Consider the following 57,671-nt stretch of genomic DNA (forward strand, 5'->3'; position numbering starts at 1 on the left):
CATGTGCTGAGTTTATGCCTACCGGCCCGCAGCACTAAGCACTGAGATCGATGCGGTGCGCGCCCGTGACACCGCTGTACCTCGTGGGACTGCACGTCAACACGATGACCTGCCCATGGGTTCCCAGCGCGTCGAACACCTGGCTCATCTTGGCCAGCCGATCCGGGTCGGTGAATCCCAGCGCGTCGTCGACGACGACAGGCACGGAATCCTCTTTGGCGACCAGGCCGGCGCCGGCCAGGCGCGCCAGAATGCCGAGTTGCTCCTTGGCCCCACCCGACAGCGACTCGTAAGGCACAGTGATGCCGTCCAGAGTGCGGTTCACGATGCATAGGTCGCTGTCGACGTCGACCTCGAAGGTCGGCCCAAAGACCGGGCGGCCAAGCCGTTGCAGTTCCTCGCGATACGGCTCGACATAACGCAGGCGGGTGTTGTCGCGATGGCGCGCCATTACCGAACGCAGCAATTGCGCAGCTCGGGCACGGTCACCGACCCGGGCATGCTGGCTGGTGGCATGCACGAGTTCGGTCTCCGCGGCGTCGAGCCGACCCTTCCGCCCCTCGCTGCGCAACACCGCAAGTTCGACGCTGATCTCTCTCAGCGCGGCAGCGGCGTCGGCGTGGCACTCCCCTAATAGTCGCGATGCCTCCGCTGCCTCGGCCAGTTCGGCGGCGATGGTCTCGGGCTCGTCGGCGGCCAGCGCCTGAGCGAGTTCACTCACGCGTAGCTCGGCGGCCCGCGCCGTGTGCCGGGCATCTTCGTATTCGGATGCGACGGCCTCGTCAATGGCAGACGCCCGCTCGCCCGCCAGCCGGGCGACAACTGCTTCGAGTTCGCCGCGTTGCGTCGCCGCGTCCTTCTGCAGAACCGTTGCCCGGGTGACTGTCTCGGCATATCGGCGGGTGGCAGCTACGGCGGCGCTGCGGCGGGCTTCACAGTCGACCTGTGCGGCCGCGCGGGCGGTCTCAGCCGCGTCGCGTTCGGCTCGGGCGGTGGCGGCATCTGTTTCGAACAGATCGGGTTCTGCCGGTTGACCGGCTTGCAGCTGCGCCAGCCTGGCTCGAAGACCTTCGGGTGACTCGTCGTCACACAATCCGGTCAGTGTCGCTGTCAACCGGTCGCGGTTGTTGTGCAATTCACGACGCCTCAGGTCGAGCGAGCGTGCCGCTGCCACGTCCGCGACTCCGACGACACGCAATGCGTCGGCTAATTCTTGTTGTGCTGCAACATGTTCAGCGTGAATGTCGAGTGCGGTCGCGCCCGGAGTGATACGCGCCGCCAACACGCCCGGGACGGTGAGATCGGTGGGACCGGTAGCCGTGATCGACCAACTCTGACCCGACGACAGCGTGACCCGTTGGCCGGCAACATCAAACTCGATGTCAGACAGAGCAGTGAACTGCACCGCCGACGAGAGCAACTCCAACCGCCCGCCGATGCGATCGACGGCCGCCGCCGCGGTTTCAATGCGGCGCAGCAACTCCTCGGTCAGCAGGATTGCCGACAACTCGTCGCTGATGCCCTCGATGGCGCGCTGGGCGTCGTCGATCTTGGCAAGCCGCGCGCGTAACCGGTCGGCTTCTTCACGGTCGGCGATGCGGTCAAGATCGCGCTGCGCGGATTCAGCACGGTGCTGCGCCGCCGCCAGTGCCTGAACTGCATTTTCGGCGGCGGCCTCATGCGCCGCAGCCGTGGTGGCCGCCACCGCCTGCTCAGCAGCGGCTTCCTGCGACTCGGCATCGATGCCGGCGATAGCCTTTGTGCGACTGTCTATCTCGGCGACCAGCGCCAGCCGCCCGTTGTGAGCGTCACGGGCACGTGCGCTGGTGGCCACCGCGGCAGCGGCGACCAGCTTGGCTTCCTTGACCTGTTCGGTGAGCGCGGCGACGCGGCGGGCAGCAGCCTCCGCTGCAGCCAAACGGGGCGCAGCGGCAGCGCATTCCTGCGACAAACTGGAAACCTGCCGGGTCAGGTCGGCGTGACGCCGCACCCGATCATCGACCTCAGTCATGGCCTTCACGCACTCGTCCATGCTGTCGCGCGCGGCTGCCAGCCGAGACATCGCGGCGGCCCACTCACCGGTCGGCCGACCGGTGGGGGTGAAGTATCGCGCGTACTCGGCATCGATGCGCTCGACAAGCAGCGGTTCGGTGCCGGACACCATCGCGTTGTCACCGGCAGCAACATCCAGCGCCCGCGCCAGCGCATCGCATCCCGACAGCTTCACCGCTGCCGTGGATGCCGCTTGCAGAACTCTTTGGGCACGCCACAACTCGGTATCGACCGTCTCGGCAAGTATCTTCCGGACGCGGTCGTGCGCTTCATCGCCGGTCAGTTGTTCGCGGCGCGGCGCCAACACCGTCAGCTCCGTCTCGGGCCGTTTGTGGAATCGTTTCCGATAGACGAAACGATTAGGGCCACTGGTGATTTCCGCGGTTATCTCCGATCCGACGTCCGCGTTCGTCGGCTTGACCTGTTTGACGTCCTTCTTGGTCGAACGGTCCTTGGAATCCAACAACAGGTCCAACGCCTCGATCATCGACGACTTGCCGATTTCGTTGGCGCCGTGGACGATCACCACGCCCTGGTCAGGAAATTCGATCTCCCGATGCGAGACACCGCGATAGTTCGTCATGACAAGTCGATGCAACTTCATGCCGCACCCCGATCAGCCAGGCGCAATAGGAGCGCCAGCGCGGCCTGAGCGTCGCCGGCGGTCGCCGAGTCTCCCGAACGGGCGGTCGCGACCAGTTCGTCGACCGCGGCGGCAGCAAACCCTCCGATACCCAGATCGGCAAATTCGCCGTCAGCGGGGACGACCGCTAGGTCAGTGTGACGCTCCCAGGGTTGCAGCCACGCGAACAAACGTGAGTATCGGTCCAGGCAGAGGTCGAGATTCGCGCGGTCAGTGACGGTCAACGAACCGGTGAGCGCCACGCGCACCACGGTGCGCTCCTTATCGGTCATCAGGTCCAGATTCATGTCCAGATCAGCGATGTCACGGCTGTTGTCGACCTGGTTGTGCAACGTGATGAATCGCCACCGGCCGACGCGGCGGGCCTCGACGTTGACAGGGCGTCGCGTGTCGTCTTCATCAATGTCAACGACCAGCACATGACCCGGGTCGGACTCGACGTCGTCGTAATTGGTGACTTCCGGTGACCCCGAGTACCAGACTCGACCGCTGTCTCCGACCTTAGTGAGCGAATGCTTATCGCCAAGGGCGACATAGTGAATCATGCCGTCGGACACTGCTTGCTCGACGTTGGCGAGTCGAATGAGAGCCGCCTTTTCGCGGTCGGGATCGAGCACGTCCACACCGCCGTGCGCGACCAGCACGCGGGTGACATCGCCCGGGGACAGTCCGCCGAGTACCTCAGCGACCAGATCGGTAGTCGGTACTTTCGACCGCCACGGCGCCGCCACGATTTCAAGACCCGGCCGTACTTGGTGAATGCCGGCCCGGTCGAGCACCACTACGTTGTCTGGGCACTCGGCGGTGAACAATGCGCCGGTGTAGACAGACGAAGCATCCAATGGGTCGTGGTTTCCCGGCAGCAGAAAAACCGGAATTCCGATGGCGCGCATCGCTTCCAAGGACTGGCCGATGACTTGCGGAGCGAGCTGATTGTGCTCGAAGACGTCACCCGCTACGACGACGAACTCCGCGCCCACTTCGGCAGCAAGGGCGCCGAGGCCCGCCACCGCGTCGCGGCGCGCCGCCGAGTAGCGCGGTTGGGCGTCGCCGGCAAGGAAGTGCCGGGTCATGCCCAACTGCCAGTCGGCGGTGTGCAGGAAACGCATGTCGGGAACCCCCTTCCGTAAGTGTGATTTTCAAGGCACCGCGAGTGTATGGCCGGGGACCGACAAGTCCGGGGACGCAGATCGGCAGTTCTATTCAAAACCCCACAACGACTCGCAGCGCCGAGCCCGTTGACCGCAGTTATCCACAGTCGAGCGCCTATCCACAGATCCGTCCGCGGCACCGGATCATGTCAGCCCGAAGGCATAGAATTCGAACATGCTTTCGAGTACGCGGGATGAGATCGTGGCGGTCTTCGACGCGCTCGATGCTGGGTTGGATCGGTTGTGCGGGTTGTCGTTTGAGGTGTTGACCACCCCGGAGCGGCTGCGGGCCTTGCAGCGACTGGAACAGATGGCGCGCCGGTTACGGGTCCCGCAGCACCCGTTGATCAATCAGCTCGCCGCCCAGGCCGACAAAACCGAGTTGGGGGGCACGTTGTGTGAGGCGCTGGCCACCCGGCTGGGCATCACCAAACCCTGCGCCGCCCGCCGCATCGCCGAGGCCGCCGATCTGGGTCCGCGCCGGGCGTTGACCGGGCAACCCCTGGAGCCGGTGCTGTGCGCGACCGCAGCCGGCCAGCGCGCCGGGCGCATCGGCGACGGGCAGATCGCGGTGATCCGTGACTTCTTCAAACATCTGCCCGCCACAGTCGATGTGTTGACCCGCGAGGCCGCCGAAGCCGACCTGGCCGACAAAGCCGCCTGGCAGCGCCCCGATGAGCTCGCCGGCTACGCCCAGCACATGATGAACTGCCTGCACCCTGACGGGGAATTCACCGACGAAGAACGCACCCGATCGCGCGGGATCACCCTAGGTGCCCAGCAGCGTGACGGCATGTCCACGATCAGCGGGCTGATCACCCCCGAACTACGCGCAGCGATCGAGGCACTGTGGGCCAAACTGGCCGCCCCCGGCATGGCCAACCCCGCCGACGACGCCCCAGTCATCGACGGCGAACCCGACCCCGAAATCGCCGGTGGAGATCGGCGCAGCACCGCCCAGCGTCAGCACGACGCGACGCTGGCCGCCATCCGGGCGCTGTTCGCCTCCGGGGACCTGGGCACCCACCGCGGGCTGCCGGTCACCATCATCGTCACCACCACCCTGCACGACCTCGAAGCCGGTACCGGCACAGGGCGCACCAGCGGCGCCACCCTGCTCCCGATCTCCGATGTGATCCGCATGGCCAGCCACGCACACCACTACCTGGCCCTATTCGACAGAGCCAAACCCCTAGCGCTGTACCACACCCAACGCCTGGCCAACCCCGCCCAACGCATCATGCTGCACGCCAAAGACCGCGGCTGCACCAAACCCGGCTGTAGTGCCCCGGCCTACCACAGCGAAGTCCACCACGTCACCGCCTGGACCAAAATCCGACGCACCGACATCACCGACCTCACCCTGGCCTGCGGCACCCACAACCGCCTGGCCGAACACGGCTGGACCACCCGCACCAACACCCACGGCCACACCGAATGGCTCCCCCCACCCCACCAAGACCACGGCCAACCCAGAACCAACACCTACCACCACCCCGAAAAACTCCTCAACCCCGAACACGACGACGAACCGTAGCGCCGCCGGTGCCGCACTGGCTAACGTGTGTCCGATGGACGGACGGCGCCTCACCCTTGTGCTGATGCGGCACGCGAAATCCGATTACCCCAGCGGCGTGGCGGACCATGACCGACCGCTGGCGGCCCGGGGCGTCCGGGAGGCAGCGCTGGGTGGCGACTGGTTGCGCGCCAACGTTCCGCCGATCGAGACCGTGCTCTGTTCGACGGCCACGCGGGCGCGAGAAACGTTGCAACGCACCGGGATCGATGCTCCGGTCAGCTATGTCGCACAGCTTTACGGTGCCGTGCCCGGCACGGTGATAGCAGAACTCAACAAAGTCCAGGACGACGTCACCACTGCGTTGGTCGTCGGACACGAACCGACGATCTCCTCGGTGGCGCTCATCCTCGCCGATCAGGAAACATCCAATGTCGATGCCGCGGAGAGCATTTCGGCAAAGTACCCGACGTCGGGCATTGCTGTCCTGCACGTGCCCGGGTGCTGGGCAGGCCTCGAACCGGGCGGCGCTGCGTTAGTCGATTTCCACGTCCCGCGTTAGGCGTTGGTGGCCAGCGTCAGTTCCATCAACTTGAGCGCCTGTCCGCAGGCATCGATCCCCGGCGCCTGTGGATTCACCCACCAGCCGACAACGCCCGCGGCGTCACTGGCGACACCGCATGCGCCGTTCGGATCGTTCGGCCGCATCACGATAGATTCGATGCCCTGGATCGAACGGTTCTCGATCTGGTATTTCAGCCCCTCGGCAACCTTGCGCTCGTTGCTCAGACTGCCCTGTTCGAACCAGAACCGGGTGATGTCGATCAAGCCGGCCGGATTGGCGGCCTGCCACCGGCAGATCGCGCCGACGAACGTGCTCTGGATGTCGAGCGGATCGGCACCGACCGTCTTGGCCAGGATGTCGGTGGTCAGAACCTCACATTCCTTGAGCAGGTTCGGGTACTGCTTTTCGGAATTGTCGTTGCGCGGCACACCGCCGCCGCCTGCCTTCACCGCCGTACCACCCACCGACCGGGAACAACCGGTCAGCACCATCAGCACGGCAACCAATGCCGCAACGCACCGCATCGACCTACTCATTTCGAATTCGCAATCGATTGCCGGGCCAGTTCCTTGGCGATATCGCACGGCGGCGGAAAAGGCTTCTGGCTGAAGCTCACCGACCATTCGATGAAGTCGTCCTGGAACTGGATGCCCACCTCACACAGCGAGTCGCCCAGGGTGGGCTCGTTGCCGACAGCGATGAACCCGCCATGACCGTTGATGTTGATGTCCTCGACACTCGCGCGGGAGAGTTCCTCGGTCTTGCGCTCACGTCCGATCGGGCTGCCGCGATACCAGGAGAAGGAAAAGTGCGGACCTGAGATGCCGCCGCCGGCCAGCCACTGGCATCCCACGGAATTCTTCGCGGTGTTGACCAGGCCGCCGATCTTGGTCAGTTGCGTCACCGTTTCGTCGGTCACGCCGCCGCACTGCGGAAAGAAAGGCCCGTGCTTGCCGTCGGCAGACCCCGATGTCGACGAAACCGTCCCGCCCGGTTTGTTGTCGTTGGAACCACCACAGGCGGCCACACCCAGGATCAACGCCAGCACCATCACGACCCGCGTCGCCAAATTACGCCGCACGACTACCTATCCGTTTCTCAAGCTCCTGCCGTTCCACACGATGCACTGTAGCGGCACCCCCGCAGGTCGAGCACCGACACGCCACCTGATCAGGCACTTTGGTCATACTCCCGACGGCGGGACTCGCATGCTGCCGGTGTGCGACAGTTACCCCATGCTCCTGGCCTTGCTGCGCCAGTACATCCGGCCGTACCACCGGCCGGTCGCGGCGTTGATGTTGCTGCAGTCGATCAGCACCATGGCCTCGCTGTACCTGCCCACCGTCAACGCCGCGATCATCGACGACGGTGTCGCCAGAGGCGATACGGCCACCATCGTCCGGCTGGGCATGCTGATGCTGATGGTGACCGGCCTGCAGGCACTCTGCGCGGTGGGGGCGACGTACTTCGGCTCCCGCACCGGCACGGGTTTCGGTCGTGACCTGCGGGCGGCGATGTTCGACCACATCATCACCTTCTCCGAGCACGAGACGGCCCGATTCGGCGCAGCGACGTTGCTGACCCGCAGCACCAACGATGTCAGGCAGATCGTGTTCCTGGTGCAGACGACCGCCACCGTGCTGGTCACCGCACCGATCATGTGCGTCGGCGGCGTCGTCATGGCCATCCATCAGGAGGCCGCGCTGACCTGGCTGCTGCTGATCAGTGTCCCCGTCATGGCGGTGGCCAATTACTGGATCATCGGTCACATGCTGCCGCTGTTCCGCAGCATGCAGCGGTTGATCGACGGCATCAACAGGGTGTTGCGCGACCAGCTCTCCGGCGTGCGGGTGGTGCGGGCGTTCACCCGCGAAGACTTCGAGCGGGACCGGTTCGAGCGGGCCAACACGGCGCTGTCGGGCGCCGCGCTCGAAGCCGGCAACTGGCAGGCGCTGATGCTGCCGGTCACCACGTTGACGATCAACCTGTCCAGTGTGGCGCTGATCTGGTTCGGCGGCTTGCGCATCGACCAGGGACAGATGCAGGTGGGGTCGCTCATTGCCTTCCTGTCCTACTTCGCTCAGATCCTGATGGCCGTCCTGATGGCGACCATGACGCTGGTCGTGTTGCCGCGTGCTTCGGTGTGCGCCGAGCGCATCACCGAGGTGCTGTCCACCACCGCGGCCGTCGCCAGCCCGGAGCATCCCGTCTTCCCACCACGGGGAATCACCGGCGTGGTGCGGCTGGACAACGTGACCTTCACCTACCCGGGTGCGGATTGCCCTGTGTTGCAGAACATCTCGTTGTCCGCCGAGCCGGGCACCAGCACCGCGATCGTGGGCAGTACCGGTTCGGGGAAGTCGACGCTGGTGTCGCTGATCTGCCGGCTCTACGACGTCACCACCGGCGCGGTCACTGTCGACGGCCTCGACGTCCGCGACTACCAGACCGAGCGGCTCTGGTCGGCGATCGGGCTGGTTCCCCAGCGCGGATATCTGTTCAGCGGCACGGTGGCCGACAACCTGCGCTACGGCGCGGCCGACGCGACCGACGAACAGATGTGGGAAGCGCTGCGTATCGCCGCCGCCGACGACTTCGTCCGTCCGCACGGGTTGCAGATGCGGGTGGCGCAGGGCGGGATCAACTTCTCCGGTGGCCAGCGCCAGCGCCTGGCGATCGCGCGTGCCGTCATCCGTCGCCCGGCCGTCTACCTGTTCGACGACGCGTTCTCCGCACTCGATGTGCACACCGAGGCAAAGGTGCGCAGCGCGCTGCTCGAAGAAGCGGGCAACGCCACCATTGTCATTGTCACGCAGCGGATTTCGACGGCATCTCGGGCCGGGCAGGTGATCGTCGTCGACAACGGCAGGATCGTCGGCGTCGGCAGCCACGATTCGCTGCTCACCGACTGTCCCACGTACGCCGAATTCGCCTCCTCCCAAGCGGTCAGCGCCGACGTGGGAGACCACCGGTGACGGCACCGATGAACGCCCGGCCCCGCGGCGCCGCGCCGGCACCACCCAACCTGCGCTCACGCGACTTCTGGGGATCGGCGGGGCGACTGGTCAGGCGACTAACTCCGCATCGCCGACTGAGCATCGCCGTCATCCTGCTGGGTGTGACCGGCACCGCCGTGGGCGTCGCGGTGCCGCGCATCCTCGGCCACGCCACCGACCTGCTGTTCAACGGTGTGATCGGACGGCACCTGCCGGCCGGCACCAGCAAGGCGCAGGCGATCGCCGCCGCGCGGGCCCGCGGCGACAACGCCTTCGCCGACCTGCTGTCCGGCATGAACGTGGTGCCCGGCCGCGGTGTGGACTTCGGTGCGGTAGCCCGCACGCTCGCGCTGGCGCTGATCTTATATCTCATTGCCGCGGTGCTGATTTGGGGCCAGGCCCGGCTGCTCAACCGCACCGTGCAGCGGACCATCACCAGCCTGCGGGCCGACGTCGAGGACAAGCTGCACCGGCTGCCGCTGTCCTACTTCGACCGCCATCAGCGTGGCGAACTGCTCAGCCGCGTCACCAACGACATTGACAACATGCAGTCGTCGCTGTCGATGACGATCAGCCAGCTGGTCACGTCGCTGCTGACCGTGGTGGGCGTGCTGGCCATGATGGTGTGGATCTCGCCGCTGCTGGCCCTGGTGACCGTGCTCACCGTTCCCCTCTCGCTGTTGGCGACGCGGGCGATCACCCGTCGTTCGCGGCGCTTGTTCCTGGCGCACTGGACCAGCACCGGGCGGCTCAATGCTCATATCGAGGAGACCTACAGCGGATTCACCGTGGTCAAGACGTTCGGCCACCAGGCGGCAGCGCGCGAACAATTCCGCCAGCTCAACGACGACGTCTATCAGGCCAGTTTCGGCGCTCAGTTCTGCTCCGGCCTGGTCGGGCCGGCGACCGGATTCATCGGCAACCTCGGCTACGTCGCGGTCGCGGTGCTCGGCGGCCTGCAGGTGGCCACCGGGCAGATCACCCTGGGCAGCATCCAGGCGTTCATCCAATACGTCCGCCAGTTCAACAATCCGATCGGCCAGGTCGCCGGCATGTACAACACCCTGCAGTCCGGGGTGGCCAGCGCCGAGCGGGTGTTCGATCTGCTCGACGAGCCCGAAGAGACCCGGGACCCCACCGCCCTGCCGGCGCCCGTCGCGACCGGGCGGGTCGAGTTCGAGCACGTGAGTTTCGCTTACCAGCCCGGTCACCCGGTGATCCACGATCTGTCGCTGGTCGCCGAACCGGGCAGCACGGTGGCCATCGTCGGGCCGACCGGTGCCGGCAAGACCACTCTGGTGAACTTGCTGATGAGGTTCTACGACGTCGAATCCGGCCGGATTCTGCTCGATGGCGCGGACATCGCCGCGTTGGACAGGCACGCGCTGCGTTCGCGCATCGGCATGGTGTTGCAGGACACCTGGCTGTTCGACGGGACGATCGAGGAGAACATCGCCTACGGTCGTCCGGACGCGGGACCTGAGGAAGTTGTCGCGGCCGCCAAGGCGGCCTACGTCGACCGATTCGTGCACACCTTGCCCGCCGGCTACCAGACCCGGGTCAGCGGCGACGGCGGCAGCCTCAGCGTCGGGGAGAAGCAGCTCATCACGATCGCGCGCGCGTTCCTGGCCCGACCGCAATTGTTGATCTTGGACGAGGCCACCAGCTCGGTGGACACCCGCACCGAGCTGCTGATCGCCCGCGCAACCCGTGAACTACGCCGGGCTCGTACGAGTTTCATTATCGCGCATCGTCTTTCGACGATCCGCGATGCCGACCGCATCATCGTCGTCGAAGCCGGCAGAGTCGTGGAACACGGCAACCACGCCGAACTGCTCGCCCGTCGCGGCGCGTACTACGAGATGACGCGCGCCTGACGACCACCCGTCAGCCGGGGATGCGCGAACTTCGCACCGCGATACCCCACAATGACAGGACCACAATGAAACAATGCCCAAAGGCCACGGAGGACCCGGGATGGCTGGTAACGCGATGGTGGACACCCGTCTCGAGTTCGGTGTGCTCGGACCGTTGGAGATGAAGATCGACGGCGTGCTGGTGCCGTTGGGCACCCCGAAGCAGCGCGCGGTGCTCGCGACATTGGTCATCAACCGCAACAGGCCCGTCGGGGTCGACGCTCTGATCACGGCGCTGTGGGAGGAGTGGCCACCGTCAGGGGCGCGGGCAAGCATCCACTCCTATGTGTCCAATCTGCGCAAGCTGGTCGGCGGCGCGGGGGTCGACCCCCGGGTGGTGCTGGCCGCCGCCCCGCCGGGCTATCGGCTGACGATCCCCGAGAACACCTGCGATCTGGGCCGATTCATTGCCGAGAAGACCGCGGGCGTACATGCGGCAGCCGGCAGTAGGTTCGAAGAGGCAAGCCGTCACCTTTCGGCGGCACTGGGCGAATGGCGCGGGGCGGTGCTCGACGACCTGCGCGACTTCCAGTTCGTCGACTCCTTCGCCACGGCTCTGGTCGAGGACAAGATTCTGGCGCACACCGCCAAGGCTGAAGCCGAGATCGCCTGCGGACGGGCGTCCGGGGTGATCGCCGAACTGGAAGCGCTGACCACCGAGCACCCCTACCGGGAGCCGTTGTGGGCGCAGCTGATCACCGCCTACTACCTGACCGACCGTCAGTCCGACGCGTTGAATGCCTACCGGAGGGTCAAGACGACGCTCGCCGACGACCTGGGCATCGACCCGGGCCCCACGTTGCGCGCGCTCAACGACCGGATCCTGCGCCAGGAGTCCCTGGACACGAAGCAGAACGCCAAGGTCACTGCCGCGGCAACCGTGACCGCGCTCGGTCAGCGCACCGTGGCGGCTGGTCAGCGGGTCACCGCGTACCTGCACGACGTCGCCACCGGTCACGACTATCAATTGCGCTCCGCGGCAACCAGGATCGGCCGGTTGAGCGACAACGACATCGTGCTGGACAGCGCCAACGTCAGCCGCCACCACGCCGTCATCGTCGACACCGGCACCAACTTCATCATCAACGACCTGCGGTCGTCGAACGGTGTACATGTGCGGCACCAACGGATTCGAATCGCCGCGACGATCAACGACGGCGACCACATCCGGATCTGCGACCACGAGTTCACTTTCCGGATCGCCGCGAATACTCAGGCCTGAGTCGCGGCATCGATGAATGTCATTGTCGCACAATATCTTTTGCGGTCAGAACAGGCCGAACACCGACACCGGCGAAGCTGTCGGAGCCACCCGGTAGGGTCTGCAACGATCGCGCCGGCCGCCGGTTCGACAGATCCTGTGGTCGCCGTCGGGCAGGCACGTTAGCTGAGGGCTGTTGATAGGGTCGGCGGAATTCGGGTCGGTTGAGGAGGATTGACAATGAGCGAGCCAGCATCGCGGGTGGGGTCGACGTTCGGGCCCTACCACCTCAAACGGTTGCTGGGCCGCGGCGGAATGGGCGAGGTCTACGAGGCCGAGCACACCGTCAAAGAGTGGACCGTCGCCGTCAAACTGATGACCGCCGAGTTCAGCAAGGATCCCGTCTTCCGCGAGCGGATGAAGCGCGAAGCCCGCATCGCCGGCCGCCTGCAGGAACCGCACGTCGTACCCATTCACGACTACGGCGAAATCGACGGCCAGATGTACCTCGAGATGCGCATGATCGAGGGCACCGACCTGGACAACATCCTCAAGCGGTACGGCCCGCTGGCTCCGCCACGCGCGGTGGCCATCATCACCCAGATCGCCTCGGCCCTGGACGCCGCGCACGCCGCCGGCGTCATGCACCGCGACGTCAAGCCGCCTAACGTACTGGTCACCCGCGACGACTTCGCCTACCTGGTCGACTTCGGCATCGCCAGCGCCACCACCGACGAGAAACTCACCCAACTGGGCACCGCCGTCGGCACCTGGAAATACATGGCGCCCGAACGATTTTCCAACGACGAGGTCACCTACCGCGCCGACATCTACGCCCTGGCCTGCGTGCTCTTCGAATGCATGACCGGCGCCCCGCCCTATCGCGCGGACAGCGCGACCACCCTGGTCACCGCGCACCTGATGGATCCGATCCCACAGGTCAGCGCCGCGCGCGCCGGCATCCCCAAGGCCTTCGACGCCGTGATCGCGCGCGGCATGGCCAAAAAGCCCGAAGACCGCTACTCCAGCGCCGGCGACTTCGCCCGCGCCGCCCACGATGCGCTCAGCAACCCCGACCAGGACCACGCCGAGAACATCCTGCGCAAGAGTCGTGAATCGACGCTGCCGGGTGGCGCGGTCGCCGGTCCGCCGCCCGGTACCGGCACACCGCCCCCGCCGGTGGCCACACCGCAATATCAACCGCCGCCCGGCTACCCCGATCAAGGTTCACACCAGGCGCAATACCCGCACAGCGCCCCGTCGTGGACGCCGGGCGGCGGGTCAGCGCAGGCACCCAGCGGTCCGATTCCGGCGCCGAGCGGTCCGACCCCTACCCCGGCGCACTTCCAGAGTGGCAGCTGGGGCGGCACCCCGCCCGGTGCGCCCCCGCCGTCGCAGGCCGGCGGTCCGACGCCGTGGAACCCGGGCGGTCAGCCGGCCAGCAGCAAACGCAGCCCCTGGCCGCTGGTGGCCGGTGCCGCGGCACTGGTCGTCGTGTTGGTGATCGCCGGCATCGGTGTCTGGCTGGCCGTCGGGTCCGATGACACCCATAAGGCCGACGACACCACGACGTCGGTCACCACGAGCTCCACCACGCAGAACACCACAACGAGTCAGCCCTCCACATCGACCAACTCCGCAGTCAGCAAGCTGCTCTCGATGGTGCCAGCCGGCTACGCCACCGGGGTGTGCAAAGCGACCACGCCGAAGCCGAACAGCGTGTGGACCGGCACGGTGGCCATGGTCGACTGCGGCCAGAACAGCAATCAGGGGGGTCCGAGCCGGGCGATATACGGCCTCTTCCCCACCGTGGACGCCCTCAAGCAGGCCTTCAACGACGACATCTCCGCGGTACAGCTGGTCAACTGCCCCGGCGAGGGGCCCTCGCCGGACGGCTGGCATTACGACCGGGACCCGACGGTGACCGCCGGAATGATTGCCTGCGGCACCTACAAGAACCACCCCAACGTGATCTGGAGCAACGAGAGCAAACTGCTGCTCAGTGACGTGTTCGGCGACCCGGCCACCCTGGAGGAACTGCACAACTGGTGGGCCAAGTACGGCTGACGTTCGGCCGGAGCCGTAGGGATGTGCCAGGTCATCAGCTGCCCAAGCGAAACTGCGGGCAGGTGTCCGCGCTCGTCGACCTCGCACTGGTAATCCCGTCAGCAGCAACCGTCAGGGACCGGGCACCCGCCACCGCACGCGGCAATATTGGCGGCCTTTAACAGGGGGGTTGTTGATAGTGTCGGCGACACTGGCTTGTTTCGGGAGGATCAGCGATGAACGACGCGCCGGGTTCGCGTGTTGGGTCAATGTTCGGGCCGTACCACCTCAAACGGTTGCTGGGCCGCGGCGGAATGGGCGAGGTCTACGAGGCCGAGCACACCGTCAAAGAGTGGACCGTCGCCGTCAAACTGATGACCGCCGAGTTCAGCAAGGATCCCGTCTTCCGCGAGCGGATGAAGCGCGAAGCCCGCATCGCCGGCCGCCTGCAGGAACCGCATGTTGTACCCATTCACGACTACGGCGAAATCGACGGCCAGATGTTTCTGGAAATGCGTCTGGTCGAGGGCACCGACCTGGACAACATCCTCAAGCGGTACGGCCCGCTGACCCCACCGCGCGCGGTGGCCATCATCACCCAGATCGCCTCGGCCCTGGACGCCGCGCACGCCGCCGGCGTCATGCACCGCGACGTCAAGCCGCCTAACGTACTGGTCACCCGCGACGACTTCGCCTATCTGGTCGACTTCGGCATCGCCAGCGCCACCACCGACGAGAAACTCACCCAACTGGGCACCGCCGTCGGCACCTGGAAATACATGGCGCCCGAACGGTTTTCCAACGACGAGGTCACCTACCGCGCCGACATCTACTCCCTGGCCTGCGTGCTCTTCGAATGCATGACCGGGGGGGCGCCCTACCGCGCGGACAGCGCCGGCATGTTGGTGACGGCTCATCTGATGGATCCGATCCCGCAGGTCAGTGCCGCGCGCGCCGGCATCCCCAAGGCCTTCGACGCCGTGATCGCGCGTGGCATGGCTAAAAAGCCCGAAGACCGCTACTCCAGCGCCGGCGACTTCGCCCTGGCCGCGCACGAAGCGCTCAGCAGCCCCGACCAGGACCACGCCGACAAGATCGTGCGCCGCAGCCAGGAAGCCGTCCTGCCCGGTGCCCCCACCGTGCTGCCGCCGACCATGGCCGCCGGGTCCGTGCCGCCGCCGCCGCGGACTCCGCCACCCCCGTCGCCGCCGCGACCGCAGCAGTCGGGTCCCCAGTATCCGGGCGGGTCCGGACCGTCGGGTCCGATCCCGCAGCAACGGCCGGCCTGGGCGGGCTCGAGCGGCCCGATCGCCGCACCGAATCAGCCGCCGCATCCGCAGTACTTCCAGGGCGGTGGCCCGCTACCGCCACACCCGTCGGGACCGGTCCCCGCCTGGAACCCGGGACAGCAACCGCCGCCACGCAAACGGAACCTGTGGCCCATCCTGGCCGCCGTCGCGGTCGTCGTGGTTGTCCTGATCGGCGGCATCGGTATCTGGCTGGTCAACCAGTCGGAGCCGACCAAGCCGAAGCCGCCGATCTCCGAGGACCGGCTGAATTCACTGTTGCTCACCTCGTCGGAGATCAACTCGGTGATGAGTGCGTCGACCATGCAACCCGGCAAGCCGATCACGACGATGGACAACTCGCCGGTGACGCTGTCGCAGCCGGACTGCCAGGGAGCGATGTATACCAGTCAGGGACCGGTGTACTCCGGATCCGGTTACACCGGGCTGAACGGCCTGATTCTGTCGGAGCCGGGCGACAACAACGACCACTGGGTCAACGAGGCCGCGATCGCCTTTCCGACCGCCGACAAAGCGGAATCGATTGTGCGAGCCCAGTTCACCAAGTGGAAGACGTGCGCCGGGAAGACGATTACGGCCACCAACAAGGGCAAGACCTACCGGTGGACCTTCTCGGAGGTCGTGGGCAGCCCACCGAAGATCACAGTGATGAACACCCAGGAAGGCGCCAACGGTTGGGAATGCCAGCGGGCGATGGGTGTGGCGAACAACATCATCGTGGACGTCAATGCCTGCGGGTTCAAGATCACCAACCAGGGTGGTCAGATCGTCGACAAGATCTTCGCCAAGATCGACAAAGAAAAGTAGTCGCTAGTTCGACGACGACGGTGGCGCCAGGTCGGGCCCCTGGGCGCGTAAGTCATCCACCGCGGACATGGCACTGCGCAGCTTGGCCAGCCACTCCTCGGTGTGTTCGCCGACCAGTCTGACCGACCAGGCCAGCGCATCCGCGCGGGAGCGTGCGACGCCGGCATCGACCAAGGTGTCCAGCACCTGGCGTTCGGGTTGCTTGAGCCGCGTCATCACCGGAACCGCGATGTGGGTGAACAACTTTCGTTCCCCGTTGACCTCGACGCCCCAGGACACCTTGCGCCCGAAGCGGGCCTGCGCTTCGTCGGCGATGGCCATCCGTTCCGGCCGAGTTTCCTTTCGGAATCGCGACGCCCGGCCCTCGGCACGTTCGGCGCTTTCGTCGGCCGCGCCGAGTCTGCCGACGACGGTGATTTCCTCCCGATCGACGACGACTTCGGGATCGCCGTCGAACCAGCTTTCAGGGATCCGTCCGGCGAACCACTCGGCCGCACCCGTTGCGTCGGGTTGGTCGGCCTGCTGCCAGCCGCCGGGGCGGCCGTGCCGCCGTCCATGATGGTGAATGCTCATGATTACATCATTACATGATTACTAAGTTCGTCGAATGTATTTCGCGCTCGGCGAACCTCCCCCACCGCTCCCGGGCGCCCGATGCGACCTTGAGAACCGTTGCGATCCGGCAGGTCCAGTTGTATTTTTGGTAACGAAGCAGGCCCGGAAGTGACCGAATCTCAAGTGCCGGACGCAGGGGTAAGACCCGGCCGCGTCAGACCCGCGCAAGACGGAGTCGGTGACGCCCCCCAGAGTCACACCGGGCCTGCCCATATGCGAGACCGGCTCACCCGCCCTGCCGAACCCGAAAGACTTTCGTCTCGTTCTTGATGCCCTTGAGGCGGCGCGCACCGGCGAAGGACCACTCGAAACCGTCGTCGCCGGAATCGGTCTGCAGCGCCTCCCGGGTCGACTCGGCGACCAGAACTGTGCCCGGGCGCGCCACCCCGGTGACCCGGCTTGCCGTGTTGACCGGACTGCCGAACCAGTCACCGGCCCGGCTCACCGCCATCCCGGACGCGACCCCGGCCCGGAGCCGGGGAAAGTCGTCGTCGGTGTCCACCTTCTCCACCAGCTCGAGCATGGTGTTCAGCAACGGCGCCGGCTCGGGGCTGACGAACATCACCGCGTCACCGATCGTCTTGATGAACCGCACCGGCGGGGCGGTCAGGTCGCGTGCGAGGTCGGCCAACCGGTTCGCGAGTTGCCCGAGTTCCTCGGCCGAGATCACCTCGCCCAACTTGGTGAATCCGACCAGGTCGGCAAACGCGATCGTGACCGCGCGGGCACCCGGCAGCGGCTGACCGGCTGCCCGCTCACCGGCACTGACCGCCTCGGTCTCCATCATGTGCCGCAGGTGCATGAACAGCATTTCCCGGATCATCGGCCCGAGCAGCGGGGTGATCTTGCTGATCAGCTCCTTCGACGCTTTCGCGATCTCCACTTCGCTGAGCCCGGGGCGCATGATCGCCGACAGCGCGGCGTGCCGCATCACCTCGGCGGCGTGCGACAAGCCCTCGGCGAGCACCCGCACGACAGCGATCACCTGGTCGGGCGGCAAGCCCAACTCGATGAACTGCTGGGCCGTCGCGGCGGCTTCGACGTCGGCGCGCATGTGGACCACGGCGTCGGGGTCGTCCACCCGGGCCAGGCCGATCGCGCGCTGAATCCGTTGCAGCAGCTCGAGATCGATGCCGTGACTCTCGCTGATCTCCCGGGTGGAGACGTAGGTGCCGTCGTCACCGATCAGATGGCGGCTCGCCAGCAGCAGCGGCGGGCTGGACGAACGGATCTCCTCGGCGGTGATGCCCTGCTCCTGCAGCCACCCCACCAGCTCTGCGCGCTCCGCGCGCTGCTCACCGGCCAACCCGTCGAGCAGATCGTCGTCCACGTCCTCAGCCATTTGGTCAACGTATAACGACGGGTGGCGATTCGATGCGCCCGCCGCGCGACCCACGCACCGACGGATACCCTGACAACAGCAACGTTCGCCATGACAGCGTTACCCGGGGTACCCACCGAGACAATGACGACCACACCGCAGCTGCATGGACTGCCGCCGGTTATCGACAACCGGGCCACCACCCTGATCCTGGGCTCGTTTCCGAGCGCCCAGTCGCTGGCCGTACAGCAGTACTACGCGAACCCGCGCAACGCGTTCTGGACCATCCTTGGCGAAATCTTCGGATTCGACTGCACAGCAACGTATTCCCGACGACTGGCCAACCTGCAGGATCGGGCGGTGGCACTGTGGGATGTGTTGCACGCCTGCCACCGATTGGGCAGCCTGGACTCCGCAATCGATCCGAAAAGCCTGGTAATCAACGATTTTACTGAGCTATACGCCAAATACCCTGCCATCCAACGGGTTTACTTCAACGGTGCGAAGGCGGCCGACTTGTACAGGCGCTTCGTCGGTGACCGCGCCGGCGTCGATTGCCGGCGGCTGCCGTCGACCAGCCCGGCGCACGCCACCAAACCCGGGGTGAAACTGGCCGCCTGGCGGGCGCTGAACAGCTCATGACACCGGTGGGCGCCGCTGCGCCCACGGTCGGGCCGCTTCGAGTTGCGCCGACAACGACAGCAGCGTCGCCTCGTCGTAGGGCCGGCCGACCAACTGCACCGACATCGGCAGGCCCTCGTCGTCGAAGTCCCACGGCACCACGGCGGCGGGCTGGCCGGTGAGGTTCCACACCTGCTGAAACGGAACCCGTTGGCCCACCAGCAACAACGTCGAGATCCCGCCGCGGCGCTGGTAGGCGCCGACCCGCGACGGGCCGGCCGCGGTGCCCGGAGTCACCACCACGTCGACGTCCTGGAAGATCGACTGGATCCGCCGGCTCAAACCGACCTCGGCCTCGCGCAGCGCGGTCATCCGCCGGTCAGAGAAGAACGAACCCATTCGCGCGATGGTGCGGGTCCGCGGCTCCAGCCGCTCGGGATGCGCCTGCGCGTCGGCGTCGTCGCTGATGCCCCGCAACATTCGGGGCAGATAGTTCGCGTAGAGCGACGGCGGATACTGCGGATCGCGAACGATCACCTCGTGGCCCAGGTCGCGCAGCAACGCACCCGCTTGCTCGAGCGCGGTCAACTGGGCCTGGCCCACCCGGACCGGCATCGGCGTCGGCACCTTGGTGCTCAACGCAATTCGCAGCCGTCCGGGACTGCGCGTCGCCGCCGCGACGAACTCGCCGTCGGGCCCGGGCACCGTCGTCGTCGCATCCAGGAACAACGCCGCATCCAGCACCGAACGCGCGATGGGACCGATGACGCTCAACCCTTCCCAGGCGTCGTCGTGCGGCTCCAGCGAGACCCGGTCCCGTTGCGGTTTGAGTCCGAACAATCCGCACCAGGTCGCCGGGATACGGATGGACCCGCCGCCGTCGGAACCCAACGCCAGCGGCGCCAGTCCGGCAGCGACCGCCGCCGCGCTACCGCCGCTGCTGCCGCCCGGCGTGCGACGCGGGTTCCACGGGTTGCGCGTCGCGCCGAACGTCAGCGACTCGGTGAACGGCATGATCATCAGTTCGGGCACCGCGGTCTTGCCGATCACGACCGCGCCCGCCGCCCGCAGCCGGCGCACCACCTCGGCGTCGTCGGTTACCGGCGGGCCGTGCGCGCCGCTGCCGTAGGTGGTCGCCTCACCGGCGACGTCGACATCGTCCTTGATTGCTAGCGGCACCCCGAGCAGCGGCCGGCGCACCCCGGCGTCCAGTAGTTGCTGGGCGGTTTCGGCGTCCTTGCGGGCAGCGTCGTAGCGCACCACCCGGTAACAGCGCAGTTCGCTGTCCAGCCGCTCGATGCGTTCCAGGTAGACCTCGAGCAGCTCCGGCGCCGTGACTTCCCCGTCGGCCAGCATGCGCGCTTGTTCGGCCGCGCCGGCGAACGCGAGATCACGAGGGTCCACCGCCGCAGCGTATCGCTGGCTGCGGCCGGACTGTCGCGACCCAGTACGGTGACGGCATGTCCTGCGTGTTTTGTGCGATCGTCGCCGGGGACGCCCCGGCCATCCGGATCTGCGAAGACGACGAGTACCTGGCGTTGTTGGACATCCGGCCGTTCACCCGCGGGCACACCCTGGTCATCCCCAAGAAGCACAGCGTGGACCTCGCCGACACGCCACCACAGACGCTGGCCGGCATGATCACCCTGGGCCAGCGCATCGCGCGGGCCGCCAAAGCCACCGACCTGGCGGACGCTACCAACATCGCGATCAACGACGGCCGGGCCGCCTTCCAGACCGTCCTGCACATCCACCTGCACGTCCTGCCCCGGCGCAGCGGCGACAAGCTGTCGCTGGTGAAAGGCATGGTGCTGCGCCGCGACCCGGACCGGGAGGCCACCGGGCGCATCCTGCGGGACGCGCTGGCCGCGACGAGTTCGTAGCCGGTGGCCGCGTAGTCGCTCGTCATCGAGTCGGACCAGAGTCCGGCAGCTATTCTGTGGGAGCGCGGTGAAGCTCGTCGGTACTTCGCCGAAAATGCGCGCGCGAGCTGGAGCTGGAATGAAGCGCTGGACGGGACTGCCGTGCCCGCTCACCGGGCTGAGCATGGGCGTCAGTTGGTGCCGTCGTCCTCGGGTACGGTTTCGCGGCGCTGCTGGTGATCTGCTCTTCGCTGTGCGGCTGGCAGGGTCCCTACGCGACGCGGCCCGTGGTGCAGGTCGTGACCGTGCTGTGCCTCACGTTCGCGAGCAGTTGTGCGGTGGCGGCGGCCCGGCAGGCGGTCGGGCGATTCAGGTTCGGGTGGCTGGCCATGGCGGTGGCACTGACCGGCTGGGCTGTCGGCGAAGTCATCTGGGCCGCGCTGGACGTGCGACCCGAACTCGACCACGCCACCCATCCGGCCGCAGCGGAGTTCGTGCTGCTGCTGTATCCCGTCGGCACCCTCACCGCCTTATTGCTGCTGGCCCAGCCGGCCGGCCACAACCTGTGGCGACTCGTCCTGGACGGCATCATCGTGGCGACATCGCTGTTCGTGGCCTCGTGGGTGTTCGTCCTGGACAAACTGCTGCAAACCAACACCGGTTCGCGGCCCACCACAGTGGTCCACGTCTTCGCCGACGTCACCCTGATGACCACGGCGATCCTGGTGTTGTCCCGGGGCCGCCCCGGCGGCCGCCGCAGCATGACGCTGCTGTCCAGCGGGATTGTGACCATCGGTCTCACCGACATGGTCGTGCTCTTCCAGACCGGCATCGGCAGCTACCACACCGGCGATCTGGTGGACGTCAGCCGGGTGGCGGGTTTGGGCCTGGCGGCGCTGGCCGGACTGGTGAGCGCGCAAGAGTCTGATGTCCCGCCGACGCTCGACGAGATCACCTCGCGGGTACGGCTGTGGCTGCCCTACCTTCCGCTGGTGCTGGCCGCCGCCATCGGGCTGGGCCACGCCCTGCACATGATGCGGCACGGCCCGCTGCTGGTGGGGCTCGGAATTCTGGTGGCGACGGTGCTCATCCGGCAGTTGCTGGTGCTGGTCGAGAACCAGCGCCTGTTGAGCGATGTCGCCCAGGAAGCGTTCCGGGACAGCCTGACCGGGCTGGCCAACCGCGCGAACTTCCTGCACACCTTGGAAGAAGCTGTTTCCCGTCGCCGCCAGCACGCCGCACCGATCGCGGTGATGTGCCTGGACCTGGACGACTTCAAGTCCGTCAACGACGCGCTGGGCCACCCGGCGGGCGACGAATTGCTGGTCCGGGTCGCCGGTCGGCTCACCGCCGCGCTGGATCAGGCGGGCACCGTCGCCCGACTCGGCGGTGACGAATTCGCCGTGCTCGTCGAAGGCCCGGTCGCCGAATCGCACGCCGTGGCACAACGAGTCCTCGACGCGTTCGAGCCGGCGATCGTGATCGACGGCGTCCCCCTGGCCGTCCGACCCAGCATCGGGTTCACCGCGGCGGTCGCCGAGTCCACCGTCACCGTCGACGAGCTGCTGCGCCACGCGGACCTGGCCATGTATGCCGCCAAACGCGAAGGCGGGCAATGCATCCGCAGCTTCGTGCCGGATCTGCCACTGCGCTACGCACTGCCCGAATCGGCCGATTCGGCGATCGCGGCGTTCGAGAACAGCCTCGAAGGCGGCCGGCTGCCCCGAGGTGCCCCGAGCGCCTTCGGATCGGTGAGCGGCTCGGCCAACGCCAGCGCGCTGGCCCGCACCTTCCGGCCGCTCGCCACGGCGGCCAGACCGAAGCCGGACGAAACCTACGAACAACCGCCGAGCGTCCGGTGGCCGCCGCTGGGCATCCGGATCGCGCTGACGCTTCTGACGATCGGTGTGGTCATTTTCGCGGCGTCGTGCTGGCCCGACCCGCGCGCCGACCACACGCCGTTCTTCGCCAACGTCCTTTATCCCGCGCTGAACCTGTTCGCCGCGTCGCTGGTCGCCGTCCGCGGCTACCGCGTCACGGCCGACCGTCCGGCGTGGATCCTGATCGCCGTCGGGATGGCCTCTTCGGCATTCGGCGACATCATCTACACCCGCTGGGTCCACGAAGGTCAGTCGCCGTCGATCGCCGATCCGGCCTATCTGGCGTTCTACCCGCTCACCTACGCCGGTCTGTTACTGCTGATGCGCTTCCGGCTGAAACGGGTGCCCGTCCCGATCCGTCTCGATTCCGTCGTGTGCGGCCTGGCCATGGCGGCCGTCGGCGCCGCGCTGATGGCCGGGCCCATTCACGACGCCGCCTTGCGGGCACCGGCCACCGTGCTGGTGGGACTGGTCTACCCGTGGTTCGACCTGGTGCTGCTGGCGCTGGCCGCCGGGATGCTGCCGATCCTGGGCTGGCGGCACGAATTCCGCTGGGGACTGCTGGCGGCCGGGTTCGTCCTGTTCGCGACGGCCGACACCGCGTACCTGTTCGAGACGTCCGCTAGCGACTATCGGGTCGGCACCATCCTCGACGCGTTCTGGCCCGCCTCCTCGCTGTTGATCGCAGCGGCCAGCTGGGCGGCGTGGTCGTCGGTGCCGCCGCTGCCCAGGCGCGGGTTGGGTCCCTATGTGGCACCGGTGGCATGCACCATCGTCGCGTTGTCCGTCACCGCGGTGGGGCCCGAATCCCGCGCCGCGCAGATTCTGGCGGCGCTGAGTCTGATCGCGGTGGCAGCGCGGTTCTCGGTGACGTTCCGCGAGGTCAGCATCATGGCCGAAACCCACAAGCGGGCCATGACCGATGAGCTGACCACGCTGCCCAACCGGCGGTCGCTGGCCACAGCGCTGACCGAGGTGCCCACTTCTCCGCCGTCCACACCCGTGCTCACCCCCACCCTGAGCACCAGGACCCCGGCCCGTCGCGCGCTGCTGCTGCTGCAACTGCACGAATTCCAGGAGATCAGCGACACGGTCGGCCACCATTTCAGTGACGAGCTGCTGTGCCAGATCGCGAACCGACTGTCCCAGAACGTACGTCGGGAAGATCTGCTCACCCGCGCCGGTGACGACCAGTTCGCGATCCTGCTTGCCGAAGGGGCCGACCTGATCGCGGCGCGCGCACAGGCGGGCCGATTGCTGGAGGCGTTGGGGCACCCGTTCACGCTGGATCCGATGACCGTGCAGGTCGACGCCCGCATCGCCATCGCCCTGTACCCCGACCACTGCGATCATCCGCAGGAGCTGCTGAACCGCGCCGAGATTGCGATCCCGCACGCCAAGTCCACCCGGAGCAAGATCGTGGTGTACGACTCGGCGTACGAGCTGTACCGCGACAACGATCCCAACCTGATCGAGGAACTACGCGTCGCGCTGGTCGACGGCGCCGACCTGACCTGCCATTACCAACCCAAGATCAACGCCCACGACGGCAGCGTGCACAGCGTCGAGGCCTTGCTGCGCTGGCATCATCCCAGCCGCGGGTTGTTGCTGCCGGAGGAGTTCCTGCCCGCCGCCGAACGCGCCGGCCTGATGCGCAAGGTCGCTAACCGTACCGTCAACGTCGCACTCGAGCAGATCCGCAGCTGGCGTGAGCAGGGCCTGCGATTGACCGTCGCGGTGAACCTGTCAACGACGAACCTGCTGGATCTGGACCTGGTGGGCACCATCGAGCAGCAGTTGCGCACCCACGGCCTGCCCGCCGACGCGTTGATCATCGAGATCACCGAGAGCACGCTGGTCGACTCGGAACGGTCCCGCAACACCGTCGCTGCGTTGCAGCAGCTCGGTGTGCGCATTTCGCTGGACGACTACGGCACCGGCTGGTCCTCGCTGGCGCGGCTGCAGGATGTCTCGGTCGACGAGCTCAAACTCGACCGGGTGTTCGTGGCACGACTCGCCCAGGATCCCCGGTCGGTGGCGATCGTGCGATCCACCGTGGCGCTGGCCGCCAGTCTGGGCGCCGACCTGGTGGCCGAGGGCGTCGAAGACGAGGCGACCCTGCGCGCGCTGCGTCAGTACGGCTGCACCATCACCCAGGGTTTCGTGCACAGCCCGCCGCTGCCGGCGGCTGATCTGCAGCGATGGATCGAGAGGCACGTGCCCGATCCGGCGGCGAACAATCCGCCGCCGTCCGCCACGTTGGCGTAAGACGGGCCGGGTCAGAACAGCTCTTTGGCGAGCAGCTCCAGCGTCGCCACCCGGGCGGGTGCGGTCGCCGGGTCGGTGCCGCGGTGTGCCGAGGCGACCGGATGCACCATCACCTCGTCGACCTCGAACCGCTCGGCCAACACACGCAGCTGCTCGGCCGCCTCGGCGGGTGCGCCGACCACAGCGCGGCGCAACCCACTGTCGACGATGTGCTGCTCGGGCGGCGTCAACTGCGCCCCGCGGGCCTCCTCGACCAACGGCACCGGTCCGAGCGGTTTCCCGGTGCGCAACCGAGCCATCATCTGCAGGTTGGGCAGGATCAAATCCGTTGCCTCGTCCCGGGTTTCGGCGACGGCGGCATTGACGGTCAGGAAGGTCAGCGGTTCGGCCGTGAGGTCGCTGGGACGAAAATGCGAGCGGTAATACTGCAGCGCCTCCTCGGTGCCCTGACCGGAGAAGTGATGGGCGAATACATACGGCAGCCCCTTGGCAGCTGCCAGCCGCGCCGAATACATCGACGAGCCCAGCAACCACAACCGCGGCTCACTGACCGCGGCCGGAGTCGCCTTGAGCGTGTAATCCCCCGAACGCAGCGGCACCCGCACTCCGTGGGCGCTCATCAGCGCGACCACATCGTCGAGGTAGTCCGGGAAGTTCGCGATGTCGCTGTCGTCCTTCCCGCCACGCAGCGCGTAGGACGTGACCGGATCGGAGCCGGGGGCACGGCCGATGCCAAGGTCGATACGGCCCGGCGCGGCGGCCTCCAGCAGCGCGAACTGCTCGGCGACGGTCAACGGCGCGTGGTTGGGCAACATCACCCCACCCGAACCCAGCCGCAGCTGCCGGGTCTGCGCGGCGAGATAGGCGATGAGCACCGGCGGATTGGTCGCACCCACTGATGGCATGTTGTGGTGTTCGGCGATCCAGTACCGGGTGAAACCCAGACGGTCGGCGGTCTGCGCCAGCGACACGGTGGCCGCCAGCGCGTTCCCGGTGGACTGGTCGGTGCGCACCGGGACGAGATCAAGAACGGAAAGGCGCACGACGGGAACAACGCGTTCGGCGGCAGGAACCTTCCCTCAGTAGTTCATCAACGTGATCGAGTTCACGATCAGGTCGAACTGTTCCTGCGAAATGGGTGCGCCACCCGGGATGCTGTCGGTGGCCAGGAACTGGGTGCGTTCGGTGTAGGCGCGAAAGCGCTTGAAATAGTTGGCGAATCCGAGTCCGTGATCGAGGCGGGCCAGCTTGAGTTCGCCGGCCAGAATGGTGGCGCCCAGCAGCGCCAGACTGGTCCCCTGGCCCGACATCGGCGAGGAGCAATAGCCGGCGTCGCCCACCAGCACCACCCGTCCGATCGACCAGTGATCCATCACGATCTGCGCCATCTCGTCGAAATAGAAATCCGGCGCGGATCGCATCAGCTCGAGCAACTGCGGACGGACCCACCCGTCGTCGGCCATTCGCCTGTCCAGCTCGGCGAACTGAAGTTCCCTGTCGCGGTAGTCGATTCGCACGTCGGGTTCCATGAATCCGAGCATTGCCCGCGCCTCGGAGTTGTTGCGCGCGCTGTACACGCCCGCCATGCTCGTGTCGCCGTAGTGCCACATCTGCCAGTAGTCCAGTTCCAGGAAGTTCGGCACGGTGAAGATCGCCGCGTACGTTCCCAGTCGCTTCTTGAAACGGTCCTCGGGACCGAACACCAGTCGGCGCACGTTCGAGTGCAGGCCGTCCGCGCCGACCACCAGATCGAAGCTGCGGGGGTCGGCATGCTCGAATGTCACGTCGACGGACGGTCCCAGATTGCTGATGGTGACGATGGTGTCGTCGAACAGGAACTCGGTCTTCAATTTGGTTTCGTCGTAAAGCAATCCGATCAGATCGTCGCGCAGCAGTTCGATGTCCTGATTGTCGATCGGCCCACCGGTCGGCGTGGATTCGGTGTCCCTGGACAGTTCGTTGCCGTCACGGTCGACGACGGAAAAACCCTTGATGCGGGTCTTGAGATCCTCGGCGACGGCCCGCAGACCCATCCGATCCAGCACCTCCAGCGCCGGCCCACGCACGTCAATTGCCTGCCCGCCCGGCCGCAGCCCCGGATGACGTTCCACCACAGTGACCGAATAACCATTGCGCCCAAGCCAATACGCCGCAGCGAGGCCCGCCACGCTGGCACCGGACACCAGCACCGATTCCACCATTACCTGATCCCTGCCAGCTTCTTTGCGTCCGCGAACACCTCGTCGAGCATTGCCGGAGTCAACCTACCTGTGAACATGTTCTGCTGGCTCGGGTGGTAGCAGCCGAGGAGGCGCTTGTCGGCAGGCAACTCGGCGACGACCCGGTGACCGAACTTTGGTTTGGGCTTGGGAGCGCCCGTCATCGCCAGGGCGACCTGCCAGGCGAACCCGCCGAGGGCGACCAGCACCCGCACGTGCGCCGACACCAGCCGCCACTCCGCACCCAGCCAGGGCGCGCAGGTATCCCGCTCGGCCGGCGTCGGGGCGTTGGCCGGCGGCGCGCAACGCACCGGGGCGACCAGACGAATCTGCTTGGCCCGCAAGCCGTCTGCGGCGTCGACGCTGGTCGGCTGGTTCACCAACCCGGCCCGGAACAGCGCCGCATAGAGCTGGTCGCCGGACCGGTCGCCGGTGAACATCCGTCCGGTGCGGTTGGCGCCGTTGGCGGCGGGAGCCAGCCCGACGATCAGCAGCCGCGGACGCTCCGAACCCCACCCCGGCACCGGTCGTCCCCAGTACGGCTGTTCGGCGAACGCGCGTCGTTTGGTCACCGCCACGTCCTCGCGCCAGGTGACCAGGCGCGGGCACGCCCGGCACACGCTGCTCTGCGCGTCCAGCTCGGCGATGGACCCCGCTGCCCCCGCCAGCTCGGTGACCTGCGCAGCGTCGGCGGCCACCGGGGTCTGCGGCGTCGCCCTGTCACCCGGCCACCCCGAGCCGGGCGGCACCGGCGAGTCGAAGGCGCGGCCGGTGCGGGGATGGCGGAGCGACACACGTACATCCTGCATTCACCCAGCCGGCGGCGCTCGGCTGCACCGAAATTCGGTGGTTCCGGCGGGTGGTTTACCGCTACATTCGGCCCGACCACATCAAGGGTATCCATGAACGAGAAGAAGCCCGTGAACCACAAGACCCCGGCCCTGCTGGTCCTGTTCGCCACCCTGATGGCAGGTGCGGGCGACGGCATCTCCCTGGTCGCGTTTCCCTGGTTGGTGCTGCAGCGACAGGGCAGCGCGGGACAGGCCTCGATCGTCGCGGGCGCGACCACGCTGCCGCTGCTGTTCTCCACGCTGGTCGCAGGCACCGCGGTGGACTACTTCGGGCGCCGGCGGGTCTCGATGGTGGCCGATGCGCTGTCCGGGGCAGCGGTGGCCGCGGTCCCGGTGGTGGCGTGGGCGTTCGGCGAGCAGGCGGTCAACGTTGCGGTGCTGGCCGGGCTGGGCGCCTGCGCGGCGGCCTTCGACCCGGCCGGCATCACCGCCCGCCAGTCGATGCTGCCCGAGGCCGCCGCCCGGGCGGGGTGGTCGCTGGACCGCGTGAACAGCCTTTACGAGGCGATCCTCAACCTGGCCTTCATGGTCGGTCCGGGGATCGGCGGGCTGATGATCGCAACGGTCGGCGGCATCACCACCATGTGGATCACCGCCGCTGCGTTCGCATTGTCCATCCTGGCGATCTCGGTGCTGCGCCTCGAGGGTGCCGGTAAACCGCTGCATGCCTCGCGGCCCGAGGGTCTGCGGTCGGGGATCTCCGAAGGCTTGCGCTTGGTGTGGAGTTTGCGGGTGCTGCGCACCTTGGCGCTGATCGACCTGGTGGTCACCGCGCTGTACCTGCCGATGGAAAGCGTGCTGTTCCCGAAGTACTTCACCGACCGCAATCAGCCGGGACAGCTCGGGACGGTGCTGATGGCATTGTCGCTGGGCGGGCTGGTGGGTGCGCTGGGTTACGTGGCGCTGGCCCAACGGGTACCGCGCCGGATGATCATGCTGGCCGCGGTCCTGACCCTGGGCGCGGCCGCGGCATTGATCGCGCTGCTGCCGCCGCTGCCGGTGATCCTGGCGCTGGTCGCGGTGGTGGGCGTCGTGTACGGGCCGATCCAGCCGATCTACGCCTACGTCGTGCAGACGCGCACCCCGACGCAGCTGCGCGGCCGGGTGGTCGGCGTGATGACGTCGCTGGCCTACGGCGCCGGTCCGCTGGGTCTGCTGCTGGCCGGCCCGCTGACCGACGCCGCCGGCTTGCACGTCGCGTTCCTGGCGCTGGCGTTGCCGATTCTGGCGACCGGGCTGATCTGCCTGCGGCTGCCGGCGTTGCGGGAACTGGACCGCGCGCCGGAGTTTGCGGTGGATCCAGCGACGTAGGATCGGCGTGTGCTGGAGGACCTCATCGCCGAACTGCCCGACGGGATGGTGATCACCGATCCCGCGGTGACCGAGGGCTACCGACAGGACCGTGCGCTGGACCCTTCGGCGGGCAAACCGCTGGCCGTGGTGCGCCCGCGCCACACTGCAGAGGTGCAGACCGTGCTGCGGTGGGCGGCTGCACACCGGGTGCCGGTGGTGACCCGCGGCGCCGGCAGCGGCTTGTCCGGCGGGGCGACGGCGGTGGACAACGGGATCGTGCTGTCCACAGAGAAGATGCGCGATATCACCGTCGACCCGGTGACCCGTACCGCGGTATGCCAGCCGGGCCTGTTCAACGCCGAGGTGAAGAAGGCCGTCGCCGAGCACGGGCTGTGGTATCCCCCGGACCCGTCGTCGTGGGAGATCTGCAGCATCGGCGGCAATATCGCCACCAACGCCGGCGGGCTGTGCTGCGTGAAGTACGGCGTCACCACCGACTACGTGTTGGGCATGCAGGTGGTGCTGGCCGACGGCACCGCGGTGCGGCTGGGCGGTCCGCGCCTGAAAGACGTTGCCGGACTTTCTCTTACGAAGCTGTTCGTGGGCAGCGAAGGAACGCTGGGCGTGGTCACCGAGGTGACGCTGCGGTTGATGCCAGCCCAGAACCCGTTGAGCGTGGTGGTGGCCAGTTTCGCGTCGGTGGAATCCGCCGTCGATGCGGTGCTCGGCGTCACCGCCCGGCTGCGCCCGGCGATGCTGGAGTTCATGGACTCGGTGGCGATCAACGCCGTCGAGGACACCTTGCGAATGGACCTGGACCGCGGCGCGGCAGCGATGCTGGTGGCCGCTTCCGACGAACGGGGTCGCGCCGGCGCGGAAGATGCCGAGTTGATGGCCACGGTGTTCGCCGAACATGGTGCCACCGAGGTGTTCTCCACCGACGACCCCGACGAGGGGGAGGCGTTCGTCGCCGCCCGCCGGTTCTGCATCCCGGCGGTCGAAGCCAAGGGATCGTTGTTGCTGGAGGACGTGGGGGTGCCACTGCCGGCGCTGGGTTCGCTGGTGACCGGGATTGCGCGCATCGCCGAGGAGCGGGACCTGATGATCTCGGTGATCGCCCACGCCGGGGACGGCAATACGCACCCGCTGCTGGTGTTCGACCCCGACGATGCCGCGATGGCCGAACGCGCCCAGCTGGCGTACGGCGAGATCATGGACCTGGCCGTGGGGCTGGGCGGCACCATCACCGGTGAGCATGGTGTCGGGCGGTTGAAACGGCCCTGGCTGGGCGACTATCTCGGACCTGAGGTGATGGACCTGAACCGGCGGATCAAGGATGCGCTGGATCCGTTGGGGATTCTGAACCCTGGGTCGGGGATCTAGCTGACTGCCCTGGGTGCAGTTTGACCTGCGCCGCTGCCAAGTGCGCGGCGGTTCGGCTCGGCATCTGGTTAGTCGCCTAACCTCCACTCGGGGCAGTAGTGGGTCGCCGCGGTATTGATAAACGCCACAGCAGCGTCCTGTCCGAGGTTGAACTGCTGCCGGACCCAGGCAACAGGGGCGCCTCGTTGATCCTCCATTGCAATACATACATAGTGAGCGCCTTGCACTTCGGCGTCGTCACCCACTAAGGTTTTGTGCCCCTGTCCATGCCAGTCCGCTAAGAATTGTGCGTCCGAGTTCGTTCGCGTCGACGCTGCCTCTTCTGTTGTAGTGGTCGGCGACGACGTCTGGATTTGTAGCAGCTGCGTTGTCAGAGCCGTGGTAGTTGTCTGTCTTCTCGCGATCGTTGTCCTCTGCGTGCGAACATGCTCGAGCGATGCGGTCAGTTCGCCGTGGCTGGAGGCGCCCAACCACCGAAGCAGTAAGAGCAAGAGCAGTAACACGACCGCGCCGAGTATCAGCCACTGTGCTGTGGTGAGGGAGATACGCGGGCCTTGGGCAGGCGCGGGGTCCAATGGTGCCGGTTCTGTCGGCGCGGCCGCGTCGCTGTGTGGGCTTTCGGTTTGGAGATCGCGCCGGCGAGCATGGCCGAAATCTGCTGGTTTACGTAAAGCGGATCTAGCGCTTTTGACGAGCTCGCGGGCAGTCGAGTACCGGTCTTCAGGATTCTTGGCCATCCCAATCGCGATCACCTCGTCCATCGATTGCGGCACTGAGGCGTCCATCGTTGAGGGTCGCGGCGGCGGCGTGGTGAGGTGTCCGACAATTTGCTGCTCGAGGCTGTCCCCGGGGAACGGGCGCTGTCCGGTCAGTGCCTCGTGCAGGACGCACGTCAATGCGTAAATATCGGCGCTGGCATCGGCGGTTCCGGTGTTGAGCCGTTCGGGGGACATGTAGGCCCAGGTGCCTATTGCGATACCGGTGCTGGTCAAACCGGTTTGTTCGGCGGTTCGCGCGATACCGAAATCGATCAGGTAGGCGAAGTCGTCCTGCGCGACCAAGATGTTGGACGGTTTGATGTCGCGGTGAACAAGCCCAATCTCGTGTGCGGCTTGTAGAGCGGAGGCAATTTGTTCGATGATCTTCACCGCTCGGCGCGGCTTTAGAGGCCCGCTCTTCAGCAGTGACAGCAAATCCTGTCCGGCTATTAGTCTCATAGCGATGTATAGCCGGCCATCCGTCTCACCAAAGTCGTAGATCGGGACAACGTGCGGTTCATCGAGCCCGGCGGCACATTGCGCTTCCCGGCGAAACCGCTCCTGAAACGTTCGATCGCTGGCGAAATGGGCTGGCAAAACCTTCAGCGCTACGATGCGATTCATTTGCGAGTCGTGGGCTCGCCACACCTCACCCATGCCACCCTCGCCGACCTTCTCAATCAACTGATAGCGACCGAAGGGTGTTCCATCCATTCGACGAGCTACCTCCCGCGCAGCAATTGATTGTATGAACGATAGCCGCGGTAGGAACAATCGCCGCGGTGTGCTGTCGCGCAGGGTCCCGCAAGCCACGCCAAGGCTTATGATTGGTCGCCCCCCGGCCACCACAAACCCGTCGACGCGAGCGTGAGTCGATAATGTGTACGCACCTGATGATGCATCTAGGGTCGTGTTCCGGCGTGCAAGTGACCCTGCGTCTTGCGCGCAGCCTGATGTTGATTCGCCGGTCACGGTGGTATCGCTTGAGGCGTGGCAGCGCTGTCGGCGAAATGGGCACCGATCGATCCCATTTACCCAGCGCCTACGGTGCCACCATTCTCAACCTCTCAGTGCGAGAGGTGACGGTACCTTTCGCAGCACCCCCCGACTTGGCGTTGCTCGGCGCCCGCCAAAGCCGTCAACGATACCCAACCCGCCTACGGCGCCAAAGACTCTGATCATTTAGCGGTAAGGGGAAAGCGGGCAGTTGACATCATTCTTTATCTGTCGTACGAATAAGACATGACTGCTTTAGTGTCTCATGAAGTTCCGGCGAAGTTCGTCTTGGCCACCGCCGAGACCTGGGCCAACCCCTGGCCGATGTACAAAGCGCTGCGCGACCACGACCCGGTGCACCACGTCGTCCCGCCGGGACATCCCGAGCACGACTACTACGTGCTGACCCGCCACGCCGACGTCTGGTCCGCCGCCCGCGACCACCGGACGTTCTCCTCCGCGGAAGGTCTGACCGTCAACTACGGCGACCTGGACATGATCGGGCTGCGGGACAACCCGCCCATGGTGATGCAGGACCCGCCGGTGCACACGCAGTTTCGCAAACTGGTGTCCCGGGGATTCACCCCGCGACAGGTCGAGGCCGTCGAACCCAAGGTGCGCGAATTCGTCGTCGAACGAATCGAGAAGATCCGCGCCAACGGGGGTGGCGACATCGTCACCGAGCTGTTCAAGCCGCTGCCCTCGATGGTGGTGGCGCATTATCTCGGTGTGCCCGAAGAGGATTGGGCGCAGTTCGACGGCTGGACCCAGGCCATCGTCGCGGCCAACACCGCCGAGGGCGGCATCGTCAGCGCGCTGGAAACCGTCGGCGACGCAGTCGGGACCATGATGGCATATTTCACCGCACTGATCGAACGGCGCCGCACCGAACCCGAGGACGACACCATCTCGCACCTGGTGGCCGCCGGGGTGGGCACCGACGGCGATATGGCCGGCATCCTGTCGATCCTGGGCTTCACCTTCACCATGGTCACCGGCGGAAACGACACCGTCACCGGAATGCTGGGTGGCTCAATGCCTTTGCTGTATGAACGGCCCGATCAGCGACAGCTGCTGGTCGATGACCCCGGCCTGATCCCGGACGCGGTCGACGAACTGTTGCGACTCACCTCACCGGCACAGAACCTGGCCCGCACCGCAACCCGCGACGTCACGATCGAGGACACCACCATCCCGGCCGGGCGCCGGGTGCTGTTGGTGTACGGCTCGGCTAACCGCGACGAGCGCGTATATGGTTCTGACGCAGGCGAACTCGATGTGCGGCGTCGCCCGCGCAACATCCTGACTTTCAGTCATGGCGCACACCACTGCCTGGGCGCGGCCGCGGCACGCATGCAATCCCGGGTCGCGTTGACCGAACTACTCAGTCGCTGCCCCGATTTCGAGGTCGGCGAACCGGTGTGGTCCGGTGGTAGCTACGTACGCCGTCCGCTGTCGGTGCCGATCAGGATCAAGGCCTGATGGACTGGCTGGCCGATCGCCGCAGCGAAGCCGCTGCCGACCGCATCCTCGATGCCGCCGAGCGACTGTTCACCGAACAGGATCCTTCCTCGGTCGGCATGAACGAAATCGCCAGAGCCGCAGGGTGTTCACGGGCAACGCTGTACCGGTACTTCGACAGCCGGGAGGCGCTGCGCACCGCTTATGTGCACCGGGAGACGCACCGACTGGGCCGAAAGATCCTGCAGGCGATCGAACGGGTCGGGGATCCACACCAGCGACTGGTCGCCGGCATCAGCGCCACATTGCGGATGGTGCGCGAAAGTCCGGCGCTGTCAGCGTGGTTCGGGTCCACCGTGCTGCCGATCGGTGGCGAACTGGCCGGGCAGTCCGAGGTGATCACCGCCCTGGCCTCCAACTTTCTGAATTCGCTGGGACCCGACGACCCCGCCGTGGTGCAACGCCGCGCGCGCTGGACGGTGCGGATGATCATCTCGCTGCTGATGTTCCCCGGCCGCGACGAGGATGACGAACAGGCAATGATCGAAGAGTTCGTCGTCCCGGTGGTATCACCGGTCAGTTCGTCCAATAGGCCTGCGCCTTAATAGATTTGCGTGGTATCCCAAATTCTTCCCGCAGTACGCGGGCTACCGAGCGCGTGGTACGCATACTGCACGCGACCCAACCGAAGTGGTCGCCGGCGTCGAACGCCGCCGCGCGCACTGTCTCGATCAGCGACTCGTCCGCGCTGTGCCGATCCACCCAGACGACATCGGCGTTGCGGGCCACCGGCAAGTTCTTGTCGTCGTCACAACCGGCCTCCAGAAACACCCGCGCCGGGGCGTCGCCGATCGCACCCAGCAGGGAGTTGATGGCCGGCAGCGAGGCGGTGTCGCCGACGATGACGTACCCGGTGGGCGCCGGTTCCGGGATGGCGAACTTGCTGCCCAGTACCGTCGCGTCGATGGTGTCACCCGGTTGCGCGCTGCGTGCCCAGTCCGAAGCGACCCCGTCGTGCAAGGCGAACTCGACGTCGAAGGTGCCCGCCTGTGGATCCGGGTCGACGAGGGTGTAGCCGCGTTGGTGCGAACGGTCGCCGTCGGCAAACCACATTCGGATCCACATCGTCGGGTGCACCGCATGCGCGGCCAACATCCCGCCGTCCTCGAAGCTCACCCTCAGGTAGTGCGGACTGATCCCCCGTCGGCGGGTCACGGTGAGGCGGTAGTCCCCGGCACCCATCAGCTTGAGCACGGTGCCTTGCCAGCCCCGCGACGCCTTCGTTTCGGCCATCCTCGCCTCCCATCAACTTAGGTAAGGGTAACCTATCACGCTGGGTCGGTCATGGCCGAGCGGCAAAGTTCGCCGCAATTTCCCCGGCTCGCACCGCGACGTTCGACAACAAAGTGGAGCCCAACCCGTGCGTGTGCTCTACCGAGCCGTTCAGATAGATGTCCCCGGGCGCCGCTGACGTGGGCACCAGTCGGTAATCCCGGGTGACCAGCGGGCGCCCCGCCGGGTCGAACTGGTAAAGACAGGCCAGCTCGCCCAGGAAGTGCCGGACATCCAGCGGCGCATAGCCCGTCGCGTAGATCACTGCATCGCAGTCCAGGGTCTGCTGCGAGTGGTCGATCAGGTGGGTGATCGTCACCTGCACCCCATCCGAATGTTCCTGCGTGGCAGTAATTTCGGATGCATTGTCGATGAAGAATCGGCGCTCGCCGGACACCCGTTCGGCGTACTCGCGCGCATAGAGTGCGTCGATCAGTTCCGCATCCACCGCCGAGTAGTTGGTCGACCGGTGGTAATCGAGGAGTCGTTGTCGCAGTGACTGGTCGGCTGTGTAGAAGTCGTCCACGGCTGACGGATCGAAGATGCGATTCGCGTAAGGGCTGTCGTCGGCCACGCTGTATCCGTAGCGGGTGAAGACCGCGCGCACTTCGGTCGCGGGGTAGGTCTGATGCAGGTAGCTGGCTACTTCCGCTGCGCTCTGCCCCGCGCCGACCACCGCGAATCGTTTCGGGTCAGCAACATCGAGGGCAGCAAGACGGGACAGCAGGCGGTGGCTGTGCCACTGCCGGGAGGTTTCGGACCTGCCGTGCGGCAGCATCGGGCACAGGCCGGTGCCGAGCACCAGGGCACCGGCGTGCATCGCCCACCCGGACTCCGCGCGCACCAGCATGCCCGAATCGTCCGCCGTCATCTCGACAATGCGCTGCCCGTAACGGACGTCGGCGCCGAGCCCGGCTGCGGCCCATGCCAGATAGTCATGGAACTCCATCCGGCTCGGAAACATCGTATGCCGACCGATGAAGTCGACGATCCGGCCACGCTCACTCAGGTAGTTCAGAAAAGTAAAGTGGCTCTTGGCGTTTCGTAATGTGACCAGATCCTTGAGAAACGGGATCTGCATTCTGGCGCCCGGCAGCAACATTCCACGGTGCCAACCGAACTCGGGCTGCGCCTCGACGAACACCGCCTCGCGGTCCAACTCGGCCAGCGCGATCGCCAGCGCGAGGTTGGACGGGCCGAAACCGATGCCGAGCAGATCGGTGTGTTCAGGCATGGGCATGCGCGCGCGTCAACCGCTCCAGGTAGCGTCCACGCACCATCGACCTGTTGATCAGCACCACGAAATCGGCCATGTCGAAGTCCGCGTCGTAAGAGGGTTCACCGCAGATCAGTCCGCCGATCCGCAACGAACCCTGCACCATCGGCGGGATGCGCACCCGGCCCGGGTCGGGTAGCTCCGAGAGACTCAAACCGTTGACCCGCACCGGGTTTCGGGGCGTGACCCGGTATTGCGGAGGCGCCGGATGCGCACCGAACGCGAAGTCGCGCACACCGCGCACCAGGGCTCCCCGCGGCCCACCGCCCTCCATCCGGACCGACAGGCAGCCCACGCCCCATTCGTGGCCGGTCAGTTCCTGATAGCGGATGATGCCCGCCCACAACAGGCCCATCACCGCGCCGCTGCGGTGCTCGGGATGCACGCTCGCGCGGCCGAGTTCGACCAGCGTGGGCCGCAGCGCATTCAAACCGCCGATGTCGAAGATCGTGTCGGCGAATATCCCACCGGCCGCGCGGGCACCGTCGGGCGGCAGCAGTCGGTAACAGCCGACGATCTGCCCGGCCGATTCGTCGCGGACGAGCAGGTGCTCGCTGTACGGATCGAATTGGTCGACATCGATCATCTCCCCGGTCAGCGGACCCGGAATCGCCCGGGGCAGCGCCGCGCCCATCTCCTCGGCAAAGGTCTGATAACGCAACCGCTGCGCGGCTTCGATATCTGCCGGGTTGGTCGAAATCACAACGCTGTAGCGGCCGCCAGCGGTTGCGGGGATGATGCTCGCGTCGCCCATCATGGTATTCGCAGGTTACCCAGGGCGATTGTCAGCAAACAGCGTTACGACGTGCGACGGGCTCCCAGTGCGATCAGTATCGCCGCCGCGACCGCGGCCAGCGTCGCGGCGACGGCGGCCGCCACCAGCGCCGCCTGCATACCGTCGGCGCTGGCCTGCCGGGCTACCCGGGCGATGACGGGCACCGCCGGTTTGAGCTCGTCGGGCAGAAAGTCGAGCACCCGCAGACCGGCACCGGCGGACAACCGGTCGACCAGCACCTGCCGGGGCCCGGAAGGCACACCGGCCAGTTTGCTCAGACCGGCCGACGCGCCGTCGGCGGCATGTCGGCTGAAGAGGGCACCGAGCCCGGCGACCCCGGCCAGGATGCCGGTCTGCCGAACGGTGCTGACCGCCCCGGTCGCCATCCCGGCGTCCTCGGCAGGGACGAATTGCAGTGCGATGTCCGAGGTCAGCGCGAACAGGCCGCCCAGGCCGAGGCCGGCCACGATCGACCCCGCGATGAAGTGTGTCCACTGCGTGGTTTCGGTGACGCCGGTCATCAGCCACAACCCCGCTGCGATCAGCACCACCCCGCCCGGGATCGACGTCCAGGCCGGCGCGTACCGGGCGGCCACCATGGCCAGCGGGGCGCCCACCACACAGGCGACGGTCAACGGCAGAGCACGCAGTCCCGACTGGAAAGGGCTGTATCCCAACGTGTTCATCAGATACAGCGCCAGATAGTTGGTAGACGCAATCAACGTTCCGGCCGCCGCGAAGGCCGCGATCGACACCCCCGCGAACCCGGGCCGGCGCACCACGCTCAGGTCGAGCATCGGCGCGCTGACGCGGGACTCCCACCAGCAGAACGCCAGCAGGCCGGCCACGGCGGCCGCACCGAGCGTCAGGATCACCGGGTCGGTCCAGCCGCGGCGGTTACCTTCGATCAACACGTACACGCCGGCGAACAATGCGCCGGACAGGATCGCGGCGCCCGTCAGGTCAAGCGGGCGGTGTTGTGCCGCACGGGTTTCCGACACATAGCGCCAGGCGACGCCCAGCGCCACCGCCCCGATCGGCACGTTGATGAGGAAGATCGACTCCCAGCCGAAAGCGCCGACCAGCGCTCCGCCCAGCAACGGCCCGGCGGCCGCGGCCGCACCCATCACCGCGCCGTAGATCGCAATCGCGATGCCCCTGCTGCGCTGTTCGGGAAAGGCTGCGGCGACCATCGGCAGCGAGACGCCGAGCAGCACCGCCCCACCCGCCCCCTGCACGGCCCGGCTCAGGTTCAGCGCCTCGATACTGCCGGCCAGCGCGCAGGCGGTGGAGGCCGCGGTGAACACCGTCATCCCGATCAAATAGAGCCGCCTGCGGCCGAGGCGGTCGCCCACGGTGGCGGCGGTGAGCAGCAGTCCCGCCATCGGCAGCGCGTAGGCGTCCACCACCCACTGCAGTCCACTCAATTCGGCATCCAGCGACGCCTGGATGTTGGCCAACGCGGCTGACACGATGGTCATGTCCAGCAGCAGCATGAACACCGCGAGACACACCGCGAACAGCGTCAGGCGCGGATGAGCCGCCGAGGTAGCGCTGGTGCCGTCCGCCGCGGACACGCTTACGCGTCTCTGACCCGGGTCAACCGATGCAGCAGCCACGCCAACGGCACCGTGACCACCACCGTCGCGATGTACAGGTTGAGCATCGGACCGGTGTAGACCCGCGCCCGCACGATGTGCACCATCGCGAACTCCATGGTCATGAAGTGGATCAGGAAGATCTCGTAGGAGATTTCGCCGAGCCACACCATCGGCCGACTGGCCAGCAGCCGGGAATACCGACCCTTGTCGCCCAACGCCAGCGGCGCCACCGCCAGCGTGGCGATCACCGCGTAGAAGATGGTCTTCCACAGCGCCTCGGGCAGCGAGGCGGGCGAGGTGGTCGGGGCCCCCGCGATCGGGGTGGACACGATGAAGTAACAGACGATCGCCAACGGTATGGCCACCGCCGCGTAGGCACGCACCCCCATCGCCTGCAGCACGGTCAGCAGCATGCCGCCCAGGAACCAGGCGAGATAGGTCGGCAACCACAATCTGGCGCCGTCGGGAAACAGCCGGTCGGTGTGCACCAGCACCAACCAACCGGGGCTGATCAGCATCATCAGCAGGATGGCCGCCACCAGCACCTTGGGGCGCCACTGGCGTCGGCACATCAGCACCAAAAGCAGGTAGGCCAACGCCGGCAGCAGCACATAGAACGACGCCTCGACGGCCAGGCTCCACATCTGGGTGAGGCCCTGGTGCAGATACTTGCCGAGGTAGCCGTCGGTGTAGATCTGGGTCAACGTCACGTTGCGGATCAGGCCCAGCCAACTGTGGCCGGGATTCGGGCCGGCTTCGTGGTAGTGATACAGCACGTAGGCGACCAACACGGTGACGACGTAGGCGGGCATGATGCGCCGAACCCGGTGTCGCGCATAGCGACTCAACGACGGCCAGGGACTGCCGGTGGCTGCCGACTTCACCCACGGCCGGAACAGCAGGAAACCGGACAGCACGAAGAAGATCGGTACCCCGATCTCCAGTCGCGCACCGAACAGACCCCAGTAGCCGTGGGTGTACTTGCCGGTCGTGTAGGCGGCGTGGGTCCCGACGACCAGCAGCGCCGCGACCGCCCGGACGCCGGTGAGCGATGCGACCCGGTCGACGCCGGAGGTCTGCTCGAGGCCGCCTTGGGCGTCCTCGGCCTGGGACAGGGTCATCCGTCCCGCTTCCGGCGTGGCTTGCCGCTGCCGTGGTGCGCGGGCTTGCCCTTGCCGGGGTTGCGATCGGGTCGAAGGTTGATCAAGACCCCCGAGATGCGGGTCTGTTCAAGCTTTTTGAGCACCGCCCGGGGCAACTTGGCCGGCAGTTCGACCATGGAGAAGTCCGGGCCGATGGCGATGTGACCGAAATCGCTGCGGTGCAGACCACCTTCGTTGGCGATGGCCCCGACGATGGCACCCGGCCCGATCTTGTGCCGCTTGCCCACATCGATCCGATAGGTGGTGAAAGGCCTTGTCTGTCGCGGCCTTTCGGGTCGGTCTTCGTGACCGCGCCGGTCCCGCTCCCGTCGCTCCGGCGGCGGGTCGGGGGCGAGCAGGAAGGCCTCACCATCGCGGGACTGCAGCGCCAGCGCCGCGGCGATGTCCGCCATCGGCACGTCGTGCTCGCGTTCGTAATCCTCGACCAGGCGGCGGAACAACTCGATCCCCTGCCCCCCTAGGGCATTGGTGATCGAGTCGGCGAATTTGGCGACCCGTTGGGCGTTGACGTCCTCGACGGTGGGCAACGCCGCCTCGGTGAGGGGTTGCCGGGTCGCCTTCTCGATGGCCTTGAGCAGGTGGCGTTCTCGCGGCGAGACGAACAACAACGCCGAACCTTTGCGGCCGGCCCGGCCGGTCCGACCGATCCGGTGCACGTAGGACTCGGTGTCGTGCGGGATGTCGTAGTTGAGCACGTGCGAGATACGTTCGACGTCCAGGCCGCGGGCCGCGACGTCGGTGGCGACCAGGATGTCGATGGTGCCGTCTTTGAGAGCCGAGATGGTCCGTTCCCGAGCAGCCTGCGGAATGTCGCCGTTGATGGCGGCCGCGGAAAATCCTCTCGCACGCAGCTTTTCGGCCACCTCTTCGGTGGCCTGCTTGGTGCGCACGAACACGATCATGGCCTCGAACGGCTCGACTTCGAGCACGCGGGTCAGCGCGTCCATCTTGCGCGGTCCGGCCACCTGAATGTAGCGCTGCGAAATGTTCTCGGCGGTGGCGGTTTTCGCCTTGGAGGTGACTTCCAGCGGATCGTGCAGGTACTTGGTGGTGATCTTGCGGATCGCCGGCGGCATGGTCGCCGAGAAGAGGGCGACCTGTTTGTATTCCGGGGTCTCGGACAGGATCCGGTCGACCTCTTCGGCGAAGCCCATGGTGAGCATCTCGTCGGCCTCGTCGAGCACCAGGTAGTCCACCCGAGACAGGTCCAGCGTCCCGCGTTCGAGGTGATCGATGACCCGGCCGGGCGTACCGACGACAATGTGGGCTCCACGTCTGAGGCCGGCCAACTGCACGCCGTAGGACGCGCCGCCATAGATCGGCAACACGTTCAGTTGCGGCAGGTGGGCTCCGTAGCGGCTGAACGCCTCGGCGACCTGCAGGGCCAGCTCCCGGGTGGGCGCCAGGACCAGCGCCTGGGTCGCTTTGCCGGTGGTGTCGATCTTGGACAGGATCGGGATCGCGAATGCCGCGGTCTTGCCCGTCCCGGTCTGAGCCAGACCGACGACGTCGGTGCCTGCCATCAGCGCCGGAATGGTGGCGGCCTGGATGCCGGTCGGCGACTCGTAACCGACGTCGTTGATCGCGCGCATGACCGGCTCCGGAATCTGCAGGTCGGCGAACGTCGCGGGAAGGTTGTCCGGGTTATCCATCAGGAGATGAAGTCTAAGGCGTCCCGGGCCCGCGGCCATGCCTGCCGCACCCGCAGGACCGGTGGCGGTACCGTGCCCGATGTGTCAATGGTTGTTCGGTGTGCCGCAGGCCTGTGTGTCGTGGCGGCGGCGGTGACGTCAGTCGGGTGCGGGTCAGGCGACTCGACGGTGGCCAAGACACCGCAGGCCACCAAGCCTTCTTCGGCCGTCACCACGCCTGGAGCTCCGGGTAGCGCTGCCGCGCCGACCACGGTCCCGCCCAGCAGCGCCGCGCCCGCCGACCCGTGTGCGGTCAATCTGGCTGCGCCCACCATCGCGAAGGCGGTGTCCGAACTTCCCCGCGACCCACGCAGCCAGCAACCGTGGAACCCCGAACCGATAGCCGGCAACTACAACGAGTGCGCGCAATTGTCGGCGGTGATCATCAAGGCCAACACCAACGGCGACAATCCGACGACGCGCGCGGTGCTGTTCCACCTGGGTAAATTCATTCCCCAGGGGGTGCCGGACACCTACGGATTCAACGGCATCGACGGCACGCACAGCACCGGTGACACGGTAGCGCTGACGTATCCGAATGCGCTGGGCGTGGGCAGCGTTGTGAAGTTCCGCTGGAACGGCAGCGGGGTGGAGATCGTCGCCAACACAGCACGCTGAGCCGACTGCACGCGCTCAGATGACGTCTGCGCCGTCCAATCCGTCCGCACCGGGGCTGCCGTCGGCCAGTCCGTCGCCACCCTTGACGCCATTGCCGCCGATGCCTCCGGTGCCGTTTCCGCCGTCGCCGCCCCTGCCACCACTCCCGTCGTTGACGGCGTCGACGAACACGCCCCCGTTGCCGCCGCCTCCGCCATTGCCGCCGATGCCAGGTGTGACCGTGGCGGCACCCACGCCGCCGTCGCCGCCGTCGCCGCCGTTCGCACCGATGCCGCCGGCACCACCAGCGCCTCCGGCGCCACCAGTTGCCACGGCATCCCTGACATCGGTGCCCTGCGCGAAGATTTCGGCGCTGCCGCCGTTGCCGCCGGCGCCGCCGAGGCCGTCTGCGATGCCGCTCGCACCACCGGAACCACCTTCGCCGCCAACAGCGGTGCCGCCGGCGAAACTGGACTGCTCGGCAAGAATCGCGGCTGTACCGCCTTGGCCACCGTCGCCCCCGAAGGTCCCGGCGCCGCTGTCGCCGCCCGCGCCGCCCGTGGCGGTGCCGTCAACAGCCGGGTTGTCGCCTGGGCTGAACCCCTGGGCGCCCACGAAACCGTCGCCTCCTCTCCCGCCGGAGTGCCCGTCGGCACCAATGCCACCGGCACCTCCCAGAGCGGTCCCGACAGCTCGGCCGCCGATCGCACCGACACCGCCGAGGCCACCCTCACCACCGATACCGCCGCCGATACCGCGACCACCACCGCCGCCGGTGGCGTCTCCGTCGGTGCTGGCACCGTCGTACGCGATGAGCTGGCCGTCGCTTCCCTGACCGCCGAAGCTGCCAGGACCGTCGCTGGCCCCGCCGTCACCACCTGTCGCCTCACCGGCCACCGTGCTGCCCATCCCCTGGCTGCGCGCGGTACCAGATCCGCCGTGCCCTCCGGTACCTCCGTCGATACCAGCACCGCCGGAGCCGCCAACTGCCCCAGCGATGTTTGTGCCACCTGCGCTGGCAAATACCTCTCCGGACCCACCGATACCGCCCGTGCCACCGGTGCCGGCACCGCCGGCACCACCCGTCGCATCACCGTTGGCAGTAGTGTCCGCTCCGTCAGCGGACACATGACCGTCACCACCGGCACCGGCGATGCCTCCGGCCTGGGCCGCTCCGCCGTTACCGCCCTTGGCGCCTCCGTTGGAACCGGCAGCGTGGCCGCCGTTCGTAGCCTCGACCCTTGCCACGCCGCCGTCCCCACCGGCGCTGCCCGCCTCGGCGCCTGACCCACCGGTCCCGCCGAGAGCCTGGCCGGTCGCAAAGCTGTCCGCATCGGCGGCGCTGATGATGCCTGAGCCGCCATGACCACCAGCGCCACCATCGACACCGAAACCGCCGGTCCCGCCGGCGGCAACAGCGCCCAGCACTTCAGCACCGGAGGTTGCCTCGACGGTGCCCGCACCGCCCGCGCCGCCAGTGCTGCCCGCACCGCTACCGGACCCGCCGTCCCCGCCGGTAGCGCTACCTGCGGCGGCGCTACCCGGGCCATCGGCAGTCACACGGCCCAGACCACCGGCACCGCCCTGTCCACCGGTGCTGCCGCTCCCGCCGGCCCCGCCCCGCACGCCGCTGCCGGACCCGGTTGCCCGTCCACCGCCGGTTGCCTCGACGTCAGCATTGCCACCCGAACCTCCGCCGGCACCGTCAGCGCCACCGCTTCCCCCGTCGCCGCCGACCGCGACTCCGGCCGCAGTGCTGTTGGCGCCATCGGCAGACACCGTGGCAGAACCGCCCTCGCCGCCGGCGCCGCCGGGAAGACCAGCGGCGCCAACCGCACCACCGCCGCCGCCGTGGCCACCGCGGGCGGATCCGTCGACAGTTCCGCCATTGAATGCGCCGACACCGCCGAAGCCGCCGAAGCCGCCGTCACCCCCAGCCACACCGCCGGCACCAGCCCCGCCCGCGCCGCCCATGCCGCCCACGGCGTTACCTTTCGCAACGCTGCCGTTAAACGAATAGAGCTGGCCAGCGCCACCCTCACCACCGTTGCCACCCGCACTACCGTCGAAGCTCTCACCGCCGTTCCCGCCGCTGCCACCGGTGGCGGTACCGCTGACGCTGCCACCGCCATTTTCTGCGGCCACCACGCCTTGGCCGCCGCTGCCGCCCAAACTCCCGCCGTTGGCCGTACCACCGCGGCCGCCGCTGGCGACGCCGGTCGCAGTGGCGTTGTCGCCCCCCGCGCCGATAATCCCGTCGCCTCCGTCCCCGCCGACGCTGTCAACGCCCGCGGCTGAACCACCGGCCCCGCCCACAGCCGTGCCGCTGGCATGCTGTCCGGTGCCGTCGATGAAGCCTCCGACGATCTCACCGTCGCCACCCCCACCGCCGACGCCGCCGTCCGCCCCTGCGCCACCGTCGCCCCCGGTCGCTGAGCCTTCGGCGCTGCTCACCGCACCCGCCGACGTGGCCTTGCCGTCACCCCCGGAGCCACCGGCGCCACCACCGGTGGCCTGACCACCGGCACCACCCCGAGCACCTCCGTTCGATCCGACGGCATCACCTCCGGCGGTGGCTTCCAGGCTGCCCTGGCCACCGCGTCCGCCGGTGCTGCCGGTGCCGGTGGCCGACCCGCCGATACCTCCGGCAGCGGTGCCGGTCGCAGTGCTGTCCGCATCGGCAGCGCTGACGGTGCCGGCGCCGCCCTCCCCACCGATGCCACCTTGGATGCTTGCACCGCCGGTACCTCCGACGGCGACACCGTCGGAGACGACGCCGCCCGAGTTCGCTTGCACCGTGCCGGCGCCGCCCTGCCCGCCTTCGCCGCCAGCACCGGCACCAGACCCGCCGGTCCCACCGGTGGCGCTGCCCGTTGCAGCGCTACCCGGGCCCTCGGCAGTGAGTTGACCAGTACCCCCGGCTCCGCCTTCGGCCCCGTCGGAACCGGCGCCACCGGCCCCGCCCCACACCCGGCTGTCTGCGCTGCCGGCACGGCCGCCGTCGTTCGCCTCGATGGCACCCTCGCCACCGGTACCCCCGGACGCACCTGCTTCACCGCCGCCACCTCCGGTGCCACCGCGAGCGGTGCCGGCAGCGGTGCTGCCAGCCCCTTCGGCAGTGATCTGACCGATGCCGCCAGCACTGCCGGCGCCGCCGGAATTACCGGCTTGGTCACCCGCGCCACCCGCACCGCCGGCCCCGCCGGTAGCGCTGCCGCTGGCGAGACCACCGTCGGCCGCGCCTACCAGGGCACTGCCGCCGGCTCCGCCGTCCCCACCTCCGGCACCGGCACCACCGGCGCCGCCCGCCCCGCCCATGCCGCCGGTCGCCGCGCCGTCGACCGATGTGTTGCTGCTGAACGACTGCAGGTGCGCGTCCCCGCCGTCGCCGCCTTGACCGCCGATACCGCCGCTGGTGCCGGCCGCGCTAACGGCTCCGCCATCTCCGCCGGTTGCGGTACCGGTGGAAGCGGCTCCGTTGACGCCGATGACGGTGGCGTCGCCGCCAGTTCCGCCGGAGGTGCCCGCGCCGCCGGCGCCGCCGATCCCCCCGGTAGCTGTTCCTGAGACGTCGCCGCCGAAGGCGCCGAGCCCGGCCAGTCCGCCCGAACCGCCCAGCCCGACGCCGTTGGCCTGACCCCCGAGGCCACCGGTGGCGATGCCGTCAACGGCACCGGCGGTTTCGGCCGTGACGATGGCGTCGCCGCCGTCACCGCCGAAGCTGTCAGTGCCGCTCGCCGCGCCACCTTCACCGCCGGTGGCGCGGCCGGCAGTAGTGCTGCCTGCACCGTTGCTGGAAGCAGTGCCATAGCCGCCGCTTCCGCCGGTGCCGCCGTCAGCGCCGGCGCCGCCAGCCCCGCCCTGCCCGTTGGCGCTGGTGACGCCGCCCGCCAGCGCCTCGACCTTGCCGTATCCACCGGCACCGCCGGTCCCACCAGCGGTGCCACCCGCTCCGCCGGTGCCCCCGGTCGCCGCACCGGTGGCGGCGCTGTTCGTCCCGTCGGCGATAACCGTGCCGAAACCGCCGACTCCGCCCGCCCCGCCCACGGCGGTGTCCGAGCCGGCGCCTCCGGCACCGCCCTCACCGCCGGTGGCGGTCCCGGTGGCACTGCCCCCATTGACTTCCTGGACCGAGGCGCCGCCGCCACCGCCCCCACCGCCGCCGCCGAGGCCGGGTCCAGTAGCTGTTGCCGTGCCGCCGGCACCGCCGCCGCCGCCCGTGCCGCCGTGCGCGTTCACCCCGACGCCTGCACCGGAGCCGCCGCCACCCCCGCTACCACCAGCACCGAAGGTGCCGCCGTCGGTGCCGGTCCCACCCGTTCCGCCGATTCCTCCGGTGCCGCCAGACTGAGGCTGGTCACCGACAATGCCGGTGCCCTCGCCACCCCTGCCGCCGACTCCGCCGGTGCCACCCGCGCCGCCGCCAACATCTGCGACGCCGTGACCGCCGTCGCCGCCCTCGCCTCCGCCACCGCCTCTACCGGCCTGAGCGGACGGACCCCCGGCGGCTCCGGTGCCACCGGTGCCGCCGGTGCCGCCGGTGCCACCTGTGCCGTTGACGGCATCAACGCCGACGTTGCCGGCCGCACCGGCCTCGCCACCGGTCCCACCTGAACCACCGGCTGCACCGTCTCCGCCGTTGGTGAAGGTGGGATCGCCCGCCCCGCCTTGCCCGCCCTGACCCCCGATACCGCCATTGCCCCCGGCGCCGGCAGCGCCGCTCGGAGCGCCGGCATCACCACCGGTACCGCCGGCACCGGCATCGCCGCCCCGACCGCCGACGGTCGCACCGGTGGCGGCGCTACCGGTCAGACCCTTGCCGCCGATGCCGCCGTCGCCACCTTTTCCTGCCTCCCCGCCGGCACCGGCACTGCCGCCGACGCCGCCGGCGCCCTGCCCGCCACCCGTACCTCCGTCACCACCACGGCCGCCGTCACCGCCCTGACCCGGACCGCTACCTGTGTCGTCGGCACCCGCCGCACCCGTGCCACCCTCGCCCCCGGTGCCACCGGCTCCGCCGGAACCGTTGACGCCACCGGCCGAGTCTCCGCCCGTCCCGCCCTGGCCGCCCTGGCCACCGGCAGTGCCGGTGCCGCCCACCGATGCCGGCGTCTGGCCCGCGCCACCGGTTCCGCCGATACCGCCGTTGCCACCGGTCCCCGCTGCGCCGGCGACACCACCGATCGCAAAGAATCGCGCTGCGCCCGCGGCACCGCCAACGCCGGCGTTGCCGCCGTCGCCGGCATCACCTCCGGTGCCACCCGCGACACCCGCGCCGACGCCGCCGGTGCCACCGTTGCCGCCCACTCCGCCAGTGCCCCCGGCGCCGCCATCACCTGAGCTGCTCAACAAACCCCAGCTGCTGCCACCAGCGCCGCCGGCGCCGCCCGCACCGCCGTGCCCACCGTTCTCACCTACCGCGCCGGCCACCGTCGTCGCGGCACCGGTGTAGCCGCCACCCCCGGTGCCACCGGCCCCGCCCTGACCGCCGACCGACCCCAATAAAGCCCTGTTGGCACCACCAGTGCCGCCTGTTCCGCCAACACCACCGGCGAATGTCGCGCCGCCGGAGCCACCCTTGCCGCCGGCGCCACCGGCCCCGCCCGAACCGCCTAACCACCCACCGGCACCACCGTTGCCACCGACTCCACCGGCTAGACCAGCCGCTCCGACACCGCCTGCCCCACCGGCGCCACCATTCCCGAACAGGCCTGCGTCCCCACCCGCCCCTCCGGCACCCCCACCGGCTGTTCCAGAGCCACCGTTTCCGCCGCTGCCGAACAGGAGCCCGCCGGGACCACCGGCAGCTCCGCTTCCCGGCGCCCCACTGGCACCGTCACCGATCAGCGGACGTCCCAGCAGCTGATTGGTCGGGGCGTTGATCGCTCCTAGCACGTACTCCTGCAGCGCCTGCAACGGCGACGCGGCGGCCGCTTCGGCGGCGGCATACGCGCTTCCGCCCGCCGCCAAGGTCCGCACGAGCTGCGCCTGAAACAGTGCCACCTGCGCATTGATCGCTTGGTACTCCGCGCCCAGCGTGCCGAACAGCCGCGCAATAGCTGTCGATACCTCGTCCGCGGCGGCCGCGGTGACCTCGGTGGTCGACGCAGCGGCTGCCGTGCTCACCGACTCCAGAACCGACCCAATCCGGGTGAGATCTCTCGAGGCCGCAGTCAAAGCGTCAGCTGTGGCGATCACAAAAGCGGACAAGGCGGGACTCCCGTCGGTCGGATCTCATTAACCGTCCCGCAAGTATTCGACGAGAAGTCGCGGCCGAACCGCGTTTCGGCGAATTTCTAATCTTTGTTTTTCATCTGGCAATCGTCTACCGCGCAAACGATTTCGTATCCGCTGCGGGCACACGCTGCCGCGGGGACTTCGCCGCGGGCCGCGTCGCTCGAGGCACGAACCACGCGGGCCGGACAAGTCAAATGATGGGCAGCCCAGCAGCGCGTCAGTCGCACCCGGAGTCACGACCTGCGCGGTAACGCTCTTCCATCATCGCTGTCGTACCCCTTCTTTACAGTGGCGGCTGTGTTCCTCACCGGCGGCAGGATCGTGTACAGCGCATCGGATCTCGCGTCCGCCGCGCGGTGCGAATACGCGTTGTTGCGGGATTTCGACGCGCGACTGGGCTGGGCGCCCGCCGTCGACGTCGAGGACGAGTTGCTGGCCCGTACCGCCACGCTCGGCACCGAACACGAGCAACGCAGGCTCGCGGAGTTGCGCGACGAGTTCGGCGACGGACTCGCCGTTATCGGCCGTCCGGCCTACAGCCACGCCGGACTGACCGCGGCAGCCGATGCGACCGCGCGCGCGATTGCCGACGGCGCGGCGGTGGTCTACCAGGCAGCGATGTACGACGGCCGGTTCGTCGGGTTCGCCGACTTCCTGATCCGCGACGGTGACCAGTATCGCGTCACCGACACCAAGCTGGCTCGCTCGCCCAAAGTCAGCGCGCTATTGCAGCTGGCCGCCTACGCCGACGCGCTGGCCATAGCGGGGGTGGCGGTGGCCGGTGAGGCGGAGCTGATACTGGGCGACGGCACGGTGGTGCGCTATCCGGTCGATGACCTGATTCCGGTCTACCGGTCCCAGCGCGCGCACCTGCAGCTGCTGTTGGACAAGCACCACGCCGCCGGCAGCCCGGTCCGCTGGGAAGACGAGCAGGTGCAGGCCTGTCTGCGTTGCCCGCTGTGTGAGGAGCAGTTGAAGGCGCGGGATGACCTGCTGTTGGTTGCCGGCATGCGAATCAGCCAGCGCGACAAGCTAATTGAAGCCGGTATCGGCACGGTCGCCGAGCTGGCCGGGTATCGCGGGCCTCCTCCAGATCTGGCTCCCAGCGTCTTGGACAAATTGTCCGCGCAGGCCCGGCTACAAGTGCGGCAACGCACCTCCGGTATCCCCCAATACGAGATCGTCGACTCGCAACCCTTGACCCTGTTGCCGGAACCCAACCCGGGAGATTTGTTCTTCGACTTCGAGGGTGACCCGCTGTGGACGGCTGACGGCACGAGTTGGGGGCTGGAATACCTGTTCGGCGTGCTGGAGGCCGGGCCGGCGGGCGCCTTCCGTCCGCTCTGGGCGCACAGCCGCGTCGACGAACGCCGGGCGCTGCTTCAGTTCCTGGGGATGGTCGCCAAGCGGCGCAAACGCTATCCCAACATGCACATCTACCACTACGCGCCCTACGAGCGCACGGCGTTGCTGCGGCTGGCCGGGCGCTACGGCGTGGGCGAGGACGACGTCGACGATCTGCTGCGCAACGGCATCCTGGTCGACCTTTATCCGTTGGTGCGTAAAAGCATTCGGGTGGGCGCGGAGTCAGTGAGCCTCAAAGCTCTGGAACCGCTGTACATGGGAGCGCACCTACGGTCCGGCGAGGTCACCACCGCCGCCGCCTCGATCAACTCCTACGCCCGCTATTGCGAACTGCTCGCCGAGGGCAACTCGGACGACGCAGCGACCGTGCTCAAACAGATCGAGGAATACAACCACTACGACTGCGTGTCAACGCGAGAGCTGCGCGACTGGCTGCTGTTGCGCGCCTGGGAAACCGGTGTCACGCCGGTGGGAGTCCAGCCGGTGGCCGAGCACGAGACCGTCGAGGACCACGACGAACTCGCTTCGACCCTGGCGGATTTCACCGGGGATGCCGCGGCCGTCGGTCGGACACCGGAGCAGACGGCGGTCGCGCTGGTGGCGGCGGCGCGCGGTTATCACCAGCGCGAGGACAAGCCGTTCTGGTGGTCGCATTTTGACCGGCTGAACTATCCGGTCGAGGAGTGGTCGGACAGTACCGACGTCTTCGTCGTGGCGCACGCCGAGGTCGCCGTCGAATGGAACATGCCGCCGCGGGCCCGCAAACCGCAGCGGCAGTTGCAGCTGACCGGTGAGTTGGCGCGCGGCGAGCTCAGGGGTCAGGTCTTTGCGCTCTACGACCCGCCGGCGCCGGCCGGCATGACCGATAACCCGGACCGTCGGGCGGCCGCGCCCGCCGAGGTGGTGGAGGTCGACGATCCGATACTGCCGACCACGGTGGTCTTGCGAGAGAGAGCCGGCGCCGACGGGGAGATTTTCGAGCAGCTGCCGTTCGCCCTGACTCCGGGCCCGCCGGTGCCCACCGCCAAGCTGCGCGCATCGATCGACGCCACCGCCCGAACCGTGGCCTCCGGCCTGCCGCAGCTACCGCGGTCCGCGCTCGTCGACGTGTTGCTACGACGAGAGCCGCGCACCCTCGGTGATGCGCCGCTGCCCCGGACCGCGGACACCGTCGCCGATCTCACCGCGGCAACGCTGCGTCTGGACTCCTCCTACCTGGCCGTGCACGGCCCGCCGGGAACCGGCAAGACCTACACGGCCGCCCAGGTGATCACCCGGTTGGTAACCACGCACGGTTGGCGTATCGGTGTGGTCGCGCAGTCCCACGCGGTGGTGGAGAACCTGCTGGACTGCGTGGTCGAGGCCGGGTTGGACCCGCAGCGGATCGCCAAGAAGCGCAACGGTCACGCCGTGAAGCGCTGGCAGCAGATCGACAGCAGCACCTATCCGGTGTTCATCGCCGAGACGGCGGGATGTGTGGTTGGCGGCACGGCTTGGGACTTCGCCAATGGCAATCGGGTGCCGCCGGGGAGCCTGGACCTGCTGGTCATCGACGAGGCCGGCCAGTTCTGTCTGGCCAACACCATTGCCGTGGCACCCGCGGCGGCCAACCTGATGCTGCTGGGCGATCCGCAACAACTGCCGCAGGTCAGTCAGGGCACCCACCCCGAACCGGTCGATATCTCCGCGCTGGAATGGCTGGTGGACGGCCAACGCACGCTGCCCCCGGAGCGCGGTTACTTCCTGGACCTGTCCTACCGGATGCATCCGGATGTGTGTGCGGCCGTCTCGAAACTGTCCTATGAAGGCCGGCTGCACTCCCACCTCGAACGCACCACCGGGCGCCGGCTCGCCGGATACTCCCCTGGCGTGCAGGTGCTGCCGGTAGGGCACTACGGCAATTCGACGGACAGCCCCGAGGAGGCGCAGGCGATCGTGGCTGAAGTCCGGGACGTGCTGGGTCGGTCGTGGACCGACGAGCACGGCACCCGGGCGCTGTCCGCCGCCGACGTCATGGTGCTCGCGCCGTACAACGCCCAGGTGTCCCTGATCCGCCAGCAGCTGGCCGCTGCCGGGTTGGGCGGCGTCCGAGTGGGCACCGTCGACAAATTCCAGGGCGGGCAGGCGCCGGTGGTCTTCATCTCCATGACGGCCTCCTCGATCGATGAGGTGCCCCGCGGCATTTCATTCCTGCTGAATCGGAACCGGCTGAACGTGGCGATCAGTCGCGCGCAGTATGCGGCGGTGATCGTGCGCTCAGAGTTGCTGACGCAGTACCTACCCGCCACCCCGGCCGGGCTGCTCGAGCTGGGCGCGTTCCTGGCGTTGACGGGGAGTTGACCGGGGGTGGGATCCGACGTGGGAGTACCTGTTCGGCAGCGGTCCGGGAACCATGGCGGCCGGCCCGCTGTGCGCCGTTCCGCGCGGACCGCGAGGCCAGGCGTCCTCCGTCGCAGCAGGCGAACGCCGGGTCAGTGCCACCACCGGTTTGGTGTCGGATTCATCGGCGCTGAACGGTTCGCGGCGCAGGATGTATTCAACGTACTCGTCGTCGTCCTCCTCGTACGCGCCGTCATCAATGTCGTCCGCGAACACGTCACCGGCCGGGTGGGCAGCGTCGGACCGGCGCGCGCCCCGCACCAGCAACAGCGCGGCGATGATCCCGAACAACGCGATGAACGCCGGCAGCAACATCGACTGCGACATCGCGGCCGAGAAGGGCTCGCGCAGAAACTCCGGCAGCTGCAGCGTCGTGTCCTCGCCCGCCGACTCGGCCGCATAGGGCAACTCGGCGCCGATGCGCCACGTCATGAAGGCGGCCATGCTCGCGCTACCCAGGACCGCGCCGAGCTGGCGGGTCGCGTTGTACACACCCGACCCGGCGCCGGCCCGCTCCGGCGGCAGGTTGCGGGTGGCGGTCGCGGCCAGGGGCGACCAGATGAACGCCATCGAGGCACCGAGGGCTATGAACACCAGCACCAGCCGCCAAACCGGCGTGGCCGGATCCAACTCGAACGACAACCAGGTCAGCGACGCTGCCAGCAACGAAAAGCCGAAGCCGAGCATGGGCACCGGATGGGTCCGGTCGATGTACCTGCCGACGATCGGTGCCAGCACCCCGCTGGCGATGGCCATCGGCGCGAGCAGCAGCGCCGACTCCGTTGGCGACAATCCGCACACCGACTGGGCATAGAAGGTCACCGGCAGCATCGTCGCCGTGACGGCGAACGAGATGACGGCGACACCGACGTTGCACACGCTGAAGCCCCGGTCGCGGAAGATCTCCAAGGGCACCAACGGCGCCCGGCGATAGATCGACTGCCAGTAGACGAACGCCGTCATCAACCCGACACCGGCGACCAGGACGGCCCAGATCCACGGCGCCCAGTGCGCGGACTGACCCTCCTGCAGGCCGAATACCAGCAGAAACATGCCGACACCGGACAAGCCGACACCAACGAGGTCGAAGCGGCGGGAATGGACGGGCAGCACCGGGACCAGCCAGGCGGCCAACGCGACCGCGATGATGCCGACCGGCACGTTCACGAAAAAGATCCACTGCCAGCCCAGCGTGTCGACCAGCATGCCGCCCACCAGCGGTCCGACCAGGCTCGCGACGCCCGCGGTGGCGCCCCACATACTCATCGCCGCGCCGCGCCGATCTGCCGGGAAGATCCGGGTGATCGTCGACAACGTCTGCGGGGTGAGGATCCCGGCGCCCACGCCTTGCACCACGCGTGCCGCGATCAGTGTGGCGGCGCTGCCGGACAGACCGCACCACACCGAGGCGAGGGTGAATACCACCAACCCGATCAGGTACAGGTTCTTCGGGCCGAAACGGTCCCCGAGGCGGCCGGAGACCAGCAGCACCACCGCGTATCCCAGCAGGTAGGCGCTGGTCACCCAGACCACGGTGCTGTAGCCGATCCGCAATTCATTCATGATCGTCGGATTGGCGACGGCGACGATCGTCGAATCCACCATGATCATGAAAAATCCGAGGATCATCGCCCACAGCGCGGCCCACGGGTTGCCGGACACCCGGCTGGTCGCTGTGCTCATGTTCGCGCCTCGTTTCGAATCCAGCCCGCATTATTCCCCGCCGCGCAGTTCGACGACGACGCCAGGGCGACTGTGACGGGTCTCGGCGCGGGAACACGCTCCCCGACCACGACGTTTCTCTCGGGAGTATGTGAGGTTTCCGGCCCAGCGTGTTTTCTGCTGCCAGGCGGTTAGCCTGAAGAGACGCCGTCCCCGAGAGAGGCATCGATGTTCTTTCGACGCAAGAAGTCAACACCGGAACTGCCGGCGGGCGAGACCGCCGGCCGCCCGAAGATGTCCTCGCGAGCGCTGGCTCAGGTCATCGAACGCAGTTCGCACATCCAGGGACCCGCGGCCGAAGCCTATGTGTCCCGCCTACGCCACGCCGCACCCGGTGCCGATCCTGCCGAGATCGTCGGCCGGCTCGAGAAGCGCTACGTCTCGGTGGTGACGGCCAGCGGTGCCGCGGTTGGCGGGGCCGCGACCTTCCCCGGCATCGGCACCCTGGCTGCGCTGTCCGCGGCCGCCGGGGAAACCGCCGTCTTCCTGGAAGCCACCGCGCTGTTCGTCCTCGCGCTGGCCTCGGTGTACGGCATACCGCTCGACGAGCGGGAACGCCGTCGGGCCCTGATACTGACTGTCCTGGCCGGTGACAACGGCACCGGTGCGGTCTCCGACCTGATCGGTCCCGGCCGGACCAAAGGCGGCTGGGTGTCCGAAAGCATGGCGTCGTTGCCGCTGCCGGCGCTGTCGAAGTTCAACACGCGGATGCTCAAGTACGTGATGAAGCGGTTCGCGCTCAAGCGCGGCGCGCTGATGTTCGGCAAGCTCATGCCGGTCGGAATCGGCGCCATCATCGGTGCCATCGGCAACCGGGTGGTGAGCAAGAAGATCGTCCGCAACGCGCGGTCGGCGTTCGGCCCGCCGCCGGGGCGCTGGCCGGTCACCCTGCACCTGCTGCCACCCGTCCGGGATGCCAGCTAAAGGTTGTCGGTCTCGCTGGCTAATCGCGGGTGAGGCGCTAGCCTTTATTGGGTCAGAACAGGTCGGAACCATCAACCGGCCAGCCAGGGTGTGAGGCGGCCCGCCCAGCCGGGACGCACGACGTCGCAAGCGTCGCGTGAAGCGCTTGCAGGACAAAAGAATTGAGGCGAACAGCGGTCGTGGCCAACATAAGTTCACCATTCGGGCAAAACGAGTGGCTGGTCGAGGAGATGTACCGCAAGTTCCGCGACGACCCCTCGTCCGTCGACCCCAGCTGGCATGAGTTCCTGGTCGACTACAACCCCGAGTCCGCGCACGAAGACACCACCAAGCCCAGCACCGCCGAATCCAAGCCGGCCGAATCTCCCGCGCCGGAGGCCAAGCCCACCCCGGCGGCGAAGCCCGCGGTCCAGCCGGCCAAGAGCACCGCGGCGGCAGGCAACGGCGCACCCGCCAAGGCCGCAACGAAGGCCACCCCGGAAGCCGCCAAGGCGCCGGCCAAGCCCGCAGGCCCCCAGCCAGGCGAGGGCGACGAGGTGCAGGTGCTGCGCGGGGCCGCCGCGGCCGTCGTCAAGAACATGTCGGCCTCACTGGACGTGCCGACGGCGACCAGCGTGCGCGCCATCCCGGCCAAGCTGCTGATCGACAACCGGATCGTCATCAACAACCAACTCAAGCGCACCCGCGGCGGCAAGATCTCGTTCACCCACCTGCTGGGCTACGCGCTGGTGCAGGCGGTCAAGAAGTTCCCGAACATGAACCGGCACTACGCCGAGGTCGACGGCAAGCCGACTGCTGTCACACCAGCCCATACGAATCTCGGTCTGGCGATCGACCTGCAGGGCAAGGACGGCAAGCGCGCGCTGGTGGTGGCCGGCATCAAACGGTGTGAAGAATTGCGCTTCGCCGAATTCGTCTCGGCTTACGAAGACATCGTGCGGCGCGCCCGCGACGGCAAGCTGACCGCCGAAGACTTTGGCGGCGTAACACTTTCGCTGACCAACCCGGGAACCATCGGCACCGTGCACTCGGTGCCGCGGCTGATGGCCGGCCAAGGCGCCATCATCGGCGTCGGAGCGATGGAGTACCCCGCCGAATTTCAGGGCGCCAGCGCCGAACGCATCGCCGAACTGGGCATCGGCAAGCTGATCACCCTGACCTCGACCTACGACCACCGCATCATCCAGGGTGCGGAATCGGGTGACTTCCTGCGCACCATCCACGAGATGCTGCTCTCGGACGCCTTCTGGGACGACATTTTCCGCGAGTTGAGCATCCCGTACCTGCCGGTGCGCTGGAGCACCGACAATCCGGACTCCATCGTCGACAAGAACGCCCGGGTGATGAACCTGATCGCGGCGTACCGCAACCGCGGCCACCTGATGGCCGACACCGACCCGCTGCGCCTGGACAAGACCCGGTTTCGCAGCCACCCCGACCTCGAGGTGCTCACCCACGGACTGACGTTGTGGGACCTCGACCGGGTGTTCAAGGTCAGCGGCTTCGCGGGTGCGGAGTACAAGAAGCTGCGCGACGTGCTGGGACTGTTGCGCGACGCCTACTGCCGGCACATCGGAGTGGAGTACACCCACATCCTCGACCCCGAGCAAACCCGCTGGCTGGAACAGCGGGTCGAAACCAAGCACGTCAAACCGACTGTGGCACAACAGAAGTACATCCTGAGCCGGCTGAACGCCGCCGAGGCCTTCGAGACCTTCCTGCAGACCAAGTACGTCGGGCAGAAGCGGTTCTCGCTGGAAGGCGCGGAGAGCGTCATACCGATGATGGACGCCGCGATCGATCAGTGCGCCGAGCACGGCCTGGACGAGGTCGTCATCGGCATGCCGCACCGCGGCCGGCTCAATGTGCTGGCCAACATCGTCGGCAAGCCGTACTCGCAGATCTTCTCCGAGTTCGAGGGCAACCTGAACCCGTCGCAGGCACACGGCTCCGGCGACGTGAAGTACCACCTGGGCGCCACCGGCGTGTACCTACAGATGTTCGGCGACAACGACATTCAGGTGTCGCTGACCGCCAACCCGTCGCACCTGGAAGCCGTCGACCCGGTGCTCGAGGGCCTGGTGCGGGCCAAGCAGGATCTGCTCAACCACGGCGCCACCGACACCGACGAAGCCAAGGCGTTCTCGGTGGTGCCGATGATGCTGCACGGTGACGCCGCGTTCGCCGGCCAGGGCGTGGTCGCCGAGACGCTGAACCTGGCGAACCTGCCCGGTTATCGCGTCGGCGGCACCATCCACATCATCGTCAACAACCAGATCGGTTTCACCACCGCACCGGAGTACTCGCGCTCCAGCGAATACTGCACCGACGTCGCCAAGATGATCGGCGCCCCGATCTTCCACGTCAACGGCGACGACCCCGAGGCGTGCGTCTGGGTGGCGCAGCTGGCCGTGGATTTCCGGCAGCAGTTCAAGAAGGACGTCGTCATCGACATGCTGTGCTACCGCCGGCGCGGGCACAACGAGGGTGACGACCCGTCGATGACGAACCCTTACATGTACGACGTCGTCGACAACAAGCGCGGCGTCCGCAAGAGCTACACCGAATCCCTGATCGGCCGCGGCGACATCTCGCTCAAGGAGGCCGAGGACGCCCTGCGCGACTACCAGGGCCAACTGGAACGGGTGTTCAACGAGGTCCGCGACCTGGAGAAGCACGGCGTCCTGCCCAGCGAGTCGGTCGAGGCCGACCAGATGATCCCGGCCGGGTTGGACACCTCGGTGGACAAGTCGCTGCTGGCCCGCATCGGCGACGCCTTCCTGGCCCTGCCGGAGGGGTTCACCGCCCACTCGCGGGTGCAGCCGGTGCTCGACAAGCGGCGCGAGATGGCCTACGAGGGCAAGATCGACTGGGCATTCGG

Annotated in this window: 37 protein-coding genes (1 of these 37 running past the window's edge); 18 read left to right on the forward strand and 19 right to left on the reverse strand. The window is 67.7% G+C overall.

The window, feature by feature from the left end:
• Window positions 1-34: 34 nt before the first annotated feature.
• Both ACZYZ9_RS13000 and ACZYZ9_RS13005 read right to left on the reverse strand, forming a co-directional pair.
• The gene (locus tag ACZYZ9_RS13000) at window positions 35-2,656 is read right to left on the reverse strand and encodes an AAA family ATPase (RefSeq protein WP_463826660.1); all 2,622 of its coding nucleotides are present in this window, start codon (window positions 2,654-2,656) and stop codon (window positions 35-37) included.
• A complete protein-coding gene (locus ACZYZ9_RS13005; protein ID WP_463826661.1) occupies window positions 2,653-3,804 on the reverse strand; it encodes a metallophosphoesterase family protein in 1,152 nt (383 codons plus the stop codon). Before ACZYZ9_RS13005 ends, ACZYZ9_RS13000 begins: the two co-directional genes overlap by 4 nt.
• A 217-nt stretch (window positions 3,805-4,021) precedes the next feature.
• Between ACZYZ9_RS13005 and ACZYZ9_RS13010 the strand changes: the two genes are divergently transcribed.
• Both ACZYZ9_RS13010 and ACZYZ9_RS13015 read left to right on the forward strand, forming a co-directional pair.
• Window positions 4,022-5,383: an HNH endonuclease signature motif containing protein gene (locus ACZYZ9_RS13010; RefSeq protein WP_463826662.1), complete on the forward strand. Its 1,362-nt coding sequence runs from the start codon at window positions 4,022-4,024 to the stop codon at window positions 5,381-5,383.
• Between the two features lie 34 nt (window positions 5,384-5,417).
• Window positions 5,418-5,924, forward strand: coding sequence for a SixA phosphatase family protein (locus ACZYZ9_RS13015; protein ID WP_463826663.1), 507 nt, complete (start codon window positions 5,418-5,420; stop codon window positions 5,922-5,924).
• Here the strand turns inward: ACZYZ9_RS13015 and ACZYZ9_RS13020 are convergent.
• A complete protein-coding gene (locus ACZYZ9_RS13020; protein WP_463826810.1) occupies window positions 5,921-6,463 on the reverse strand; it encodes a DUF3558 domain-containing protein in 543 nt (180 codons plus the stop codon). The genes ACZYZ9_RS13015 and ACZYZ9_RS13020 overlap by 4 nt on opposite strands.
• Entirely contained in the window at window positions 6,460-6,978 is a 519-nt protein-coding gene (locus ACZYZ9_RS13025; RefSeq protein ID WP_463826811.1) for a DUF3558 domain-containing protein, read from the reverse strand. The genes ACZYZ9_RS13020 and ACZYZ9_RS13025 overlap by 4 nt, the downstream gene beginning before the upstream one ends.
• Window positions 6,979-7,162: 184 nt before the next feature.
• Here ACZYZ9_RS13025 and ACZYZ9_RS13030 point away from each other — a divergent pair, with 184 nt between their 5' ends.
• The 5 genes from ACZYZ9_RS13030 to ACZYZ9_RS13050 all read left to right on the forward strand — a co-directional run bounded on the left by ACZYZ9_RS13030 (window position 7,163) and on the right by ACZYZ9_RS13050 (window position 16,200).
• A complete protein-coding gene (locus tag ACZYZ9_RS13030; RefSeq protein ID WP_463826664.1) occupies window positions 7,163-8,902 on the forward strand; it encodes an ABC transporter ATP-binding protein in 1,740 nt (579 codons plus the stop codon).
• Entirely contained in the window at window positions 8,899-10,800 is a 1,902-nt protein-coding gene (locus tag ACZYZ9_RS13035; RefSeq protein ID WP_463826665.1) for an ABC transporter ATP-binding protein, read from the forward strand. Before ACZYZ9_RS13030 ends, ACZYZ9_RS13035 begins: the two co-directional genes overlap by 4 nt.
• Before the next feature lie 100 nt (window positions 10,801-10,900).
• Window positions 10,901-12,061, forward strand: coding sequence for an ATPase/transcriptional regulator EmbR (embR, locus tag ACZYZ9_RS13040; protein ID WP_463826666.1), 1,161 nt, complete (start codon window positions 10,901-10,903; stop codon window positions 12,059-12,061).
• A 219-nt stretch (window positions 12,062-12,280) separates the two neighbouring features.
• Window positions 12,281-14,107, forward strand: coding sequence for a serine/threonine-protein kinase (locus tag ACZYZ9_RS13045; RefSeq protein WP_463826667.1), 1,827 nt, complete (start codon window positions 12,281-12,283; stop codon window positions 14,105-14,107).
• A gap of 215 nt (window positions 14,108-14,322) precedes the next feature.
• On the forward strand, window positions 14,323-16,200 hold the full coding sequence (locus ACZYZ9_RS13050) for a serine/threonine-protein kinase PknH/PknJ (RefSeq protein ID WP_463826668.1): 1,878 nt from the start codon (window positions 14,323-14,325) through the stop codon (window positions 16,198-16,200).
• Between the two features lie 3 nt (window positions 16,201-16,203).
• Here ACZYZ9_RS13050 and ACZYZ9_RS13055 read toward each other — a convergent pair whose 3' ends face one another.
• A complete protein-coding gene (locus ACZYZ9_RS13055) occupies window positions 16,204-16,773 on the reverse strand; it encodes a hypothetical protein (RefSeq protein ID WP_463826669.1) in 570 nt (189 codons plus the stop codon).
• A 268-nt stretch (window positions 16,774-17,041) separates the two neighbouring features.
• Window positions 17,042-18,157 carry an adenylate cyclase regulatory domain-containing protein gene (locus ACZYZ9_RS13060; protein WP_463826670.1) on the reverse strand — a complete coding sequence of 372 codons (1,116 nt, stop codon included), beginning with the start codon at window positions 18,155-18,157 and terminating at the stop codon, window positions 17,042-17,044.
• Between the two features lie 123 nt (window positions 18,158-18,280).
• On the opposite strand from ACZYZ9_RS13060, the gene ACZYZ9_RS13065 reads away from it, so the two are divergent.
• Window positions 18,281-18,778 (forward strand): DNA-deoxyinosine glycosylase, encoded by a 498-nt coding sequence (locus ACZYZ9_RS13065; protein ID WP_463826671.1) that lies wholly within the window; start codon window positions 18,281-18,283, stop codon window positions 18,776-18,778.
• On the opposite strand, the gene ACZYZ9_RS13070 is transcribed toward ACZYZ9_RS13065, so the two are convergent.
• A complete protein-coding gene (locus ACZYZ9_RS13070; protein ID WP_463826672.1) occupies window positions 18,773-20,161 on the reverse strand; it encodes an amidase in 1,389 nt (462 codons plus the stop codon). The genes ACZYZ9_RS13065 and ACZYZ9_RS13070 overlap by 6 nt on opposite strands.
• A 56-nt stretch (window positions 20,162-20,217) precedes the next feature.
• Between ACZYZ9_RS13070 and ACZYZ9_RS13075 the strand changes: the two genes are divergently transcribed.
• Together ACZYZ9_RS13075 and ACZYZ9_RS13080 are read left to right on the forward strand one after the other, a co-directional pair.
• Window positions 20,218-20,640 carry an HIT family protein gene (locus ACZYZ9_RS13075; protein WP_463826673.1) on the forward strand — a complete coding sequence of 141 codons (423 nt, stop codon included), beginning with the start codon at window positions 20,218-20,220 and terminating at the stop codon, window positions 20,638-20,640.
• 278 nt (window positions 20,641-20,918) lie between these two features.
• Complete coding sequence (locus ACZYZ9_RS13080) at window positions 20,919-24,767, forward strand: diguanylate cyclase domain-containing protein (protein WP_463826674.1); 3,849 nt, start codon at window positions 20,919-20,921, stop codon at window positions 24,765-24,767.
• Window positions 24,768-24,778: 11 nt separating this feature from the next.
• Here the strand turns inward: ACZYZ9_RS13080 and ACZYZ9_RS13085 are convergent, their stop codons facing one another.
• Genes ACZYZ9_RS13085 through ACZYZ9_RS13095 form a run of 3 tightly spaced genes read right to left on the reverse strand, consistent with a single transcriptional unit; the run spans window position 24,779 to window position 27,795 of the window.
• The gene (locus ACZYZ9_RS13085) at window positions 24,779-25,810 is read right to left on the reverse strand and encodes an LLM class flavin-dependent oxidoreductase (protein ID WP_463826675.1); all 1,032 of its coding nucleotides are present in this window, start codon (window positions 25,808-25,810) and stop codon (window positions 24,779-24,781) included.
• Between the two features lie 36 nt (window positions 25,811-25,846).
• Window positions 25,847-26,965: an FAD-binding protein gene (locus tag ACZYZ9_RS13090; protein WP_463826812.1), complete on the reverse strand. Its 1,119-nt coding sequence runs from the start codon at window positions 26,963-26,965 to the stop codon at window positions 25,847-25,849.
• Between the two features lie 2 nt (window positions 26,966-26,967).
• Entirely contained in the window at window positions 26,968-27,795 is an 828-nt protein-coding gene (locus tag ACZYZ9_RS13095; RefSeq protein ID WP_463826676.1) for a uracil-DNA glycosylase, read from the reverse strand.
• 93 nt (window positions 27,796-27,888) lie between these two features.
• Here ACZYZ9_RS13095 and tap point away from each other — a divergent pair, with 93 nt between their 5' ends.
• Window positions 27,889-29,148, forward strand: a complete 1,260-nt coding sequence (gene tap / locus ACZYZ9_RS13100) for a multidrug efflux MFS transporter Tap (protein WP_463826677.1) — start codon at window positions 27,889-27,891, stop codon at window positions 29,146-29,148.
• A 45-nt stretch (window positions 29,149-29,193) separates the two neighbouring features.
• Window positions 29,194-30,513 (forward strand): FAD-binding oxidoreductase, encoded by a 1,320-nt coding sequence (locus ACZYZ9_RS13105; RefSeq protein ID WP_463826813.1) that lies wholly within the window; start codon window positions 29,194-29,196, stop codon window positions 30,511-30,513.
• 68 nt (window positions 30,514-30,581) lie between these two features.
• On the opposite strand, the gene ACZYZ9_RS13110 is transcribed toward ACZYZ9_RS13105, so the two are convergent.
• A complete protein-coding gene (locus ACZYZ9_RS13110) occupies window positions 30,582-31,985 on the reverse strand; it encodes a serine/threonine-protein kinase (protein ID WP_463826678.1) in 1,404 nt (467 codons plus the stop codon).
• A 528-nt stretch (window positions 31,986-32,513) separates the two neighbouring features.
• Here ACZYZ9_RS13110 and ACZYZ9_RS13115 point away from each other — a divergent pair.
• Window positions 32,514-33,749, forward strand: a complete 1,236-nt coding sequence (locus ACZYZ9_RS13115) for a cytochrome P450 (RefSeq protein ID WP_463826679.1) — start codon at window positions 32,514-32,516, stop codon at window positions 33,747-33,749.
• Window positions 33,749-34,333, forward strand: coding sequence for a TetR/AcrR family transcriptional regulator (locus ACZYZ9_RS13120; RefSeq protein ID WP_463826680.1), 585 nt, complete (start codon window positions 33,749-33,751; stop codon window positions 34,331-34,333). Before ACZYZ9_RS13115 ends, ACZYZ9_RS13120 begins: the two co-directional genes overlap by 1 nt.
• On the opposite strand, the gene ACZYZ9_RS13125 is transcribed toward ACZYZ9_RS13120, so the two are convergent.
• The 6 genes from ACZYZ9_RS13125 to ACZYZ9_RS13150 are packed head-to-tail and all read right to left on the reverse strand — an operon-like array spanning window position 34,305 to window position 41,527.
• Window positions 34,305-35,021, reverse strand: coding sequence for a siderophore-interacting protein (locus ACZYZ9_RS13125; RefSeq protein ID WP_463826681.1), 717 nt, complete (start codon window positions 35,019-35,021; stop codon window positions 34,305-34,307). The genes ACZYZ9_RS13120 and ACZYZ9_RS13125 overlap by 29 nt on opposite strands.
• A gap of 49 nt (window positions 35,022-35,070) precedes the next feature.
• Window positions 35,071-36,294 carry a lysine N(6)-hydroxylase/L-ornithine N(5)-oxygenase family protein gene (locus ACZYZ9_RS13130; protein WP_463826682.1) on the reverse strand — a complete coding sequence of 408 codons (1,224 nt, stop codon included), beginning with the start codon at window positions 36,292-36,294 and terminating at the stop codon, window positions 35,071-35,073.
• Entirely contained in the window at window positions 36,287-37,093 is an 807-nt protein-coding gene (locus ACZYZ9_RS13135) for a GNAT family N-acetyltransferase (RefSeq protein WP_463826683.1), read from the reverse strand. Before ACZYZ9_RS13135 ends, ACZYZ9_RS13130 begins: the two co-directional genes overlap by 8 nt.
• 41 nt (window positions 37,094-37,134) lie before the next feature.
• A complete protein-coding gene (locus ACZYZ9_RS13140) occupies window positions 37,135-38,640 on the reverse strand; it encodes a DHA2 family efflux MFS transporter permease subunit (RefSeq protein WP_463826814.1) in 1,506 nt (501 codons plus the stop codon).
• A gap of 50 nt (window positions 38,641-38,690) precedes the next feature.
• Window positions 38,691-39,833: an acyltransferase family protein gene (locus ACZYZ9_RS13145; protein WP_463826684.1), complete on the reverse strand. Its 1,143-nt coding sequence runs from the start codon at window positions 39,831-39,833 to the stop codon at window positions 38,691-38,693.
• A complete protein-coding gene (locus ACZYZ9_RS13150; RefSeq protein ID WP_463826685.1) occupies window positions 39,830-41,527 on the reverse strand; it encodes a DEAD/DEAH box helicase in 1,698 nt (565 codons plus the stop codon). The genes ACZYZ9_RS13145 and ACZYZ9_RS13150 overlap by 4 nt, the downstream gene beginning before the upstream one ends.
• Before the next feature lie 87 nt (window positions 41,528-41,614).
• Here ACZYZ9_RS13150 and ACZYZ9_RS13155 point away from each other — a divergent pair, with 87 nt between their 5' ends.
• Complete coding sequence (locus tag ACZYZ9_RS13155) at window positions 41,615-42,184, forward strand: LppP/LprE family lipoprotein (protein WP_463826815.1); 570 nt, start codon at window positions 41,615-41,617, stop codon at window positions 42,182-42,184.
• A 15-nt stretch (window positions 42,185-42,199) separates the two neighbouring features.
• On the opposite strand, the gene ACZYZ9_RS13160 is transcribed toward ACZYZ9_RS13155, so the two are convergent.
• On the reverse strand, window positions 42,200-48,289 hold the full coding sequence (locus tag ACZYZ9_RS13160) for a PE family protein (protein WP_463826831.1): 6,090 nt from the start codon (window positions 48,287-48,289) through the stop codon (window positions 42,200-42,202).
• Window positions 48,290-48,697: 408 nt separating this feature from the next.
• Here ACZYZ9_RS13160 and ACZYZ9_RS13165 point away from each other — a divergent pair, with 408 nt between their 5' ends.
• A complete protein-coding gene (locus ACZYZ9_RS13165; protein ID WP_463826686.1) occupies window positions 48,698-52,105 on the forward strand; it encodes a TM0106 family RecB-like putative nuclease in 3,408 nt (1,135 codons plus the stop codon).
• Here ACZYZ9_RS13165 and ACZYZ9_RS13170 read toward each other — a convergent pair.
• Window positions 52,043-53,827, reverse strand: a complete 1,785-nt coding sequence (locus ACZYZ9_RS13170; RefSeq protein ID WP_463826687.1) for an MFS transporter — start codon at window positions 53,825-53,827, stop codon at window positions 52,043-52,045. The two genes, ACZYZ9_RS13165 and ACZYZ9_RS13170, sit on opposite strands and share 63 nt — an antisense overlap.
• Window positions 53,828-54,034: 207 nt before the next feature.
• Here ACZYZ9_RS13170 and ACZYZ9_RS13175 point away from each other — a divergent pair, with 207 nt between their 5' ends.
• Both ACZYZ9_RS13175 and ACZYZ9_RS13180 read left to right on the forward strand, forming a co-directional pair.
• On the forward strand, window positions 54,035-54,790 hold the full coding sequence (locus tag ACZYZ9_RS13175; RefSeq protein ID WP_463826688.1) for a hypothetical protein: 756 nt from the start codon (window positions 54,035-54,037) through the stop codon (window positions 54,788-54,790).
• Window positions 54,791-54,969: 179 nt separating this feature from the next.
• On the forward strand, window positions 54,970-57,671 hold the 5' portion of the coding sequence (locus tag ACZYZ9_RS13180) for a multifunctional oxoglutarate decarboxylase/oxoglutarate dehydrogenase thiamine pyrophosphate-binding subunit/dihydrolipoyllysine-residue succinyltransferase subunit (protein WP_463826689.1). It continues 1,042 nt past the right edge of the window; 2,702 of the gene's 3,744 nt are visible here — the first part of the coding sequence; it begins with the start codon at window positions 54,970-54,972; the stop codon falls past the right edge of the window.

It is taken from the genome of Mycobacterium sp. IDUB_28 (genome assembly GCF_055419285.1).

Excerpts from the sequence above, each read along its gene's own strand:
- ACZYZ9_RS13000 (WP_463826660.1), bottom strand. The coding sequence starts at position 2,656 with ATGAAGTTGCATCGACTTGTCATGACGAACTATCGCGGTGTCTCGCAT.
- ACZYZ9_RS13005 (WP_463826661.1), bottom strand. The coding sequence starts at position 3,804 with ATGCGTTTCCTGCACACCGCCGACTGGCAGTTGGGCATGACCCGGCAC.
- ACZYZ9_RS13010 (WP_463826662.1), top strand. The coding sequence starts at position 4,022 with ATGCTTTCGAGTACGCGGGATGAGATCGTGGCGGTCTTCGACGCGCTC.
- ACZYZ9_RS13015 (WP_463826663.1), top strand. The coding sequence starts at position 5,418 with ATGGACGGACGGCGCCTCACCCTTGTGCTGATGCGGCACGCGAAATCC.
- ACZYZ9_RS13020 (WP_463826810.1), bottom strand. The coding sequence starts at position 6,463 with ATGAGTAGGTCGATGCGGTGCGTTGCGGCATTGGTTGCCGTGCTGATG.
- ACZYZ9_RS13025 (WP_463826811.1), bottom strand. The coding sequence starts at position 6,978 with ATGGTGCTGGCGTTGATCCTGGGTGTGGCCGCCTGTGGTGGTTCCAAC.
- ACZYZ9_RS13030 (WP_463826664.1), top strand. The coding sequence starts at position 7,163 with ATGCTCCTGGCCTTGCTGCGCCAGTACATCCGGCCGTACCACCGGCCG.
- embR (WP_463826666.1), top strand. The coding sequence starts at position 10,901 with ATGGCTGGTAACGCGATGGTGGACACCCGTCTCGAGTTCGGTGTGCTC.
- ACZYZ9_RS13045 (WP_463826667.1), top strand. The coding sequence starts at position 12,281 with ATGAGCGAGCCAGCATCGCGGGTGGGGTCGACGTTCGGGCCCTACCAC.
- ACZYZ9_RS13050 (WP_463826668.1), top strand. The coding sequence starts at position 14,323 with ATGAACGACGCGCCGGGTTCGCGTGTTGGGTCAATGTTCGGGCCGTAC.
- ACZYZ9_RS13055 (WP_463826669.1), bottom strand. The coding sequence starts at position 16,773 with ATGAGCATTCACCATCATGGACGGCGGCACGGCCGCCCCGGCGGCTGG.
- ACZYZ9_RS13060 (WP_463826670.1), bottom strand. The coding sequence starts at position 18,157 with ATGGCTGAGGACGTGGACGACGATCTGCTCGACGGGTTGGCCGGTGAG.
- ACZYZ9_RS13065 (WP_463826671.1), top strand. The coding sequence starts at position 18,281 with ATGACGACCACACCGCAGCTGCATGGACTGCCGCCGGTTATCGACAAC.
- ACZYZ9_RS13075 (WP_463826673.1), top strand. The coding sequence starts at position 20,218 with ATGTCCTGCGTGTTTTGTGCGATCGTCGCCGGGGACGCCCCGGCCATC.
- ACZYZ9_RS13095 (WP_463826676.1), bottom strand. The coding sequence starts at position 27,795 with ATGCAGGATGTACGTGTGTCGCTCCGCCATCCCCGCACCGGCCGCGCC.
- tap (WP_463826677.1), top strand. The coding sequence starts at position 27,889 with ATGAACGAGAAGAAGCCCGTGAACCACAAGACCCCGGCCCTGCTGGTC.
- ACZYZ9_RS13105 (WP_463826813.1), top strand. The coding sequence starts at position 29,194 with ATGGTGATCACCGATCCCGCGGTGACCGAGGGCTACCGACAGGACCGT.
- ACZYZ9_RS13110 (WP_463826678.1), bottom strand. The coding sequence starts at position 31,985 with ATGGATGGAACACCCTTCGGTCGCTATCAGTTGATTGAGAAGGTCGGC.
- ACZYZ9_RS13115 (WP_463826679.1), top strand. The coding sequence starts at position 32,514 with ATGACTGCTTTAGTGTCTCATGAAGTTCCGGCGAAGTTCGTCTTGGCC.
- ACZYZ9_RS13120 (WP_463826680.1), top strand. The coding sequence starts at position 33,749 with ATGGACTGGCTGGCCGATCGCCGCAGCGAAGCCGCTGCCGACCGCATC.
- ACZYZ9_RS13125 (WP_463826681.1), bottom strand. The coding sequence starts at position 35,021 with ATGGCCGAAACGAAGGCGTCGCGGGGCTGGCAAGGCACCGTGCTCAAG.
- ACZYZ9_RS13130 (WP_463826682.1), bottom strand. The coding sequence starts at position 36,294 with ATGCCTGAACACACCGATCTGCTCGGCATCGGTTTCGGCCCGTCCAAC.
- ACZYZ9_RS13135 (WP_463826683.1), bottom strand. The coding sequence starts at position 37,093 with ATGATGGGCGACGCGAGCATCATCCCCGCAACCGCTGGCGGCCGCTAC.
- ACZYZ9_RS13145 (WP_463826684.1), bottom strand. The coding sequence starts at position 39,833 with ATGACCCTGTCCCAGGCCGAGGACGCCCAAGGCGGCCTCGAGCAGACC.
- ACZYZ9_RS13150 (WP_463826685.1), bottom strand. The coding sequence starts at position 41,527 with ATGGATAACCCGGACAACCTTCCCGCGACGTTCGCCGACCTGCAGATT.
- ACZYZ9_RS13155 (WP_463826815.1), top strand. The coding sequence starts at position 41,615 with ATGGTTGTTCGGTGTGCCGCAGGCCTGTGTGTCGTGGCGGCGGCGGTG.
- ACZYZ9_RS13170 (WP_463826687.1), bottom strand. The coding sequence starts at position 53,827 with ATGAGCACAGCGACCAGCCGGGTGTCCGGCAACCCGTGGGCCGCGCTG.
- ACZYZ9_RS13175 (WP_463826688.1), top strand. The coding sequence starts at position 54,035 with ATGTTCTTTCGACGCAAGAAGTCAACACCGGAACTGCCGGCGGGCGAG.